The sequence below is a fragment of the Kitasatospora sp. NPDC001225 genome (assembly GCF_053597855.1).
Window position 1 is genome coordinate 1 of sequence record NZ_JBSFJC010000002.1, and the last position, 57,671, is coordinate 57,671.

Below are 57,671 nucleotides of genomic sequence, written 5' to 3' on the forward strand. Positions count from 1 at the left end.
CTTTTCATATTCGGGGCGGGGTGCCCCCGCCGCCGCCGCCCGGGGGCCCCGCGGAACCCTGGCCCGCCGACGACGACACGGCCTACGTGCTCTACACCTCGGGCTCCACCGGGGTGCCCAAGGGCGTGCAGGTCTCGCACGCCAACATCCGGCACTACACCGAGTCCCTGCTCCAGCGGCTCGACATCACCGAACCGCTCTCCTACGCGCACGTGACCACGCTCGCCGCGGATCTCGGCAACACCTGCCTGTTCCTCCCGCTGTGGACCGGCGGCACGCTGCACCTGGTGAACGACGCCACCCGGCGCGACCCGGCGGCGCTCCTGCGCTACCTCCAGGACCACCGGGTGGACGTCCTGAAGACCACCCCCTCGCACTGGAGCGTGGTCTTCCGGGCCTTCGGGCAGGACGGAACGACCCGGCCCGAGCTGCGCTTCCTGCTGCTCGGCGGGGAGTTGCTCGCGCTGCCGCTGGCCCGCCGGATCCTCGACTCCGGTGTCACCCGGAACCTCGTCAACCACTACGGGCCCACCGAGGCGACGGTGGGCGTCGCCGCGCACCGGCTGACCGCCGCGAGCGACCTCGACGCCCTCGACGGCGCCTCCGTACCCATCGGCACCGCGCTGGGCCGCACCCGGCTCCTCGTCCGCGCCGACGACGGGACCTTCCACGACCGGGACACGGTGGGCGAGTTGTACATCGCCGGCCCGTCGGTGGCGCTCGGCTACCGGGACGACCCGCAGGCCACCGCGGCGGCCTTCACGGACGACCTCGCGCGGCTCGACCCGGCCCTCGGACGCGCCTACCGCACCGGCGACCGGGTGCGCGCCGACTCCCGGGGCGTACTGGAGTTCCTCGGCCGGGGCGACCGGCAGGTCAAGGTCAGCGGGTACCGGATCGAACTCGGCCACGTCGAGGCGGGCCTGCGCCGGCACCCGGCGGTCGCCGACGCGGTGGCCGTCCTGCTCACCAGGGACCGGGCAATGCTGGTCGCCGCCGTGGTGCCGGCCGCCGACGACCGTCCGGCGGTCCAACCGGCCGCGCTGCGACGGGAGTTGCGGGAGCTGCTGCCCGCGCACATGGTCCCCGACCGGATCGAGGCCTTCGACGCCTTCCCGCGCAACGCCAACGGGAAGACCGACCAGGCCGCCCTCCGGGAGCTGCTCGAAGCACGGCTCGCCGAGCGCACGCCCCGCCCGTCCGACCCCGCCGCCGACGACGGCGACCCGGTGCTCGCCGACGTCCTCGCCTCCTGGCAACGGCACCTGGGCCACGGCGACTTCGCGGTCGACCAGGACTTCGACCAGGCCGGCGGCAGCTCGATCGACGCCATCCAGGTCATCGCGGACCTCCAGGCCAAGGGCTACCGGGTGTCGGCCGCGGCCTTCCTCGCCGAGCCGACGGCGGCCGCCCTGGCCACCCGGCTGCGGGAGGACCGCGGGGGCGACGACCACGGCCGCGCGTCCGCCGCCCGGGTCGTCGCGGACGACCGTGCGCTCTCCCCCGCCCAGACCTGGTTCTTCCGGCAGGAGTTCGCCCAGCCCGACCAGTGGAACCAGGCCCTGCTGCTGGAGACCGACAGCACGCCGCGGCCGGCCGAGCTGGCCGCCGCGGTCGCCGACGTGGTGGGCCTGCACCCCATGCTGCGCACCGCGTTCCGCCCGGGAGCCGACGGCCGGCGGCGCGAACTCGTCGATCCCGCCGACGCGTTCAGCTGGTCCCGGCTGCCCGAGGAGGACGGCCCGGCCGCCCGGACCGTCCGGGACGTCGCGGCCGCCCTCCAGCGGGAGATCCGCATCGCGGACGGCAACCTCTTCAAGGTGCACCTCTTCCTCGGCGACGGCCGGGCCGAACTGCTGCTGATCTGCCACCACCTGGCGATCGACGCGGTCTCCTGGCGCATCGTCGTCAGCGACCTCAGCCGCTGCTACAGCGAGCGGCTGCGCGGCGGCGAGCCCACCACCGCCCCCGGCCCGACCGGCTTCGGCCAGTGGGCCACCCACCTACGCGACCGGACCGCGCAACTGCGCGGGGACCTCGCGCACTTCGACTCCCTGGCCCGGCTGCCCGCCGTCGCGCCACGGCCCGGCGCCCCCGGCGACAACCGCGAGGGCGACGCCCAGGCCCTCTGGTTCCGGCTGTCGCGCGCGCAGAGCGCCGCCCTGACCGAGGCCGCGGCCCGCTCCGGCATCCCCGCCCACGCGGCGCTGCTGGGTGCCTTCGCCCAGGCGCTCACCGAGCAGCTCGGCACGGACGAACTCGTCGCGGACGTGGAGAGCCACGGCCGGATCTGCTTCGACGAGACGCTCGAGGTCTCCCGCGTCGTGGGCTGGTTCACCTCGACGTTCCCCGTCAGCGTGCGCACCGTCGCCGGGGACCTCGCCGCCACCGGCAAGTCCGCGGCGGCGGCCCTGGCCGAGGTGCCCGCCCTCGGGGTCGCCTACGGCCTGCACGAGCAGCCGCAGCGGGCCGACGTCTGCTTCAACTACCTCGGCCCGTTCGCCCTGCCCTTCGGCGACGACCTGCACCTGCGGCCCTCGCGCCACCCGGTAGGGCCGGTCCGCGGCCCGGAGAACGACCGCGGCTACGGCCTCAAGCTCACGGCGCGCGTCCACGACGGGCAGCTGGTGGCCGACCTGTCCTACACGCCCGCGCGCCACGACCCCGAGCGGATGCTCGACCTGGCCCGCGCCACCCGCGACCACCTGCTGCGCGGCGCGGGGCTCCCGCCCGCCGACGGCCGGTTCGTGCTGGAGTCGGGATCGAGCACCGGGCTCCTCGCCCAGGTGCCGGGCGCCCTGGAGTGCGAGCCGCCCGCCGGGTCCGTCCGCGAGTACGGCACCGTCCTGCTCACCGGCGCGACCGGTTTCATCGGCGCGCACCTGCTCGACCTCCTGCTGGCCCGCACCCGGTCGAAGGTGGTCTGCCTGGTGCGCGCGAAGGAGGGCCGGACACCCGCCGAGCGCCTGGCGGACGCCTACGCCTGGTACGTCCCGGACGGTCGCCTCGACCGGTACGCCGACCGGCTCACCGTCCTGGCCGGCGACCTCGCCGAGCCGGACTTCGGCCTCGCCGAGCCGGACTACCGACGGCTGTGCCACGAGGCGGAGGCGCTCTACCACCTGGCCGCCGACACCAGGCTGTTCGGCGACCGCGAGTCCTTCGACCGGCAGAACACCGAGCCGGTGCGGGCGATGATCCGACTGGCGACCACCGGCCGGCCCAAGGACCTGCACTACGTCTCGACGCTCGCGGTCTGCGGCGGCGGCGCGCCGGGCGAGCCGGCCGTCTTCTCGGAGGACAGCCTGGACATCGGCCAGGAGTTCCTCAACGAGTACGAGCGCAGCAAGTACGACGCCGAGCGCCTCGTGCAGGGCTTCGCCACCCAGGGCGGCAACGCGTTCGTCTACCGCTCCGGCAACGTCAGCGGCCACTCGGTGTCCGGCCGCTTCCAGCGCAACGGCGGCGACAACCGGCTGGTCCAGCTGCTGCGGGCGTCGGTGCGGATCGGCCGGGTGCCCCGGGTCGGCGCCCTGACCCTCGCGCTGAGCCCGGTGGACGTGGTGGCGCGGGGCATCCTGGAGATCTCGCGCAGCGCGCGGGTGCGGGGCGGCACCTTCCACCTCGACACCCACCACGAGGTGTCCTACGAGCGGCTCTTCACGGTCCTGCGCGACCAGGGGTACGCCCTGGCCGAGGACGGGGCGGAAGGCTTCGCGGAGCTGTTCGGCCGCTACCTCGGCGACGGCGGGGAGCAGCTCTCGCTCGCGCACTTCTGGGCCGGCCGACCGGACCGCAACGTGCGGTACGACCACACCCGCACCCGGCGGCTGCTGGCCCGGCTGGGGGTGGAGTTCCCCGAGGTGACGGGCTCCTGGCTGCACGCCTTCTTCACCGGCCTCGGGCAGCAGGGCGAACTCCCCTCCGCGGGCACCAGGTAACCGACATGGACGACAGACAGGGAACAGGCATGGACGAGAAGCGGGTCGCCGTGGTCACCGGGGCCTCCTCCGGAATCGGGCGCGCGATCGCCGCGCGCTTCGCCCGGCAGGGCGTGCGGGTGCTGGCCACCGGCCGCGACGGCAGGAGGCTCGCCGACCTGGCGGCCGAGTCGGACCAGGCCCCGGGGGCGGTCCGGCCCTTCCCGGGCGACGTGACGACGCCCGGGCACGCGCGGGAGCTGCTGGCCGCGGCCGCGGCGGAGTGGGAGGCGGCGAGCATCTTCGTCGCCTGCGCCGGGCACGGCCTGCCGGGCACCGTGCTCGGCTCGGACCCCACCCGCTGGGAGCGGCTGATCGAGGTCAACGTCCTCGCCGTCCTCCACCAGCTCCGGGACGCCGCGGCCGAGTTCGTGCGGCAGGCGGAGCTGGACGGGGGGCGGCGGGTCCGCGACATCGTGGTCATCGGCTCGACCGTCGGACGGCAGGTCTCGGCCGCGAACCCGGTGTACGGGTCGACCAAGTTCGCCGTCCACTCGCTGGTCGAGGCGCTGCGCCAGGAGGTCTGCGCCCACAACGTCCGGGTGACCCTGATCGAGCCCGGTTTCGTCCGCTCGGGCTTCCAGGACGCCGCCGGCTACGACAGCGCCTGGTTCGAGGCGGTCGCCGCCGAGAGCGGGCCGCTGCTGACCCCGGAGGACGTCGCGTCGGTCGTCGAGTTCGCGGTCGGCCGCCCGACCCACGTGCACCTCGACGACATCCGGCTCCGCCCCACCCGTCAGAAGGTCTGAGTGCCCCGCGCCACCCGGAGGAGCACGCCGCGGAGGCTTCCGCGCTGAGGCCGTCCGCCCGGCGGGCTCCGTCCGACCGACATGACGAGGAGGAACGTTGTCACAGCTCAGGCCGGTCGCCGTACTGGTCGACGCCTACACCTCCGGCGGCTACCTGCCACCGGAGTTCACCGCCCTGGGTGCGGACCTGGTGCACGTCCAGAGCACCCCCGGGCTGATGCCCTCCATGCCCGCCCCGGACCTGACCGTCTACCGGGCGAACATCGTCCACGAGGACCTCGACCGGACGGTGGCGGAGCTGGCGCGGTACGCACCGGTGTGCGTGCTCGCCGGACAGGAGCCGGGCGTGCTGCTCGCGGACCGGCTGTCGGAGCGGCTGGGCCTGGCGACCAACGGGACGGAGCTCTCCGAGGCCCGCCGGAACAAGTACCGGATGATCGAGGTGCTCCGTGCCGCCGGCCTGCACTGCGCCGACCAGTTCAAGAGCGGCGACCCGCAGGCCCTGGTGGACTGGGCGCAGCGCGCCGGGCGCTATCCGGTGGTCGTCAAGCCGCTCGACTCCGCCGCCGGCGACGGGGTCGTCGTCTGCGCCGACGCCGAGCAGGTGCGGTCCGCGGCGAAGGCCGTCCTGGACACCGAGACGATCTACGGCTCGCCCAACCGCGAGGCGCTCGTCCAGTCCTACCTGGAGGGGACGGAGTACGTCGTCGACATGGTCTCCCACGAGGGCCGGCGCTACGTGTGCGGCGTGTGGGAGTACCAGAAGCGCCTGCTGCCCTCGGGCCGCAACATCTACGACCGCGAGCGCCTGCTGTCGCCGGCCGAGCCGCCGGCGGCCGAGCTGACCGACTACGTGGACCGGGCGCTCGCCGCGCTGGGGGTCCGCCACGGGCCGAGCCACGCCGAGGTGATCGTCACCGCCGACGGGCCGGCGCTGGTGGAGGTCGGCTCGCGGATCGCCGGGAACATGCACCCCGGGTTCCACGACCGCTGCACCGGCGCCAACCAGGCGACGCTCAGCGCGCTCGCGTACCTGCGGCCCGAACGGTTCGCCGCCGAGTACGCGGGCCGCGGCTACCACAAGTTCGAGGAGGCCGTCTGCTGCACGACCTCCACCACGCTGTCGGGCGTGGTCGAGAGCGTCGACGAGCGGGCGGTGCGGCGGATCGCCGGGCTGGAGAGCGTGTTCGGCCTGAACCTGAAGCTCGGGCCCGGGGACCGGATCCGGCCGACCGTCGACCTCTACTCCAGCACGCTCAGGATCTTCCAGTGCGCCGGGACCGCGGACGCGATCCACCGCGACCACCGGCGCATCGAGGAGCTCAAGGACCAGGTCTACCGGTTGTCCGACACAGAGTCAGGTGAGAGATGAGCACCGTCGTCGTCGCTGTCGTCCCGGGCGCGGCCGTCGGCCCCGCCGCCATCGCCGCGGCGGTCCGGGCCCGCGGCCTCCGCCCGGTCTTCGTGGCCGTCGCCGGCGCCCTGGGGGCGCCGGAGCGGGCGGCGTACGAGGGGTTCGGGCCGGTCGTCGAGTGCGAGCCCGACGCGCCGGAGCCGGCGCTGGCCCTGCTGCGTCCCCACCGGCCCTGCGGCATCACCACGTTCAGCGAGCCGCTGGTCCCGCTGACCGCGCGGCTCGGCGACGGCCTGGGGCTGCTGTTCCACGAGGCCGAGACGGTCACCGTGCTCACCGACAAGCGGGCGCAGCGCGGACGGCTGGCGCGGGCCGGTGTGGACGCCGTCCGGTCGATCCCGGTGACGAGCCGGGAGGAGGCCCTGGCGGCGGTACGGGAACTGGCCGGTCCGGTGGTCGTCAAGCCGGTCCACAGCCACAGCAGCCGCGACACCCACCTGGTGGCGGACGCCGAGGGCTACCCCGCGGAGCTGACGCCCACCGCCGAGCGCCCGTTCGTGGTCGAGGAGTACCTGCGCGGCCGGGACGAGGGCGACTTCGGCGACTACGTGTCCGTGGAGTCGCTCGTCGCCGACGACGCGGTCCACACGCTCGGCGTCACCGGCAAGTTCCCGCTGCTCGACCCGTTCCGCGAGCAGGGCCAGTTCTTCCCCTCCCAGCTGTCCCCCGCCGAGAGCGGCGAGGTCGCCCGGCTGGCCACCGAGGCGGCCCGCGCCCTCGGCATCCGGCGGGGCCTGGTCCACACCGAGGTCAAGCTCACCGCGCGGGGCCCGCGGATCATCGAGGTCAACGGGCGGCTCGGCGCCTTCATCGCCGACCTGCACCGGCGGACCACCGGCCTGGACCTGCTGGAGCTGGGCATCGCGGTGGCCTGCGGACAGCCGGTCGAACCGTCGGCACCCGCCCCCGGGGACGTCGCCTTCCAGTACTGGAACCTGCCGCCGCTGGCCGGCGGCGCGCTCCGCCGGGTGGACGGGGTGCGGGAGGCCGAGCGGGAGCCGGGCCTCGTCGACTACGTCACCCGGGTGCCGGTGGGCAGCGAACTCGAACCGAGCGTGATGACGATGCGGCTGGACTTCCTGCGCGGCGGCGCGGCGGACCACGCGGCGATGCTCCGGGCCCTGGACCGCTGCCTGGCCCCGCTGCGGTTCACCTTCGGGCAGCCGGACGGCACGGCCCGTACCTGGCAGGCCTCCCGGGGCGGGCTGTGCTCGCCCGCGTAGCGGCGGCGGCCCGGGTCAGGCCGCCCGAGCGGACCGGTGCGCTGCTCTCGGCCACCCTCGTGCTGTCCGTCGGCAAGGGGGCCTTCCTCGCCACCGTGATGGTCTACCTGCTGCAGATCGTCGGGCTGACGCCGCTGCTCGCGACGGCCGGCCTGACGCTCTGGGGGGCGGCCTCGGCGGCGGTGGCGGTCCCGACCGGCCTGCTCGTCGACCGGGGCCGGGGCCGCGCCGTCGGCAGCGTCGCCGCCGTCTGCGCGGCGCTGCTGGTCCCGCTCTCGGCCCGGGTCCACACGCCGTGGGCCCTGCTGCTCGTGCTCTGCGTGGCCGGGGGCTTCGACAGCGCGGGCAACGTGGTCCGCCGCGCGATGCTGGCCGGCGCCGGAGGCGACAGCGTCAAGGCGCTCGCCTGGGCGCGCACCGTCACCAACATCGGGTTCGCCCTCGGCGCGCTGTGCTCCGTACGGCTGCTGGCCTCCCGTTCGCCGTCCGCCTACGAGACCGCCTACCTGCTGATCGGCGGCGGCTACCTCGTCATGGCGGCGTGCTTCGCCACCACCTCGCTCGGCGCCGGCCGGCGCGGCTCCCCCTCTGTCCGCGCACCGGGGGTGGTCGGCGCGCGGAGTCTGCGCACCGGCGGCGCACTGGCCGCGGCGACGGGGATCCTGACGGTCCACACGACGCTGCTCAGCACCGTGCTGCCGCTCTGGGTCACCCGGCACGCCTCGGTGCCGGTGTCCGTGCTGGGCTGGCTGGTGATGCTCAACTCGCTGATCGCCGTGGGCGGTCAGCTGGCCGTGAGCAGGCGCGCGGCGACGCGCGAGGGAGCGCTGCGCTGCTTCCGGAACTCCGCGGTGTGGACCGCGGGCTGCTGCCTGCTGCTCGGCCTGGTCCGGTTCGCGCCGACCGGCTGGCAGGTGGTCCTGCTCGTCGCGGCCACGATCGCGCTGACCGGCGGCGAACTGCTGGAGGCCGCGGGCGAGTGGGGCCTGTCCGCCGTGCTCGCGGCGGCCGACGAGCACGGCTTCTACCAGAGCGCCTGCGTCCTCGGCGAGACCACCCAGGGCGCGGCCGGCCCGCTGCTCGTCGCCGGCCTGGTCACCGCCGCGCCGGTCGCGGGCTGGATCGTCCTGGTGGCGGTACTCGGAGCCGGCCGGTACATCGCCGGGTTCACCACGCCGCCACCCCACCAAGCCATCGCCATCGACTCATGACACGTCTCAGGACACACGGAATCGGGAGCGGACGATGAAAGGCTCACCCAGCGTCAACCACCCGCGTTTTCGGGCCGTCACCAACTGGATCTTCCTGCGCGGTGCGGGCGGCGAGGGCCGCCCGCGGATCATCCCCCCGCGCACGGTCTTTCCCGAGGTACGCGCCCTGGAGGCCGTCTACCCCGCCGTCCGGGCGGAGGTGGACGCGCTCCTGAGCCGCACGAGCATCCCGACCTACGGGACCTTCGACCCCGTGCGCGCGGCCCAGGTCTCGGAGGACTGGCGCCTCTACTACGCCTACATGTACGGCCAGCCCAACGAGCTGGCCAGGAAGGACTGCCCGGCGCTGCTCGACTTCGCGATGTCCACGCCCAACGTGGTCAACGCGTTCATCTCGATCCTGGACCCGGGCGTCGGCCTGCCGGCCCACCGGGACCCGTACGCCGGTGTGCTGCGCTACCACCTCGGCCTGCGGATCCCGAAGGACAACCCGCCGCGGATCAGGCTCGACCGCGACTACTACACCTGGCGGGAGGGCGAGGGAACGGTCCTGGACGTCTCGTTCGAGCACGAGGTGGAGAACCACAGCGACGAGCCCAGGGTCATCGTGATCGTCGACTTCCGCCGCCCGATGGGGCCGTTCGCCGATCTGCTCAACCGGTACTGCCTGCGCCTGAAGCAGAAGTGGGCCCCGCAGTTCGTCGAGGCCTCGAAGTACGACGTGATGCACAGCTGAGCGGCCGCGGTGCCGCGTGGGTGCGGGGCGTCGGCCTGGCCGGCGCCCCGCACCCGTGTGCCCCGGCGGGCGGGGTGCTCAGCCCGACGGGCGGTGCGGGGCCGCGAGGAAGGCCGCACCCGAGGGGAGCAGCGGGGGCAGTGGGGCGGCGGCCGGGTGCCAGGGCGCCTCGTACTCCCAGCAGACCCAGGTGTCGGGCGGCAGCAGGCGCAGGCAGTCGGCGATCGGCAGGACGCCGGCGCCCAGCGGGAGCGGGGTGCGGTCGTGCGGGCCGGCGATGTCCTTGACCTGGACGTGGCCGAGGTACGGGGCGAGCGCCGCGTGGGTCCCGGCCGGGGTCTCGCCGGCCAGGTGGGTGTGCATCAGGTCCCACAGGGCGCCGACGGCCGGGTGGGCGACCCGGGCCAGCAGCCCGGCCACCGCCCGGCCGCCCCGGTGGGAGTCGTGGGTCTCGACGAGCGCCCGCACGCCCAGCCGCCGGGCCTCCTCCGCGACCTCCGCGAGCCGCCGGACGGCCCGGTCGTCGGCCTCGGCGCGCGGGCCGTCGCCGCCGCGCGGGAAGACCCGCAGGCCGGCCGCGCCCAGGTCGGCGGCGAGCCGCAGGTGGGCGCGGAGCGCGTCGGTCACCGGGCGGTCCGGCCCGGGGGCGGCGACGCCGACGTAGGAGGCGAGCGCGAGCGGGGTGAGGCCGTGGGCGCGCAGGACGCGTGCCGCGCTGCGGCGCTCCCCCGGGGTCATCGCCGGGTGGACGGACTCGCCCTCGGCGCAGCGCAGTTCGAGCCCGTCCCAGCCGTGCTCGGCGGCGAGCCGGGCGGCCCCGGCCAGCGGGAGCCCGGGGAGGCCGAGCGTGGAGAGGGCGAGCGGCACGGCGGCTCCGTCGTTCGTCGGGCGCCCCGGGCAGGGCAGGGCGGGCAGGGCGACCCGCGCGGGCACGGAGGGCAGGGCGGGCCGGGCCAAGGATATATTCAAGCTGAGACAAAGTCCTGACCGTCCGGGCCCGGCCCGGTCCGAGGAGCGCGCGATGCCCCCGAGCCGTACCCCCGCCACCGCCACGACGCAGACCGTCGCCCAGGTGAACCAGACCGTCCTGCTGGAGGTGCTGCGCCGGCACGGCACGCTCTCCCGGCAGCGGCTGGCCGCCGAGAGCGGGCTGAGCACCGCGACCGTGCACCGGCTGGTGGAGGTGCTGCGGGCCGAGGGGCTGGTGGAGGTGGAGACGGAGCGGGCGCCGTCCAGCGGCGGCCGGCCGCCGCAGCTGATCCGGTACAACGCCCGCGCGCAGACCGTGCTGGCGATCGCGGTGCGCCCGCGCCGGATCGTCGGCGTGGTGGCCGCGCTGGACGGCACGGTGCTGCACGAGGCCGAGCACCACTGGGCGTTCCCCGGCCCGGACCGGCCGCGGGAGATCGCCGCCGACGAGCTGACCGGCCCGCTGCTCGCGCTGGTGGACGGCCTGCGGGACTGGGCCGGGCGGCACGCGGGCGCCCCCCGCGCGCTCGTCGTGGGCGTGCCCGGGGTGGTCCGGGACCGCACCGGGCTGGTCGAGTTCGCGCCCGCGCTGGACTGGCCCGGGCTGCGGCTGGGGGTGCTGCTCCAGGAGCGCTACGGCGTCCCGGTGGCGGTCGAGAGCAACGTCAACCTGGTCGCGCTGGCCGTGCGGGAGTCGCCCGCCGCGGCCGGGGTGGGCGACCTGGCGGCCGTCGTGGTGGGCATCGAGGTCGGCGCCGGGATCGTGCTGGACGGCCGGCTGGGCGCGGCCGGGGCGCTGGGCCACCTGATGGCCGGGCACGCGGCGCTGGACCGGCCGCTCGGGCGGACCGGCGACACCCAGGCGAGGATCGGCGACCACGCGGTGGACCGGCGGATCACCGAGGCCGGTCTGACGGTGTCCGGCACCCCGGCCGAGCGGGTGGCGGGGCTGTTCCGGCTGGGGCGCGAGGGCGACCCGGCTGCGGTGCGGCTGATCGGCGAGCTCACCGACGACCTGGCGCTGCTGGTGGCCAACCTGAGCACGGTGCTGGCGCCGGAGCTGATCGCCCTCGGCGGGCGGCTGTTCTGGGAGAGCGGGGGCGAGCTGCCGGCCGCGATCGAGAGCCGGCTGCAGGGGCGGGTGCCGGTCCTGCCGCGCCTGGTGGTCGTGCACAGCACCACCACCGAGCTGGTCGGCGCGGCCGCGGCGGCGGTCCGACTCGCGGACGGGGCGACGTTCATCACCCGCTGAGGTCCGGGGCCCGACCAGCCCTACCGCCCCCTCCCACTATTTCTCACTGTGATAGAAACTCCTTGTGCGTCAGCGACCCGAGGAGAACCGGATGCCCACCGCCGCCTTCGCGATGGACCCGGAGCGCTTCCCCGACGTCTACGGCCCGCGGGCCCGCGCCCGGGTCGCCGCCCGGGCCGAGGTGCTGGCCGACCCGGCCTCGCCCGACGGGGTGTGGAGTGCCGAGCGGCTGGCCGCCGCCGCACCGGAGGCGCTGCGGGCCGTCGAGGTGCTGTTCACCGGCTGGGACGGGCCCGTCCTGGACGCCGCCACCCTGGCCCGGCTCCCCCGCCTGCGGCTGGTGCTCTACGCCGCCGGCTCGGTGCGCCGGATCGCCGGCGAGGCGTTCTGGGCGGCGGGTGTCCCGATCGTCACCGCCGCCCACGCCAACGCCGTCCCGGTCGCGGAGTTCGCCGTGGCGCAGATCGTCTACGCCCTCAAGGGCGGCTGGCGCCACGTCCTCGACGCCCGGGCCGCCCGCGCCGCCGTCCCGGCCGCCCGCACCCCGGGCGGGTACGGCTCCACGGTCGGTGTCCTGTCGCTCGGCGCGGCCGGGCGCCTGGTCTGCGAGATGCTGCGCGGCTACGACGTCGAGGTCCTCGCGCACGACCCGTACGCCCCGGTGCCGCCCGGGGTGCGCGCCGTCGGCCTGGACGAACTCTTCGCCGCCGCCGACGTGGTGAGCGTGCACACCCCGCTGCTCCCGGCGACCCGCGGCCTCGTCGACCGGCGGCTGCTGACCTCGATGAAGCCCGGCGCCACCCTGGTCAACACCGCGCGCGGAGCCGTCCTGGACGAGCCCGCGCTGTTGGCCGTCCTCGCCGAACGCCCGGACCTCTTCGCCGTGCTGGACGTCACCGACCCCGAGCCGCCGCTGCCCGGCTCACCGCTGTTCACCCTGCCCAACGTGGTCGTCACCCCGCACCTGGCGGGCAGCCGGGGGCTGGAGCGCCGCCGCCTCGGCGACCTGGTCGTCGGCGAGTTCGAGCGCTGGCTGGACGGGGCCCCGCTGCGCCGGGCGCTCGACCCGCACACCTACGAACGGATGGCCTGACCCGTGCCGGATCCACAGAGCCCCGACGTCGTCCTGATCCTGACGGACCAGCAGACCGCCGACGCGATGGGCGCCGCCGGGAACCCGTACCTGCGCACCCCCGCGATGGACGCGCTGGCCGCCGCCGGCACCCGCTACCCCAACGCCTACTGCGCCCAGCCGCTCTGCACCCCCTCCCGGGCCAGCCTGATGACCGGCCGCCTGCCCAGCACCGTCGGCGTCACCGGCAACACCGGCGGCCCCGAGGACCCGCTGCTCGGGCGCCTGTTCACCGAGGCCGGATACGACTGCGGCTACGGCGGCAAGTGGCACCTGCCGGAGCTCGACCTGCCCGCCGACCGGGGCTTCCGCCGGATCCACCCGGCGGGCGGGGACGACGCCGGACTCGCCCGCGCCGCCGCCGGGTTCGTCCGCGCGCCGCGCGAGCGGCCGTTCCTGCTGGTCGCCTCCTTCCTGGAGCCGCACGGCATCTGCGAGTGGGCCCGCGGCCAGGACCCGCGCACCGGCCCGCTCCCGCCCGCACCGCCCGTCCCCGAACTCCCGCCGCTGCCCGCCAACTTCCCGGTCGGGCCGTACGATCCGGCGCTGCCCCGGCTGGCCCGGCTGGCCCAGCCGCACACCCACCCGACGGAGCACTGGCGGGAGGACGACTGGCGCCGCTACCGGCACGCCTACTACGCCCTGGTGGAGCGGGTGGACCGGCACATCGGCCTGCTGCTGGCCGCACTGGCGGAGCGCGGCGGCGACCGGGAGACCGTGGTGGTGTTCAGCTCCGACCACGGCGACGGCGCGGGCGCCCACCGCTGGAACCAGAAGTGGGCCCTGTACGAGGAGTGCGTGCGGGTGCCCCTGGTGGTCACCGGCCCCGGGGTGGCCGCCGGCGCGGTCGACGAGCGGCTGGTCGCGGCCGGGCTGGACCTCATCCCGACGCTCTGCGACCTGGCCGGGATCGAGGGGCCGGACGGGCTGCCCGGCCGCAGCGTCCGCGCGCCGCGGCCGCACGACAGCGTGGTGGTCGAGACCCGCTGGGAGATCCCCGGTTTCAACAACGCCCTGGGCCGGATGGTCCGCGCCGGCCACCACAAGTACGTCTGCTACGCCTGGGGCGACCACCGCGAGCAGCTCTTCGACCTCGCCGCCGACCCCGGCGAGCTGGTCAACCTCGCGGTCGACGCCCGGCACGCGGCGCTGCTCGACCGCTTCCGGGGCCTGCTGGCCGGGCACTGCGCCGAGGTCGCCGACCCGTTCGCGCGCTTCGTGCCGCACGCCGCGCGCTGACGCGAAAGGGCCGGCCCGCCTGGGCCGGCCCCTCCCCTCGCGGTCGTTACGGCCGGACGGCGATCAGCTCGCGCCCGCGCAGCGTGTAGAGCACGCCGTGCTCGTCCGCGGCCAGCCGGGCGCCGCTGTACCACTCGGCGTCCAGCCCGACCAGCACGGTGGCGGCCAGGGTGTCGCGGTCCAGCCGGAACAGGCTGCGCTCGCTGACCCCGTACAGGGCCCCGCCGAGCGCCAGCAGCCGCGGGTTGGCGCCGGACACCGCCCCCAGGTCGGCCCGCCGCCCGATCACCGGCACGAACCCGGGCCGCCGCGAGCCGCACAGGTCGACGGTGAACGCCCGGCCGTTCACGGTCAGGCCGTACAGGGTGTTCCCGAGCACGGCGAGGCTGCTGACGCCCGCGCCGAGGTCGGTCGCGGTGCGCCACAGCTCGCGGCCGGCCACCGGGTCCCAGGCGGCCAGGTCGCCGCGCGGGCCGGTGGGCCGGGCGTTGTCGCCGCCGAGGAAGGCCTGGCCGTGCCCGGCGGCGACGGCGCGCACCAGCTGCTCGGGGCCGAGCGGGTCGGTGTGCACGGTGGGCCGGCCGCTGCCCGGGCGGTAGGTGACGAAGGAGCCGCCGCCGGTGGTGTCGGCCTGGACGCCGAGCAGCAGCAGGCCGCTGCCCGGGTCGCGGCGGATCACCTGCGGCCGGTTCTGCTCCTGCGGCAGCGCGGCCTCCTTGACGGGTGCCGGGTCGGTTCCCGGCCGGTAGCGCCAGATGCCCTGCGAGGAGTAGACGCCCAGGTAGAGGGTGCCGTCGTCGAGGACCACGGTGTCCTTGGCCTCGCCCGGCACCGGGAGCTTGCGGACGGTCCCGGCGGCCAGGTCGTGCAGGGCGAGCGAGCCGTTGCCGCCGACGTAGACCCGCCCGGCGCGGGCCGCGACCGACATGCCGAGCTGGGCGGCGGCGGGGGCGCCCGCCTCGACCAGGTCCCGGGTGGCGACGGCCCCGGTGCCGAGGTCGAGGGTCCAGACGGTGCCGCCCTCGGTGACGCCCGCGAGGGTGTCGCCGAGCCGGCCGAGGCCCCAGGAGTTGCCGTCCGGCACCGGCACCGCGAGCTGGTCGAGCACACCGGTGGCGAGGTCGTGGCGCCACAGCACGCCGTGCTCGGTGGAGGTGAACCAGAGGGTGTCCCCCCGGCGCTGGAAGTTGGTGACGCTCTTGGTGCCGGGGACGGCGAAGGAGCGCAGCACCCGGTGGTCGGCCGGGTCGAGCAGCGCCACGTGGGCGGGCGCGCCCTCGGTGGACACCGCCAGCAGGTCGTCGCCGAGGACGGTGATCCGGCGGACGATCGTGTCGCCGCGCAGGTCGGGCGGGGTGATGTCGCTGACGGCGCCGGTGGCCCGATCGACGGCGTACAGGCTCGCCCTGGTCGCAACGCCGCCGCCCGCGAGGTTGCTGCCGACGCCGAGGTAGGCGTGGGTCGCGGTGGCCGCGACGGCCCGGCCCTGGGTGGCGTTCGGCGCCGGGGAGGCGACCTCGGTGACGGCGCCGGTGGCCGGGCTCCAGGCGTACAGGCCGGGGCCGGCGGCCCGGCCCTTCTGCCGTCCGGTCGCGTAGACCGTCCCGTCGGGCGCGACGGCCACGTCCCGCACGTCGGCGCCGGGGACGCTGCCGAGCGCGGTGAGGGTGCCGTCGTAGCGGTAGAGGTTGGCCGCGCCCGGGGCGTCGGTGACGCCGAGGTGGAGCACGCCGCCGTGGGCGGCCGAGCCCTGGACGAAGTTGCCGGTGGGCAGGTCGACGGTGGCGGTGACCCGGCCGGTCGGCAGGTGGTAGCCGATCACCCGGGCGGGGGCGAGGTTGCGCGAGCCGATCCACAGGGTGTCGTCGACCAGTGTGGCGCTCATCAGGGGGAAGTCGCTGTTCCCGGGGCCGAGTCCGGTCACCTCGGGCTCGCGGGCCGCGGACGCGGCGGGGGCCGCCGCGGCGGCGGGCGGGCCGAGCACCGAGAGCGCGGCCACCGCGCCGGTGCCGAGCAGGAGTTGGCGGCGGGAGGGGTTCACGGCAGGCATGGGGCTCCAGGGTCCGGTCATGGGCGGGGCGGTTCGGGAGCGCCGGCGGCCGCCAGCAGCTCCCGGGTGTACGGGTGCGCGGGGGCGGCGAACAGCTCAACGGCGGGCGCCCGTTCGACCACCCGGCCGTGCCGCAGCACCAGCACCTCGTCGCAGAGGTGCCGGACCAGCGCGAGGTCGTGCGAGATGAACACCAGCCCCACGCCGTGCTGTTCGCGCAGGTCGGCGAAGAGGTTGAGGATCTGCGCCTGGACCGAGACGTCCAGCGCGGAGGTCGGCTCGTCGGCGACCAGCACCTGCGGGCCGACGGCCAGCGCCCGCGCGATCGCGACCCGCTGGCGCTGGCCGCCGGAGAGCCGGTGCGGCCGGGCGTCGAGCACCGCCTCCGGCAGGCCGACCAGCTCGCACAGCCCGCGCGGGTCGCGGTCGCGCAGCCCGTGGGTCGTCAGCGGCTCGGCCAGCGCCTCGCGCACCGTCATCCGGGGGCTGAGCGAGGCGTACGGGTCCTGGAAGACCAGCTGTACCCGGCGCCGCAGTTCGCGTTCCTCGGCGCGGTCGGCCCCGGCCCAGGAGCGGCCATCCACCCGGACCGTCCCGGCCTGCGGGCGGACCAGCCCGAGCAGCGCGCGGGCCAGGGTGGACTTCCCGGAGCCGGACTCGCCGATCACCCCGACCGCCCGGCCGGGCGCGGCGCCCAGGCTGACGCCGTCCAGCGCCGGGGGCCGGCGGCGGCCGTAGCGGACCGTGAGGCCCTCGGCGACCAGGACGGGCCCGGCGGCCCGCTCCGCCCGTCGCGCCTCGACGATCTGACGTTCCGTCACCACTGCTTGTGCTACCGGGAGATGGCAGGAAAAGCCGGAGTCGCCGGTGTCGGTCCAACCCGGCGCCGAGGTCGTGCAGCGGTCGGCGGCGGCCGCGCAGCGCGGTGCGAAGGCGCAGCCGGTCAGCACCTCCCCCGCTGCCGGCGGGCGTCCGCCGATGACGGTGAGCGGCGCGCCGGGCGGGCCGTCCAGCCGGGGCACGCCGGCCAGCAGCCCGGCGGTGTACCGGTGCCGGGGCGCGGCCAACAGGCCTGCGGTGGGCGCCCGTTCGACGATCCGTCCGGCGTACATCACCTGGACGGTGTCGCAGCTGCGGGCCACCACGCCGAGGTCGTGGGTGATCAGCAGGACGGCCGTGCCGGTCTCGTCGCGCAGCCGGACCAGCAGGTCCAGGATCTCCACCCGGGTGCTCGGGTCGAGCGCGGTGGTCGGCTCGTCGGCGATCAGCAGCTCGGGCCGGTTGGCCATCGCCATGGCGATCAGCACGCGCTGGCGCATGCCGCCGGAGAACTCGTGCGGCCGGTCGCGGTAGCGGCGCGCGGGCTCGGCGATGCCGACCAGGTCGAGGAGTTCGAGCGCCCGGGCCCGGGCTTCGCGGCGGCTCGCGCCGTGCACCAGGGCGGCCTCGGCGAGCTGGCGGCCGACCGGCATCCGGGGGTTGAGGTGGGCCAGCGGGTCCTGGAAGACCATGCCGATCCGCCGGCCGCGCACCGCGCGCACGGCGGGCTCGGGCAGGGCGAGCAGGTCGGCGCCGTCGAAGCGGACGGCGCCGCCGGTGGTGCGGCAGCCCGGCGGCAGCATCCGGTTGACGGCCAGCGCGGTGAGCGTCTTGCCGGAGCCGGACTCGCCGACCAGGCCGAGGATCTCGCCCGGCCGCACGGTGAGGTCCACCCCGCGCACCGCCTCGCCGCCGCCCGCCGTGACGCGCAGGCCGCGCACCTCCAGCAGCGGCGGGCCCGGCACCGGTGCGGCGGTCGGGGCCTCGACGGTGGTGATGGCATCGGTCGTGGTCACCGCAGTCTCTCCCGGTTGAACGAGTCGGCGAGCAGGGTCAGGCCGAACACCAGCAGGCCGAGCAGGACGACCGGCGCCAGGGCGTAACCCGGGTGGAGGAAGAGGTACTTGGAGCCAGTGTTGATCATCGTGCCGAGCGAGGGGGCGGGCGGCTGGATGCCGAGGCCCAGCACACTCAGGCCGCCCTCGGTCTTGACGGCGTGCGCCATCGCGACGGCCAGCAGCGCGGTGGTGGCGTCGACGACGTTCGGCAGCACGTGGCGGCGCAGGATCCGGCCGCGCGGCACGCCGAGCACCCGGGCCGCCACCACGTGGTCGCGGGCCAGCTGGGCGAGCAGGGCCGCCCGCGCCTGGCGTCCGAAGGAGGGCAGCGCGCTGAGCACGATGGTGGCCACCACGGTGCCCAGCCCCGGACGCACCAGCAGGGCGAGCGCGAGGCCGAGCAGGACGCCGTGCAGGCCGAGCAGCAGGTCGAACAGCCGTTGGACGGCCTCGCCCAGCAGCCGGTTCAGCCCGCCGAGCAGGCCCAGCGCGGTGCCGAGCACGGCGGCCGCGGGGACGGCCAGCAGGCAGACCAGCAGTTCGGTGCGGATCCCGGCCAGCGCCCGGGCGAGCAGGTCGCGGCCGACCTCGTCGGTGCCCAGCAGGTGGGCCGCCGACGGCCCGGCCAGGGCGTCCGGGCCCTGCCGGTAGGGGTCGGCGGCGAACAGCGGGCCGAGCAGCCCCAGCAGCACCACCAGGAGGACGAGGAGCGCGCCGGTGCGCCCGCGCCGGGTGCGCAGCGCGGCCGGGAGCGCGGGCAGGGCGAGCCGGCGGCGGCGTACGGCAAGGGTGCTGGTCACCGGTCCTCCCCGGTGCCGGCGCGGGCGATCCGCGGGTCGAGCCGGCCGACCAGCAGCTCCGAGCCGAGCTGGACGAGTACGGCGACGGCGACGGCGAGCATGATCAGGGTCTGGGCGACCGGGTAGTCCCGCTGGTTGATGGCGTCCAGCAGCAGCTGGCCGAGGCCGTGCCGGGCGAAGAGCTGTTCGGCGACCACCGCGCCGCCGAGCAACTCGCCCAGGTGCAGGCCGAATTCGACGCAGAAAGGGGCCAGGCTGTTGGGCAGCACGTGGCGCGCCAGGACCCGCCGGGGCGAGGCCCCCTTGGCGACGGCCGTCAGCACGAACTCCTCCTGGCGGGTGCGGCGCAGCTCGGTGGCGAGCAGCCGGGCCAGCACCGCCGCCCCCGGCAGCGCGAGCGCGACGGCGGGCAGGGCGAGGTACTGGACGGCGAGGTCCGGCGCGGTGAACAGGTCCCGCTCGCCGCCGGCGGGCAGCAGGCGCAGCAGGACGGCGAAGACGAAGACGAAGAGCACGGCGGTGACGTACACCGGCAGCGCCAGCAGGGCGGTGGCCAGCGGGTCGAGCACCCGGGCGAGCCGGCCGCGGCGCTCGGCGGCCAGCGCGACGCCCAGCAGCAGGCCGAGGACCAGCATCAGCAGCCCGGCGACGAGGGCGAGTTGGACGGTGCTGCCGACGCTCTGGCCGATCAGCCGGGTGACCGGCTCCCGGTAGTGGAAGGAGCTGCCCGGGTCCCCGGTGAGCAGTCCGTGCAGCCAGCCCAGGTACTGGACGGGCATCGGCCGGTCCACGCCGAGGCTGCCGGCGAGCCGGTCGCGCTGCTCCTGGTCGGCCTCGGCGCCGAGCGCGGCGGAGACCGGGTCGCCGGGGGCGAGGCGGAGCAGCAGGAAGACGGCGACGGAGGCGAGCCAGAGCGTGGCCAGCGCGCCGGCCGCCTTTCTGGTCCAGTAGGGCACGGGGGTACTCCAAGGGGGTCGGAGGAGCCGCCCCAGGGCGGTGGGGGTCGCCCTGGGACGGCCGTCAGGCGGTGCGTCCGACGGTGCGGCGCGGCGACGGCGCCCGGCGGTACGTCCGGCGGTGTCTCAGGCGGTGTGTCAGGCGGTGCGCCGGGTGTCGTCGAGCCGCAGGTAGCCGAGCGCGCTGGTGGCCACGCCGCGCACCGAGGAGGCCAGGGCGTAGGTCTCCCAGGCGTGCGCGAGGGTGATGTGGAAGGACTCGGTGAGCAGGTACTCGGACAGGTCGTGGTTGACCTCGGCCCGGGCCTGCTCGTCGGCGGCGGCGAAGGCACGGGACTGGAGGTCGGCGTAGGCGGGGTCGGTGACGTGCGAGGTGTTCCGGCCGACCTGGAGCGGGCCGGAGACGGTGATCCCGCTCAGCGGGGAGACGCTGACCATGCCGTGGTTGGCGATGAACAGCCCGTCCAGCGTGCCCTGTTGGATCTTCGGCTGGAGCGCGGCGTTGTCCAGCAGCTGGACGTCGACGCCGAACCCGGCCTGTTCCAGGTCGTACTTGACCAGTTCCACGAGGGAGGCGAAGACCGGCGAGTTGGCGGCGGTGAGCGGCACCCGGGTGCCCTCGGCGCCGGCCTCCCGGAGCAGCCCGCGGGCCTTCTCCGGGTCGTGCGGGTAGCGGGTGACCTGGTCGGGGGTGACGCCGGGGGTGTTGGAGGGCCAGGGCAGGCTGCTCGCCTCGGCGTGGCCGCCGTACACCTGGGCGACGATGCGGTCGCGGTCCACCGCGTACTGGAGGGCCTGACGCACCCGGCGGTCGCCGAAGGGCCCGCTGGTGACGTTCACGCCGAGGAAGGCCTGCTGGTAGGAGGACCTGGCGGACTGCACGGTGAAGGCCGGGTTCCCGCCGAGCACCTTGAGGTCGCGGCCGGGCACCGCGCCGATCAGGTGGGACTGCCCCGACTGGAGGGCGGACAGCGCGGCCTGGCTGCTGGTCACCGACCGGACGGTGATCCGCTCGAAGTGCGGCCGACCGCTCTGCCAGTAGTGGTCGTAGCGGGCCAGGTCGAGCTGGTTGCCGCCCTTGAACGCCTGCCAGGTGAACGGCCCGGTGCCGTTGACCCTGTCGGCGGCCTTGCCGTCGACGTACGTGCGGGCGTCCACCACGGGGTTGAAGGCCAGCGCGTCGAACAGGTTGCTGGTGGGCTTGGCGAGGGTGAGGGTGACCTCGTTCGGGGCGCTCGCCCGGATGTCGGCGAGCCGTTCCAGCAGCGGCTTGACCTGGGAGGACTTGGCCGCGCCGGTGAGCGAGAAGACGACGTCGTCCGGGCCGAGCGGGCGGCCGTCGTGGAAGGTGACGTCCTCGCGCAGCTTGAGCACGAGCCTGGTGCGGTCGGCGCTCCACTCCCAGGAGGTGGCGAGCCAGGGCACGGGCTGGAGGGTCTGCGGGTCGAGGTCGACCAGCCGGTCCAGCACCAGGTTGACGAACACCGGGGTGTCCGGGCCGCGGTGGAGCAGCTGGGTGGGGTCGGGGGCGGCGCCGTAGACGATCTGGAGGTCCGGCGCGGAGGCGGTGGCGGGGGCGGCGGCCCCGCCTGCGGCGTCCTCGGTGGCGGAGCGGCAGCCCGCCGCCAGCAGGACCGCTCCGGCGCTCAGGCCGAGGAAGCCTCTTCGGGGCAGGCCGTGGTGGCGGGCCGCGTCGCTCATGGTGGTGCTACCTCTTCGGTTCTCGGGGTCTCGGTCGGCGGGTGCGGTGTCAGTACCTGGTCACGACGACGCTGTCGCTCCAGGCCACCACGTCGGGGCCGCCGGTCGGGTAGGGGATGTTCTTGGCCGGGTTCCAGTTGGCCCGGTAGATGCCGGTCTTGAAGTACGGCGACTGGTTCTGGTGGTAGTTGTTGAGGCCGCTGTACGCGCCGACCTGCGCGCCGTCCCGGTAGACGGTGACGGCGCCGGGGGTGGTGTCGGTGGACCAGGTGATGTCGAAGGCCCACTGGTTCCAGTGGCCGAACTGCACGTCGCCGAGCGGGATCACCGCCTCCTGGACGGTGCTCGGGTCGGTCAGCCAATGCACCTTGAGCCGCCAGCTGCCGTCCTTGACGGTCAGCGCGATCGGCGGCTTGGTGTCGCTGCCGTCGGCGAGCGGGTAGCCGTGCCACTGGGCGAGGATCGTCTCGGTGGACGTCCGCACCCAGTCGGCGGGCAGGTAGTCGGCGAGGGCGAAGCGGTAGCTGCCCCAGCCGAGGGAGTTGACGGCGACCTCGGAGCGGTAGGAGGCGCCGTCGTTCGGGACGCTGAAGCGGGCGGCCTGGCCGGTGCCGCCGGCGGGTGCGGGGGCCACGGTGATGCTGCCGTTGCCGTCGACGCGCTGGCGGGTCCAGGCGGCGAGGGTGCCGGATTCGAAGTCGTCGGCGAAGACCTCGGTGGCGGCGGTCACGGCCGCAGAGGCGGGTGCGGGAGCGGTGGCGTGGGCGGGAGCGGCGGCGGTCACGGCCAGGGCGGCGGTGAGCACGGCGCCGGCGAGGCGGCCGGGGAGTCGGGACACGGGTTCTTCTCCATCTCGGGTTCGGGTACGGGCGACCGGTGGTCGGGGCCGGCTGACGGGATCAACCGGCCCTAGCGACAGGAGCCGGCCGGTCCCACCCAGGTCGGGCTGGACCAGGCCCACTGGTCGTTCACCTGTCGTACCCTCACGTGGTAGAAGTCCCCGTCGCCGCCGGGGCGTTCGTCGGTCAGCTCGAACTCGGCGGTGGTCTCCCGGTCGGGCACGGCCCGGTCGAAGCGGTAGGCGCCGGAGACGAACCCGCCGGTGAAGCCGGTCCGCGCGCCCGCCAGCAGCTCGCCGACGGCGTGGGCGGTCTCGACGCCGTTCACGACGGCGACCAGCCTGGTCCGCTCGTCGCCCTCGATCCGCAGCGAGAAGCCCTGGGTGCTGTCGGTGGCGGTGTTGGGGTTGCCGTCGGTGACGGTCCGCAGCCGGACCTCCCCCGGCCCGGTGCGCTCCCAGTGGGACGGCCGGTAGGTGTCCGGCTCGGCCTCGGCCGGCGCGACCGTCTCCGGGCCGCGCAGCCGGGGCTGGACGTCCAGCAGCCGCCCGCCCTCGATCCGCAACTCCACGTCCCAGTGCACCGGTTCGCCGCGCCGGCCCCAGCCGACGGCGAAGCCCAGGGTGCCGGTGAAGGTGTCCTCGGCGGCGGCGCGGGCGAGCAGTTCGGGGCGGCTGACCCGGTGGACGGGGACGCCGTTGCGCAGCAGTTCGACGTGGTCGAGCGCGTCCCGGCCCTGGACGGTGACCTGGATCCGGCGCCGGTCGGCGGAGGAGGCCTCGGCGCCCATCGGGGCGCCGTTGACGGAGGTGGCGAGCAGGATGCGGTCGCCGGTGATCGCGTAGGCGCGGCGCTGCTGGACGGCGGTCCAGATCCCGTCGCGGGTCAGCTCCGGGGCCCAGACCGCGACCCGGCCGTGCCCGTGGCTGCCGGGGAAGGCGCTGTGGTGGTCGGTGGAGCCGATCAGCCCGAAGCGGTGGCCCAGCCGCAGGCCGTGGACGGCCGTCCCGGCGGCGGCGCGCGGGCCCATGGTGTGCAGGTAGCCGCGCGGCGCCTCGTCGGACTCGGCGCAGCCGTGCATCGACACCATCTCCACCACCGGGGCGAACTCCTCGGTGTAGGAGGCCCAGTCGATGCCGCGGCGGGCCGGCCCGTAGCCGATGTGGTGCGGCAGGGCCCAGGTCCGTACGCCCTGGGCGGCGAGCTCCCGCAGCCGGGCGCGCAGTCGCTCCAGGTCCGCCGCCCGGATGATCTCGCCGCGCGGGCCGTCGAAGTACACGCAGTGGTCGCCGTACGCGAGGCTGTGCCACTCGAAGGACTGGAAGGTGACGAAGCGGCCGTCCTCGTGGGCGGCGGCGGTGACGTCCTGGACGTGGTCCCAGAGCCGGGCCAGCCGGGCGAAGCCCTCGGTGTGGTAGTCGACCAGGCTGGCCAGCTCGGGGGTGCGCTCGGGCAGGTCGGGCCACCAGCCGTGGCCGGTGACGCTGGCGAAGTCGAGCTGGAGCCGGGCGTTGGCGTAGGCGTCCTCGATGCTCCCGTGGCCGTAGCTGATGCCGCAGTGGTTGTGGAGGTCGCCGACGTACAGGCCCAGACCGGCGTAGCCGGGCGCGTCGGTGGTGGGGGCGGTCATCGGGGCGGGGCTTCCTCGGGTCGGGGTCGGCGGTGTTTGATCGACTCTGAGAAGAAGCTAGCCGTGATCTCCGGGGGCCGGTCAAGGCCCAGCCGGTCGGTGTCGTGCGATCGCCATCGGGCGAAACATCGGCTTCACAGACATCCGGCAGGTGGGAGCGGGAAGACGCAGGCCAGCCGACCGGGCCCGGCCTACCGCGAGACGCTCGGACTTTTGATCGATCTGATAGAAACTCTTCTCATCCCCTCCCGACCCCTTCGAAGGACGGTCCCGTGCCACACCCCGCCGCCCCGCCCGCCGCGCCCGACCTGAGCGCCTCCCACCTGGTCCGCGCCCCCGAGCGCCCCGAACCCGGCTACTGGGCCGGCTGCCCGGGCGTCCGGTACGAGCCGGACCGCGACCGCTTCCTGCTCACCTACCGCGAGCGCCGCCCGCGCGGCGCGGCGGGCGGCCCCGACCGCGGCTGGCGCTGCGCCGTCGCCGAGAGCACCGACGGCATCGCCTTCCACGACCTGTGGTCCGTCCGGAGCGACGACCTGGGCTCCCCCTCGATGGAGCGCCTCGCCCTGCTGCGCCGCGACGGCGGCTACCTGCTCCACCTCAGCCACGTCGACCCGGCCGACAACCGCTGGCGCATCGACGCCCTGAGCGCCGACACCCCCGACTCCTTCGACCTCGGCGCCCGCACCCCCGTCCTGACCGCCGCGACCACCGGCACCGAGGGCGTCAAGGACCCGTACCTGCTCGAAACCGACGCCGGCGTCCACCTGTTCGCCACCGTCTCCCGGGCCCGGCCGTTCACCCCCGAGGAGCGGGCCCGCGCCCACGCGAGTGCCGACATCCACACCACCGGCCTCACCGTCCAGCCCACCGCCCTCGCGCTCTCCCCGGACGGGCTGCGCTTCACCGCCCCGCCCGGCCGCGCCGCCGAGGCCCTGGACGTCGGCCCGGCCGGCGCCTGGGACGGCTACGAGTCCCGGATCACCACCGTCCTCCCCGACGGCCGGGGCGGCTGGCTCGCGCTCTACGACGGCTCGGCGGACGCCGCCGGCAACTACGAGGAGCGCTGCGGCCTGGCCGCCTCCGCCGACCTGCGCGCCTGGCACCGCCTCACCCCGGACGGCCCCTGGCTGGACGTCCGGTACGCCGACCTCGTCTCCGCCCGCGGCCGCTGGTACCTCTACTACGAGCAGACCCGCGCGGACGGCGCCCACGAACTGCGGGTGGCCGTCCTGGACGAGTTCGCCGGGGTCCGCCCCGACGGCGGCCCGGTGAAGGCCCGATGACGCCGGACCGCGACTGAGACGCCCGGCTCACGCGCCCGCGGCGGCCGCCTCGGCGAGGGAGTCCAGCACCGGCCGGACCAGCGGGTGCCCGTCGGCACCGGCCCGGACGGCGGCGAAGACCCGCCGGGTGGCGAGCTCGCTGTCCACCGGGCGCACCGCGACCTCGCCGAGGTCGACGCCGCGCAGCGCCGAGCGCGGCACCAGCGCCACCCCGAGCCCCGCCGAGGCCAGCGCCACCACGGCCCGGAAGTCGTCCGAGGAGTGCAGCAGCCGGGGCTGGAACCCGGCGTGCTCGCAGGCCAGCAGCACCACGTCGTGGCAGGGGTTGCCCGGGTACGGCCCGATCCACGGCTCGTCGGCCAGCGAGGCGACGGCCAGCGGGCCGGAGTCGGCGGCCAGCCGGTGGCCGAGCGGCAGCACGGCCTCGAAGGGCTCGGCGTACAGCGGCACCCTGGTCAGCCGGGCGTCGTCGGCGCGCGGGGCGCCCCGGTACTCGACGGCCACCGCGAGGTCGGCCCGGCCGTCCAGCACCATCGGCAGGCTGGCGTCGCCCTCGGCGTCCAGCACCTTGAGCCGCACCCCGGGCGCGCGCCCGGCGAGCAGGCCGACGGCCGGGGCGAGCACGGAGGCGATGGCGGTCGCGAAGGAGGCGACCGTCACCTCCCCGGAGACGCCCGCGCTGTACGCGGCGAGGTCGGCCTCGGCGCGCTCCAGCTGGGCGAGCACCACGTCGGCGTGGCCGAGCAGGATCTCCCCGGCGGCGGTCAGCCGCACGCCCCGGCCCTCCCGGGCGAGCAGGTGGTGGCCGGTCTCCTGCTCCAGGGCGGCCAGCTGCTGGGAGACCGCGGAGGGGGTCAGGTAGAGGGCGGCCGCCGCGGCGGTCACGGTGCGGTGGTCCGCCACGGCCCGCAGGGTCCGCAGCCGTCGTGCGTCGATCACGGACCAATTCTGCCAGCGCGGCACGGCGCACCCGACCGGAGCACGGTTCCGCCGGGTCCGCCGACGGCCGCGCGGGCCCGGGCAGGACGGCTCCCGTTCGTCGGCCACCCGCCCCGTACGGCAGGACGGTTGTACCGGCGTGGGAGATTTCGGCCGGAGATACGACCGGTGAGGTATTTCCGGACGAGATCGCTCCTGTCCGTTGACCGGACACCCGCACGGCGCTTGGCTCTTCCCCAACCGGGCCACGGGGGTGTCGACGGCCCGGCACCGTCATCTGGGGAGGATGATCCATGACCACCGCACGCACCCGCCGCCGACTGGCCCGTACCGCCGCCGTCCTGGTGGCCGTGGCCGTGGCCGGCGCCGCGATGCCCGCCGCCGAGGCCCGCCCGCCCAAGGGCGACACCGCCCGGGTCAGCGAGGGTGCCAAGGGCGAGCCGCTGAACGGCACCTCCCTCGCGCTCGGGCTGAGCGGCGACGGCCGCTACGCCCTGTTCTCCTCGGCGGCGACCAACCTGCTGCCGGGCGGCGCCGGGGTCCTCGGCGACGTCTACGTGCGGGACCTGCGCAACGGCCACACCGAGCGGGTCAGCGTCGCCGACGACGGCTCCGCCCTGGACAACGGCAGCAACGACGCGGCGATCAGCGGCAACGGCCGGTACGTGGTGTTCAGCAGCTACGCCTCCAACGCGGTGCCCGGGCAGCCGAAGCACCCCTCGGACGTCTTCGTCCGGGACCGCTGGACCGGCCGCACCGAGCTGGTCTCCGCGGGCGACGGCGTCTCCGGCGCGGGCGACGACCAGAGCATCCGCAACGCCTTCAACGCCGCCATCAGCGCCGACGGCCGCTACGTGGTCTACTCCTCCGACCGCACCGACCTCGCCCCCGGCGTGCACCGCGGCAAGTTCAACGTCTTCCTCGCCGACCGCTGGACCCACACCACCCGGGTGGTCAGCACCGGCGCGGACGGCACCCCGGCCGACAACAACTCCTTCCGCCCGACGATCAGCTCGGACGGCACCGTCATCGGCTTCACCTCGCGGGCCGGCAACCTGCTCCCGGCCGAGCAGACCCCGCCCGCGCTCGCCGCCGCTTCCGCCGCGGCCGCCTCGGACCCCGCCGACGGCACGGACCTCGCCGAGGCCGCGCGGGCCCCGCGGACCGCCTCCGCCCGCGCCGAACTGGCCGCCATCCGCGCCTACCCGTACTACGTCTGGGACGCCCGCACCGGGAAGATCACCGGCGCCAGCTACAACGAGGCCGGCGAGTTCGTCAACAGCGGCAACGACGGGCGGATCAGCCCCTCCGGCCGCTACGCGGCCTACACCGTCTTCGAGGAGGGCGGCCGCCCCGGCTCGCACGGCCGCCACCAGGACGTCTACGTCCGCGAGCTGGCCACCGGCACGACCACCAAGGTCAACAAGCCACTGTCCGGCACCACCCCGCGCGACTCCTCCTACGACCCGGTGATGCCGATGAACGACCGCTGGGTGTACTTCGTCTCCGACGTCGCCGACCTGGTGCCCGGCGACACCAACGAGCAGGCCGACGTCTTCCGCACCGACCTGCGCAGCGGGCACACCGAGCGGGTCTCCCTCGCCCACGACGGCTCCCAGAGCACCACCTCCGCCGCCTTCCCGCAGGTCGACGCCGACGACACGACGCTGCTGTTCAGCGCCCAGGACGGCAACCTGGCGCCCGTCGTCGACAGCGACCTCACGGACGTCTTCCGGCGCCGCCTGTGAGGCCCTGACTCCCACTGTGACGCCCCGACTCCCTTGCCGGATACGCCTGTTGGCGTATTTCCCGGCGGGACCACCCCCGGCCGTTGACCACCGGCCCTCCCGACGATTGGCTCTGCGAAAGCCCGCCGCCGGGAGGGAGCCCGGCCGGGCGATCCCAGGGGAGGAAGACCTCATGCCCACCGCACGCACCCGCAGGTGGCCGGCCCGGACCGCCGCCGTCCTGGCCGCCACCGCCCTGGCCGCCGGCGCCGCGCTGCCCGCCGCCGAGGCCAAGCCGCCCAAGGGCGACACCGCCCGGATCAGCGAGACCGCCAAGGGCGAGCAGCTCAATGGTCCCTCCAGGGCGCTCGGACTGAGCGAGGACGGCCGCTCCGCCCTGTTCACCTCCGCCGCCACCAACCTGCTGCCCGGAACAGGCACCCCGAACTCCGACGAGGTCTACGTCCGCAACCTGCGCAACGGCCACGTCGAGAAGGTCAGCGTCGCCGACGACGGCTCCCCGCTGAACGCCCCCACCACCGACGCCTCGATCAGCGCCGACAGCCGGTACGTGGCCTTCAGCACCACCGCCACCAACGTGGTGCCCGGCCAGCCGGCCCACCCCAGCGACGTCTTCGTCCGCGACCGCTGGACCGGCCACACCGAACTGGTCACCGCCGCCGCCCTGCCGGGCACCGAGGACCAGAGCGGCTTCGGATCCACCAGCCCCAGCATCAGCCGGGACGGCCGCTACGTCGCCTACGTCTCCAACCGCTCCGACCTCGCCCCGGGCCCCGTGCGGCGCGGCAGGAACAACATCTACGTCACCGACCGCTGGACCCGCACCAGCCGCCTGGTCACCGTCGGCGCGGACGGCGAGCCCGCCAGCAACTACTCCCTCGATCCGATGATCAGCGCGGACGGCTCCGCCATCGCCTTCACCTCCCGGGCCGGCAACCTGCTCCCGGAGGCTCCGGCCGCCCCCGCCCCGGGATCCGACGAGGCCGACGCCGGGTCGCCGGGAGTGACCGGCGGGCCCATGCACCACCCCTCCTACGTCTGGAAGGCCGCCACCGGCACGATCGTCGCCGGCAGCGTGGACGGCACCGGGCAGCTGAGCGGCAGCAGCGACGGCCGGATCAGCCCCGACGGCCGCTACGCCGTCTACAGCGTCGCCGTCTACGGCACCGGTCTGCCCGGCCACGGCGGCGTCCGGCTGGACGTGTACGTCCACGACCTGGCCACCGGCAAGGTCACCGAGGTCAGCGCCGGCCTGCCGGGCACCACGGCGAACGGGTCCTCCTCCGGCGCCGTCATGACGGCCGACGACCGCTGGGTCTACTTCGACTCCTCCGCCGGCAACCTGCTCCCCGACGACGTCAGGAACCAGAGCAGCGTCTACCGCCGCGACCTGTGGACCGGCCGGATCGAACGGGTCAGCCTCACCCGGGACGGCGCGCCGAGCACCTCCCCCTCCTACAGTCCGTCCGTGGACGCCACCGGAGACGCGGTGCTCTTCACCGCCGACGACGGCGACCTGGTCCCGGGGGACACCAACGCCGTCACGGACGCCTTCCTCCGCCGCCTGTGACGGCCTGACCGCCACTCATCTCCCTTATGGCATACGACTGGTGGCGTATTTCCGCCCGAGATCGCCGCCGGTCGTTGACCGATGATCCGTACGACGCTTGGCTCTCCTCAAACCGGGCCGCGGGGGTCGTGGGCCCGGGACCGCCACCAGGGGAGGACGATCCATGACGCACACACCCGCCCGACGCCGGCTCGCCCGCGCCGCCGCCGTGCTGGCCGCCACCGCCGTGGCCGCCGGCGCGGCGCTGCCCGCCGCCGAGGCCAAGCCGCCCAAGGGCGACACCGCCCGGATCAGCGAGACCGCCAAGGGCGAGCAGCTCAACGGGGACTCCGTCGCGCTCGGGCTGAGCGAGGACGGCCGCTCCGCGCTCTTCACCTCGACCGCGACCAACCTGCTGCCGGAACCCGGCACCCCGAACTCCGACGAGGTCTACGTCCGCGACCTGCGCAACGGCCACGTCGAGAAGGTCAGCGTCGCCGACGACGGCTCCCCGCTGAACGCCCCCACCAGCGAGGCCTCGATCAGCGCCGACGGCCGGTACGTGGCCTTCAGCACCAGCGCCACCAACGTGGTGCCGGGCCAGGTGGTGCGCAGCAGCGACGTCTTCGTCCGCGACCGCTGGACCGGGCACACCGAGCCGGTCGGCCCGGGCGGCTCCCCCGACGGCGCGTTCTCCGCCGAGCCCTCGCTGAGCCGGGACGGCCGCTACATCGCCTACACCTCCAACCGCACCGACCTCGCCCCGGGCTCGAATCCGCGCTACTTCAGCGTCCTCGTCACCGACCGCTGGACCGGCACCACCCGGGTGGTCACCACCGGCGCGGACGGTGAGGCCCCCAACAACTCCTCCTACGGTGTGACGATCAGCGCGGACGGCTCCACCGTCGGCTTCAGCTCCCGGGCCGGCAACCTGCTCCCGCAGGACCCGGCCGCCACCGAACCGGGCGCCGGCACCGACGGCACCGACGCCGGTGCGCCCGGACTGGCCAAGCCCCGCTTCTACCCCTACTTCGTCTGGAAGGCCGACACCGGCAAGGTCTCCGGCGCCAGCGTGGACGACCAGGGCTACCTGCGCGGCACCAGCATCGGCCCCCGGCTCAGCCCGGACGGCCGCTACGCCCTCTTCGGCCTGCCGGTCCACATCGGCCGGCCCGGTTCCTACCGCTACCGGATGGACCTGTACGCCCGGGAGCTGGCCACCGGCAAGCTGACCTGGCTCAACGCCTTCCTGCCCGGCACCACGACCACCGAGGGCGCCCACTACCCCGCCATGACCTTCGACGGCCGCTGGGTCTACTTCGACTCCAGCGCCGACAACCTCGTCCCCGGCGACACCAACGGCGTCAGCGACATCTTCCGCCGCGACCTGAGGACCGGGGCGATCGAACGGGTCAGCCTCACCCGGGACGGCGGGCAGAGCACCACCGGCTCCACGGCCCCGTTCGTCGACTTCGCCGGCGACACGGTGCTCTTCACCGCCGGTGACGGCAACCTGGTGCCGGGCGACACCAACGGCGCCGCGGACGTCTTCCTGCGCCGCCCCTGATGGCCTGATTCCCTTGCGGCATACGTCTGTTGACGTATTTTCAGCCGAGATCACCCGAGGGCGTTGACCCCCCTGCCCTCCCGACGGTTGGCTCTGCGAAAGCCCGCCGTCGGGAGGGAGCCCGGCCGGGCGATCAGAGGGGGGAAGACCTCATGTCCCGTACCACCCGGACGACCCGCAACCGGTGGCTGGCCGGTGGCGGCGGCATCCTGGCCGCGGCCGCCGTGCTCGCCGTCACCGCCGCCCCGGCCCAGGCCGCCCCACTGCCGCGCGGCACCACCCAGGTCAGCGTCGGGCCGAACGGCGCGGCGCCCGACAACCTGTCGACCACCCAGGGCATCAGCGCCAACGGCCGCTACGCCCTGTTCACCTCCCGGGCCACGAACCTGCTGCCCAACCCCCCGGTGGGCTGGAGCAACGCCTATGTGAAGGACCTGCGCACCGGCCGCCTCGAACAGGTCAACCTGTCCGACGCGGGCGGGGCGCTGAGCGGCTCGACCGACCAGGCCGGGATCAGCGCCGACGGCCGCTACGTCGTCTTCGACAGCGAGGACGAGAACGTGGCGCCCGGCGCGCAGGTCAAGAACCGCACCGAGGTGTACATCAGGGACCGCAGGACCGGCCGCACCGAGCTGGTCAGCGACAGCCCCACCAACACCGACGCCGACCAGTACCACGGCTCGTACAACGCGCAGGTCAGCGGCAACGGCCGGTACGTGGTCTTCGTGTCCTCCCGGAAGGACCTGGACCCGACCGTCGTGGAGCCGGAGCCGGAGCCCGACTCCGGCACCGCCCCCTCGCTCGCCAGGCCCTACACCTGGAAGATCAACGTCTACCTCACCGACCGCTGGACCCACACCACCCGGCTGGTCACCCGCGACGTGCACGGCAAGCCGGGCGAGAGCACCTCCTTCCGGCCGACGATCAGCGCGGACGGCCGCACCATCGGCTTCGGCTCCATCTCCAACCTGCTGCCGGACGAGCAGGCACCCGGACTCGCCGCCGCGACCACCGCCGCCGCGGCCGCTCCCGCCGACGTGGACCTCACCCCGAGCGCCGCCGAGGCCGCGCGCCAGAACGTCCCGCAGAACGCGGCGCAGCCGACCCTGGCCCGTCCGAACGCCGCTCCCTACTACACCTACGACGTACGGTCCGGGAAGATCACGGCGGTGAGCGCGGGCCTCGACGGCCAGATCGGCAGCGCCAGCTTCGAGGCGACGATCAGCCCCGACGGACGGCACGCGGTCTACACCCTGGCCGAGCCCGGCGGCTCGACCGGCGGCCACCGCTCCCACACCGTGCTCTACGTCCGGGACCTCAAGAAGGGCACCGTGACGAAGGTCAGCGGCGGCCTGCCGGGCACCAGTTCGGTCGGCTCCTCCGACCACGGCTCGATCACCGCCGACAACCGCTGGATCTACTTCGAGTCCGCCGCCGACAACCTGGTGGCCGGCCCGCAGCACCCGGGCTGGGACGTCTACCGCCAGGACCTGCGCACCGGCCGCACCGAGCGGGTCTCCACCGCGCCGGACGGCTCGTTCGGCAACGGCTCGTCGCGGGACCCGGTCGTGGCCGCCTCGGGCCGGACCGTGCTGTTCGACTCGACCAGCGGCAACCTGGTCGCCGGCGCCGACGGCCCGGCGGCGGAGGAGAACACCCAGGTGTTCGCCAAGCCCGCGGGCCGCCACCAGGGCCTCGACGCCGCCCAGGACGACGACGGCCAGGGCGACGACCAGGGCGACGGTCAGGGCGAGGGCTGGGACGACTGACCGGCCGCCGCCCGGGAACCGCGACGGGGGCGGGACGTCGGCAGGGCCGGCGTCCCGCCCCCGCAGCGGGAGGGTGGGGCAGGTGGTCTCTGGTCCGTACGGCACGGGGCGGATCGATTCGCCTGCGCCGCACGGCGGTTGGTGAGCCCGTGGGCCGGTCCGATTCCGAGCGGTCCGGCCCACGGGCGGCCTGGGTGGAGGTCAGTCCTCCAGGGCGGCGCGCGCGTCCACGAAGGCCGCGACGGCGCGCTCGACGTCCTCGGTGGAGTGCGCCGCGGACAGCTGCACCCGGATCCGGGCCTGGCCGTGCGGCACCACCGGGAAGGAGAAGCCGATCACGTACACGCCGCGCTCCAGCAGCAGCTCGGCGAGCCGGCCCGCCTTGGCCGCGTCGCCGATCATCACCGGGGCGATCGGGTGGTCGCCGGGCAGGATCTCGAACCCGGCCTCGGTCATCTTCGCCCGGAACAGCGCGGTGTTGGCCGCCAGCCGCTCGCGCAGCTCGGTGGACTTCTCGACCAGGTCGAGCACCTTGAGCGAGGCGGCCGCGATCACCGGGGCCAGCGAGTTGGAGAACAGGTACGGGCGGGAGCGCTGGCGCAGCAGGGCGACGATCTCCCGGCGGGCGGCGACGTAGCCGCCGGAGGCGCCGCCGAGCGCCTTGCCGAGGGTGCCGGTGATGATGTCCACGCGGTCCATCACGCCGTGCAGCTCGGGGGTGCCGCGGCCGTTCGGGCCGACGAAGCCGACGGCGTGCGAGTCGTCCACCATGACCATGGCGTCGTAGCGGTCGGCCAGGTCGCAGATCTCGCGCAGCGGGGCGACGTAGCCGTCCATCGAGAACACGCCGTCGGTGACGATCAGGCGGCGGCGCGCGTCCTGGGTGTCCTGGAGCTGCTTCTCCAGGTCGGCCAGGTCGCGGTTGGCGTAGCGGTGGCGGCGGGCCTTGCTGAGCCGGATGCCGTCGATGATGCTGGCGTGGTTCAGCGCGTCGGAGATGACGGCGTCCCGGTCGTCCAGCAGGGTCTCGAAGACACCGCCGTTGGCGTCGAAGCAGGAGGAGTAGAGGATCGTGTCCTCCTGGCCGAGGAACGCCGAGAGGCGGTCCTCCAGCTCCTTGTGGACGTCCTGGGTGCCGCAGATGAAGCGGACCGAGGCCATCCCGTAGCCCCAGCGGTCCAGGGCGTCCTTGGCGGCGGAGAGCACCTCGGGGTGGTCGGCCAGGCCGAGGTAGTTGTTGGCGCAGAAGTTCAGCACCTCGCCGGGCAGGCCGCCGGCGGTCACGGTGACGGCGGCGCTCTGCGGGGTGCCGATCACCCGCTCGGGCTTGAACAGCCCGGCCTCGCGGATCTCGTCCAGGGTGGCGGCGACGTCGGCACGCACGTTGTCGAACACTGCGGTCTCCTCAATCAGTTCGGCGGGGCGGTTCGGCGGGTTCGGCGGGTTCGGCGGGGGAGCTTCGGCGGGGCCGAGCCGGGCTCAGGCGGTCCAGTCGAGGATGATCTTGCCGCAGTTGCCGCTCGCGGCGTCGTCGAAGGCGGCCTCGAAGTCGGTGGCGGCGTAGCGGCCGGTGATCACCGGGGCGAGGTCCAGGCCGCCCTCCAGCAGCACGGACATCGCGTACCAGGTCTCGAACATCTCCCGGCCGTAGATGCCCTTGATGGTGATCATCGAGGTGACGATCGAGGCCCAGTCCACCGGGAACTGCTCGGCGGGCAGGCCGAGCATGGCGATCTTCCCGCCGTGGGTCATGTTGGCGATCATCGACTGCATCGCCTCGGGGCGGCCGGACATCTCCAGGCCGACGTCGAAGCCCTCGCGCAGGCCGAGCTTCTGCTGGCCCTCCTCGATGGTGTGCTGCGAGACGTCCAGCGCCAGCGTCACGCCGACCTTGCGGGCCAGGTCGAGGCGGTACGGGGAGACGTCGGTGATCATCACGTTGCGGGCGCCGGCGTGCTTGGCGACGGCGGCGGCCATGATGCCGATCGGGCCGGCGCCGGTGACCAGCACGTCCTCGCCGACCAGCGGGAAGGACAGCGCGGTGTGCACGGCGTTGCCGAACGGGTCGAAGATCGCGGCCACGTCCAGGTCGACCGGCACCCGGTGCACCCACACGTTGGAGGCGGGCAGCGCCACGTACTCGGCGAACGCGCCGTCCCGGTTCACGCCCAGGCCGACGGTGTTGCGGCACAGGTGGCGGCGGCCGGCCTGGCAGTTGCGGCACTTGCCGCAGACCAGGTGGCCCTCGCCGCTGACCAGGTCGCCGACCGCGATGTCCGTGACGCCGGCACCCAGCTCGGCGACCTCGCCGACGAACTCGTGGCCGAGCACCAGCGGGGTCCTGATGGTCTGCTGCGCCCAGCCGTCCCACTTGCGGATGTGCAGGTCGGTGCCGCAGATGCCGGTCCGCAGCACCTTGATCAGCACCTCGCCGGGGCCGATCTCGGGCATGGGGACGTCCATCAGCCAGAGCCCGGGCTCGGCCTGCTGCTTGACGAGTGCCTTCACGGCGGCTCCTGACGTGCGGGTGGGACGGCCTGCGGGTACGGGGGCAGGCCGAGGAGGCCCGGTTCGGCCGCTCCTGGCGGACGCGCTCCGGGCAGGCAGAAATCTGCCTGGTCGGAGGGGGTGCGGTCCATCGAGGAATTCTTAAGGGCGGCCACAGCTGGGCTGAACGATCGTGCCCGAGCGGTGGTCGGCGGCGGGTGCGCGGGCTGGCGCGGCGTGCCGGTGCTCACCCGTCCGGCCGAGCGCGGGCCCGGCGGCTCCCGGCTGGCCGACCCGCCCCAGGCCGGTACTCGACCCTTGGAGTGGACGACCACCGGCCGCCAGCCGGGCGGGGCACTCGGCTGACGGTGCTCCCGTTCGGTCCAGTCGGCCGCCGACCCGCGCGCGGCGGTACGAGGCGGGTGCTTACGGTGACGACGTTCCCCCACGGCCCCGTGGAGCAGCGCTCCGGCCCGGCCGAGCCGCGCTCCGGGGCCCTTCGCCACGGGGCCGTCCGCCCCAGAGAGGCGCCTGCGCCGATGACCGACACCCGACGGCCGCGACCGTCCGTTCCCCGCTCCGTTCGCGTCCCCCGCTCCGTCCGGGCGGCCTCCGCCGTACGGGTGGCCTCCGCCGCCCTCGCGCTGACCGGCCTGCTCGCCGTCTCCGCCTGCTCCGGGGAGTCGAAGCCCGCACGGCAGGCCGGTCCGGCGGTGACCGCCGAACCGGCCGCGCTCAGCCCGTCCGCCACGCCGGGCGGCAGCCCCTCCGGCGGGGTGGTGCCGCTCACCACGGCCGTCACGACCCAGCTGGACGACGCGATCAAGCAGGTGATGGGCCAGGTCGCCATCCCCGGGGTGATCGTCGACTACGCCACCCCCGACGGCAGTTACCAGCGCGCCTTCGGCGTCGCCGACAAGGACGCGGGGACCCCGATGACCCCCGACCTGTACATGCGGATCGGCAGCGTCACCAAGACCTTCACCACCACCGCCGTCCTGCGGCTGGTGGACCAGGGCAAGCTGGGCCTGGACGACCCGGTCTCCAAGTACGTCCCGAACGTGCCCGGCGGCGACGGCATCACCCTGCGCCAGCTCGGCGACATGCGCAGCGGCCTGTTCAACTACACCCTGGACTCCGACTTCCAGCAGGCCTTCTTCAACGACCCGAGCCGCCCCTTCACCCCGGACCAGCTGCTCGCGTACGCGTTCAAGCACCCGGCGAACTTCCAGCCGGACGCCCAGTTCGAGTACTCCAACACCAACCTGATCGTGCTCGGCCTGGTCGTCGAGAAGGTCGGCGGGCAGCCGCTCCAGGACTTCCTGAACCAGCAGGTGTTCACCCCCGCCGGGCTCACCAAGACCAGCCTGCCGACCGACGCCGCCTTCCCCGACCCGCACGCCCACGGCTACACCAACCAGACGCTCACCGGCGCGGTCGAGGACGCCACCACCTGGAACCCGTCCTGGGGCTGGGCGGCCGGCGCCGCCATCTCCACCATCGCCGACTTCCGGACCTGGTCGAAGGTGCTGGCCACCGGCGAACCGCTGCTCAAGCCCGCCACCCAGGCGGAGCGGCTGAAGACCAAGGCCACCGGACCGACCCCCGACCTCGGCTACGGCTTCGGGGTGTTCACCACCCACGGGTGGATCGGCCACAACGGCTCGCTGCCCGGGTACGAGAGCGTGGTGCTCTACCTGCCGCAGGCGCAGGCCAGCCTGTCCATCATGCTCAACACCGACATCCTGCACGACGGTTCGGAGCCCTCGACGTTCGTGGCGCGGGCGATCACCCAGATCGTCTCGCCGAACAACGTCTACACGCTGCCCACCCCGCCCGCCTCGGGCTCGGCCTCCGCGTCGGCGTCTGCGTCTCCCACCGCCTCCCCGACCGCTTCGCCCTCGGTTTCCCCCACGGCCTCCCCGACCACCTCCCCGACCGCCTCCCCCACGGCCTCGCCGTCCCCGACGGCCTCGCCCACCGCGGGCGCCACCGCCACGCTGCACATCTCCTGACCCACCCGCGCCGACCGTACGAGAGGCCCGACCGGCTCACCGGGTCGGGCCTCCGTCTTGTCCTCGGATCCCCGGTCCTCAGATCCCCAGCACCCTGCCGAGGTCGTACGAGACCGGCTCCTCCAGCTGCGCGTAGGTGCAGCTCTCCGGCGTGCGGTCCGGGCGCCAGCGGCGGAACTGCGCGGTGTGCCGGAACCGGGTGCCCTCCATGTGGTCGTACGCGACCTCGACCACCCGCTCGGGGCGCAGCGCGATCCAGGAGAGGTCCTTGCCGCCGGTCCAGCGGCTGACCGCGCCGGGCAGCCGGCCCTCGGCGTGCGCGGCCTCGTCCGCCCAGCCGCCCCACGGGTGCCGGGACAGGTCGTCCATCCGCAACGGGGCCAGTTCCTCGGCGAGTTCGCGGCGGCGGGCCATCGGGAAGGCCGCGCAGACGCCGACGTGCTGCAGCCTGCCGCCGTCGTCGAAGATGCCGAGCAGCAGCGAGCCGACCACCGGGCCGCTCTTGTGCTCGCGGTAGCCGGCCACCACGCAGTCGGCGGTGCGCTCGTGCTTGATCTTGTACATGCTCCGCTCCCCCGGCCGGTACGGCTGGTCCAGCGGCTTGGCGACCACCCCGTCCAGCCCGGCGCCCTCGAACTCGGCGAACCAGGTCCGGGCGAGGTCGAGGTCGGTGGCGGCGGGGGCGGTGAACACCGGGTCGGCGGCGTCGGCGAGCGCGGCCTCCAGGGCCGGGCGGCGCACCGACAGCGGCTCGTCCACCAGGCTCTCGTCCCCGAGGGCGAGCAGGTCGAAGGCGACGAAGGAGGCCGGGGTCCGCTCGGCGAGCAGCTTCACCCGGCTCGCGGCCGGGTGGATGCGCTCCAGCAGCTCCTCGAAGCGCAGCCGGCCGTCCCGGGCGATCACCACCTCGCCGTCCAGCACGCAGCGCGGCGGCAGCTCCCGCCGGAACGCCTCGACCAGCTCGGGGAAGTACCTGGTCAGCGGCTTGCCGGTACGGCTGCCGAGCTCCACCTCGTCGCCGTCGCGGAACACGATCGAACGGAAGCCGTCCCACTTGGCCTCGTACTGCATCCCGGGCGGGATCTTGGCCACCGACTTGGCGAGCATCGGCGCCACCGGTGGCATCACGGGCAGGTCCATGCGAACGATCCTCGCCCGCTTCGCCCCGGGGCGCGCGCCGGGCGCCCGGCCCTTAGCGTGAAGGGCATGGGCTCAGCCGTGGAACTGGAAGTCGCCGGGCGCACCGTCCGGCTGTCGAACCCGGACAAGGTGTACTACCCCGAGCGCGGCTTCACCAAGCTGGACGTCGCGCAGTACTACCTGGCCGTCGCCGACGGGGTGCTGCGCGGACTGCGCGACCGGCCGACCACCCTGCAGCGCTTCCCCGACGGGGTGGACGGCGAGTTCTTCTACCAGAAGCGCGCGCCCAAGGGCCTGCCGGAGTGGCTGCCCACCGCCCGGATCGAGTTCCCCAGCGGCCGCTCCGCCGACGAGATCTGCCCCACCGAGCCGGCCGCCGTCCTGTGGGCCGCCAACCTGGGCTGCCTCACCTTCCACCCCTGGCCGGTGCGGCGCTCCGACACCGGCCACGTCGACGAACTGCGCATCGACCTCGACCCGCAGCCCGGCACCGACTTCCACGACGCCGTCCGCGCCGCCCACGAACTGCGCGCCCTGCTGGAGGAGTACGGGCTGCGCGGCTGGCCCAAGTCCTCCGGCGGGCGCGGCCTGCACGTGTACGTGCCGCTGGTGCCCGAGTGGACCTTCACCGACGGGCGGCACGCGGTGATCGCCCTCGGCCGGGTCCTGGAGCAGCGGATGCCCGGGAAGGTCACCACCGCCTGGTGGAAGGAGGAGCGCGGCGAGCGGATCTTCGTCGACTACAACCAGATGGCCCGCGACCGCACCATCGCCTCCGCCTACTCCCTGCGCGCCCGCCCCCGCGCCACCGCCTCCGCCCCGCTGCGCTGGGAGGAGCTGGACGACGCCGCCCCCGAGGACTTCGACCTGCGCACCGTCCCCGCCCGCTTCGCCGAACTCGGCGACCTCAACGCCGGGATGGACGGCCAGGCCTTCCGCCTGGAGCCCCTGCTGGAGCTGTACGACAAGCAGCTCCACGACGAGGGCCTCGGCGAACTCCCCTACCCGCCCGACCACCCCAAGGCCGCCGGCGAACCCACCCGGGTGCAACCGAGCCGGGCCAAGAAGAAGTAGGACGCTCCGTCCGCTCCGGAGCCTCAGCCCCGCGCACCCACCGGCGCCAGCTCGGCGACGATGCGGACGGCCTCGGCGATCTGCCCGTCCGTCAGGTCGCCCCGGGCGGTGAGGCGCAGGCGGGAGATGCCGTCCGGGACGGACGGCGGGCGGAAGCAGCCGACGGCGAGGCCCGCGCGGCGGCAGTCGGCGGCCCAGGCGACGGCGGCCTCCGGGCCCGGGGCGCGGACGGAGACCACCGCGGCCTGCGGGTCGCAGGCGTGCAGTCCGGCGGCGGTGAGCTGCCGGGCCAGGGTGCGGGCGACCTCGCGGGCGCGCTCGGCGCGGGCCGGCTCGGCGCGCAGCAGGCGCAGCGCGGCGAGGGCGGCCCCGGCGGCGGCCGGGGCGAGGCCGGTGTCGAAGATGAAGGTGCGGGCGGTCTCGGTGAGGTGCCGGATCACCCGGCGCGGGCCGAGGACGACGCCGCCCTGCGAGCCGAGCGACTTGGACAGGGTGGCGGTGGCCACCGTGTCCGGCTGCCCGGCCAGCCCGGCCGCGGCGAGCGCCCCGGTGCCGCCGGGGCCGAGCACGCCCAGCCCGTGCGCGTCGTCCACCAGCAGCGCGGCGCCGTGCGCGCGGACGGCCTGCGACAGCGCGGGCAGCGGGGCCGCGTCGCCGTCCACCGAGAACACCGAGTCGGTCACCACCAGCGCCCGCCGCTGCGCCCGCCCGGCGAGCACCTCGGCCACGGCCGCCGGGTCGCTGTGCGGGGCCCGGTGGACGTCGGCGCGGGAGAGCCGGCAGCCGTCGATGAGGGAGGCGTGGTTGTAGGCGTCGGAAACGATCAGGGTGTCCGGGTCGGTGAGCGCGGTCAGCGCCGCGAGGTTGGCCGTGTACCCGGAGGAGAACACCAGCGCGGCCTCCACCCCGCAGAACTCGGCCAACTCCTCCTCCAGTTCGCTGTGCAGCGCCGTCGTCCCGGTCACCAGCCGCGACCCCGTCGAGCCCCCGCCCCACCGCAGCGCCGCGTCCGCCGCCGCCCGGGCGACCACCGGATGCCTGGTCAGCCCCAGGTAGTCGTTCCCCGCGAGGTCCAGCACCGCGTCGTCCGCCCCCCGACTGCGCAACGTCCGCGTCAGCCCGGCCTCCGCCCGCATCGCGGCCGTCTCGTCGAGCCAGTCGAAGACGTGCGCGGGGGCGGGAGCGGCGAGGACGGAGGGGCGCGGCTCGGCCGCGAGCGGATGGTTCATGCCCGGCACTCTGGCATGCCGCCGCGCGTCGGGCAATGTGCGGATCGGCACATATCGACGCGCCACTCCTGTCGCGATTAACCAGTTGTTAACCACATATAAATATCCAATTCATCGAATTCCTCGCCGCATAAATAGTAAGATCCATGCCGATCTTTACCTGGGGGGTATGGAAAAATGACCGACCTCGAATTCGAGCGCCGTATGAATCCGTGGCTCTTCGACGACAAGGGCAATCTGACCGAAGCCGCGAAGAAGCAGTTCCCGGACCTCGCCGGGGCCAACGCCGCCCCGGTCTCACTGGCCCCGGCGGGCGGCGGCAAGACCATCGCCGTGAACGCCGGCGCGCTCCAGCAGGCCGCACAGAACGCCTTCGCCCTGCGGGACTCCGTCAAGACGGAGTGCGACCAGCCCGGCGAACACGTCAACGCCGCCGCCGCGTCGCTCAAGGGCTGGAACCTCGGCGGCACGCTCACCGGCACCTGGGGCACCTGGACCAACCAGTCCGCGAGCCTCCAGAGCACCGTCGGCGAGGTCGGGACCAACCTGCAGACCACGGCCCGGAGTTACAGCAGGACCGACTCCGACATCCAGGCCAACTTCAACCAGACGCAGGGCGCCACCAGCTAGCCACAGCACACACGGGGGAAGCAGCACCACCATGGTGACGTACAGTCAGCTCAATCAGGTCGACCTCGGCAGCCTCGCCTCCGCGGCGGGCGACTTCGAGAGCCTCGTCCGCAAGTGGGACCTCACCCAGCGGATGCAGAACGAGGTCATCGGCACCATCCAGCAGTCCGGCTGGCACGGCGACGCCGCCGGACTCGCCAACGCCAAACTCACCTGGGCCCGCGACCAGATCCACGCCGCCTTCGAAGAGGCCTCGGCCCTGGCGAAGACACTGCGCGACGCCCACACCGAGATCACGGCCGCGAAGAACGACCTCACCACCGCGGTCCGGAACGCCACGGACGCCGGCCTCACCGTCGACGGCGAGGGCGCGGTCCACTGGCCGCCGCCCACCAACCAGGCGGACAAGAAGGACGCCGAGTACGCCAAGAGCTGGAAGGCCAAGGCCGAGACCGCCGCCAAGGCCATCGGCGACGCGATCGACCGCGCCACCGAGGCCGACCTCGACGCCTCCAGGGCCCTGGGCGACGACACCGGCAGCGACGGCACCGCGTTCAACGCCAACCCCGTCGGCGGCATCCCGGAGGAGGAGGCCAAGGCGGCCACCTACATCCTCAGCCTGGGCGACCAGGCCTCCGACGCCCAGCTCAAGCACCTCCAGGACATCCTGGACCACCACAAGAACGACCCGCGGTTCGCCACCTCCTTCTACGGCAACCAGGACCCGGCGACCTTCATGGCCAAGTACGGCGCGATGGCGCAGAGCGGCGACTACGCCAACAGCTCGGCCCGCACCGCGGCGATCAAGGGCATCCAGCAGGACCTGGGCCTCACCCTGGCCACCGCGACCGACACCAAGCAGCCGCTGCACGTCTCGGACGAATGGGAGAAGAGGTTCCGCGCCGCCGGGGCCGCCCAGATCCCGCTCCGGCCCGGTGCCGACCCCGTGAAGAGCCCGTACGGCTACCAGATCATGGCCAACCTGCTGCGGAACGGGTCGTACGACGCGCACTTCCTGAACCCGGTCGCCCAGCACGTCACCCAGCTGACCCAGGAGAACCCGACCCGCTGGGAGGTCCCGGCCTACCGCAGCGGCGGCTACCCGTTCGACGAGTTCAAGTTCATCGGCCAGCCGGACAAGGACGGCAACCTCAAGGGCTTCAACCCGCTGTCCGGCATCCTGGACGCGTTCGGCCACAGCCCCGAGGCCGCCACCAAGTTCTTCAACGACCCGGTCACCACCTACAACCCGGACGGCAGCGTCAAGAGCACCGGCGGCCAGAACACCTACTTCAAGCTGTTCACCGACTCCGGGAACAACTCCGTCCTCGTCGACATGAACTACCCGCTGCGCCCGCTCGAAGGCGGCCCGGCCGACCCGTCCAACGTCGGGCCGCTCGGACACGCCCTGGAGGCCGCCGCCACCGGCCGCGCCTGGGACGACACCCAGGGCAAGTACCCGCCGCACACGCCGGAGATGAGCGCGGTGATGCAGCAGGTCGTGCAGCGCTTCGGCAACGGCGACGGACCGAGCCTGCTGCACGGCGGGGTGTTCGCCGACCTCAACGGCAGCGTCGGCAACATGACCGCCAACTACATCGCGGACATCGAGAACTCCCTGGAGGGACCGGGCGCGAAGGAGCCGACTCCGGGCGTGGCACCCGCCCCGGGTGTCGCCACCGAGTTCGCGCAGAAGGACGTCCAGCGGCTCCTGCTGGCCGTCGGTCGGGACACGGACGCGTACGCCTCCATCGCCACCGCCCAGCAGGCCTACCAGACCGCCCAGATCCAGCAGGTCATGGCCCACCCGGAGCTCCACAAGGACCTGGGCATGTCGATCGAGAACGTGACCAAGCCGGGTGGGATCGTCACCGGCCTGATCACCAGCGCCATGTCGGACGAGATCTTCCACAACCACGCGGTCTCCGACCAGGAGGTCAACGACGCGATCGACGCGAAGAAGGACATCGCCAAGACCGTCTGGGACTACACCGGCGGCGTCGCGGCCGAGAAGATACCCAAGGTCGGCGGACTCATCAACGACCAGGTCGACGAGATCATGACCAACGTGGCGAACAGCTACCACGTCGACACGACCAACCAGGCGGCGGACGACGCCGGAACCAAGGTGGCCACCTCGGTCACCGGTTCCCAGCAGGCGGTCGTCGACGCCGTCCAGAGCGCCGGCCGCGACGCCGGGCTCGACCCGAACTACCTGAGCGAGCTGGCCCGCCAGGGCTCGGCCAGCCTCGACGCCGGCTGCAACACCGGCCATCGCCTCTTCCAACAGCAACAGGCGGCAGCAGCCGCCGCCAAGGAGTGATGACCCGTGGTCGACGTCGCACACGTCATCCCGCGTTCGCCCGACGATCCTCCGCCGCCGCCACCGTGGTGGCGGCGGCCCCGGGTGATGCGGCCCCTGGCCGGGGGCCTCGCCGTTGCCGCCGTCGTGGGGGGCGGGCTGTGGGCCTGGCAGCCGTGGCGGTCGTTGGAGATCGCGCAGAGTGCCTGCTGGTCCGCGCTGTCGAGGGACGACCTGAAGCCGCTGGCCGGGCGGTACGGGAAGGTGTACGAGACCGTGCCGCGGGCCCGGATCCAGACGCCGACCGCGCCGGACGAGCCCGGGATCCGCAGTACCGACTGCCGCGTCGTCTGGAATCCGGACGACGGCTCCGGGGGCTTCCTCCTCGAAGCCCGGGTCGCCCCCGCCTGGGACGGTGTCGACGCCGACCGCGCACGGGACACCGGGCAGCACCACGCCGTCGTCGACCTGGACTTCGGCCCCGGCGCGGTGGGGCTGGCCGGCGGCGACCCGGATCACCCCGTCCGGCTCTACGTGCGGTGCGACTTCCAGGTCCCCACGGCGGACAAGCCCGACCGCAAGGCCCCGCCGTACGTCCGCGTCGAGGTCGGTGGCGAACCGGTCGACGGAGTCTCCCCGGCCAAGGCACGCCAGGCGTACGCCGATGCCGCGTTGAAGATCGCCCGGGTCGCCGCCGCCGAGTACCAGTGCACCAACCAGGTGCAGCTGCCCAGCGCCGCCCCGGCCGTGCCGGCGCTGCCGAAGGAGAAGGCCGATGGCTGAGCGTCCGCGCCGCCGCGGAGTCCTGCCGATCGCGCTCGGCGCGGCGGTGCTCGTGGCCGGGGTCGGCGGCGGGCTCTGGTACGTCAAGCCCTGGCAGGGGGTGGACGTGCCGCAGAGTGCCTGCTGGAACGCGTTCACGCACGACGACCTCGCCACGCTGTCCGGCAAGGGCCACAAGACCCTCGCCTGGCAGGACGAGAAGGCGCTCACGGACCGGGAGTACCCCCACGACCCCGCCTGCAATGTCAGGTGGAAGGGCGACAGCTCGCTGAGCCACGCGGTCGCGAACATCGCCACCCGGATTCGCGACGAGAAGTTCCAGCGGGCGAAGACCAAGGCCGAGGCGACGGGCTGGGAACCGAACCTTCCCGTGTCACTGGACTTCGGCCCGGGAGCCCAGGGCTGGTTGTTCCACGAGGGCACCGTGCAGCTGCTGCTGCGCTGCGACTACCTGGAGCAGAACGGACAGCCGTCCAGTTGGCCGTACCGCGAGATCACGATCACCGGCGACCGCTGGTCCTCGGACACTCCTGTCACCGAGGTCCACCGGATCCGGATCGCCGCCGCCCTGCGCACCGCGAAGGCGATCGTCCGCGCCCAGGGCTGCACGAACGCGCCGCAGCTGGCCGAGCAGCCGCCCACCGCTCCCTTCTGACCCGTCAGTCGCTGCCCCTCGGGTGGCCTCGCCGGTCATCCGCTCCGGCGGCTGTTCGGGAGTGCTCCCGAACAGCCGCCGGAAGAGGCGGTCAGAGCGGCAGGCTCTGCCAGGGGTCGAAGGTGGTGGGGGTGGTGGCCGTGCGGAGGTACACCCGGCCGTCGGTGCCGATGGCGAAGAGGTGGAGGACGCCGGTGCCGTCGGTGAGGGCGGCCGGGTGGTCGAGGACGGTGCCGCCGAGGTCCTGCCAGGGGCCGTAGCCGCTGTCGGGGGCGGTCTGGGCGGTGGTGCTGACGCCGCCGGCGGCGTTGCGTTCGAACAGGACGACGCGGCCGGCGAGGGTGGCCGTGGCCGGTTCGCCGACGCCGCCGTGGCCGCCGAGGGGGGCCGGGGTCCGGCTCCACGGTCCGCCGGGCCGGGTCTGGTAGCTGACCAGCACCGCGCCGGTGCCGACCTCGCGGTAGGCGAGTTCGATGCGGCCGTCCTGGTCGAGGGCGGCCTTGGGCGGGCTGGCCGGGCGGGCGTCCGGGATCGGGTCGGGGCCGGTGATGGCGCCGTTCGGGGTGCTCTGGTGCCAGCCGAGGACGGCGGTGCGGGTGGCGGCGAACACCTCGATCGCCCCGGCGCCGTTGCGGATCGCGGTGACCGGGTCCTGGAGGTCGGTGCCGCCGAAGTCCGTCCAGGTGCCCGTCCACACGCCGTTCGGGGTGGTCTGCCGGATGCCGCTGAGGCCGCCGCCGCCGTTCTTGACGAAGAGTTCCAGCCGCCCGTCCAGGGAGTTGGCGACGGCGGGTACGCCGACCTGGTCCTCGTTGCCGAGTCCGGTGTTGGGGTTGCCGTGGTCGGCCCAGCTGTCCCACCAGCGGCCGTTGGGCACGGCCTGCGGCAGGGAGAGGAGGTGGTGGTCGGTGAGGCGGCGGGCGAAGACCTCCAGTCGGCCGTCGGCGTTGGTGCCGACGGCGATGCCGGGGGCGATCCGCCCGCCGGGGTCGGCCATCCGGAGCGGGCCGCCCCAGCTGCCGTCGGCCTGGCGCCAGTAGGTGTGGAGGGCGCCGGCCCGGACGACGAAGACCTGCGGGCGGCCGTCCTGGTTGAGCCCGGCCCAGGAGGTGCCGCGCGACCAGCGGTAGTACATCCGGGAGAACCAGAGGGCGGAGTAGTTCCCGTCGGAGTGGTCGTGGCCGGCGTACTCGGAGAAGTGGACGCCCTTGGCGCCGGCCGTCGCCGGGTCGAGGTTCACCGGGGCGTCGCCGATGTTGTAGTCCCGGTAGTTCACCTGGATCAGGTTGCCGCCGTAGAGGCCGGCGGCCTGGCCGGCGAACTTCGCGGCGGCGACGTGGTCGGAGTGGTCGCCGGAGTAGCGGCGGTCCGGGAGTTCGTCCTGGGCCCGGAGCACGGTCGGCCGGTAGGTCGCCATCAGCTGGCGCAGTACTTCGACGACGTCCGCGGCCGTGTAGGTGGACGGCCCGGACAGCGGGCTGTCCTTCGGGACGACGGTGGTGTCGGTGCCGCCGTTCAGCACGCCGCCGAGCCGGGCGTCGTGCAGGTTGAGGAAGATCAGGTGCACCGGCCGGCCCTTGAGGACGTACCGTTCGACCTGCTTGCCGGCGACCGTCCAGGCCTCGGCCGTCCAGTGGCCGACCTCGTCGGTGGCCGGGTCGGTGTCGCCGACCCCGGTCATCCGGGAGTAGGCGTTGACGGCGCCCATCTGCCGGTTCCAGGTGCGCAGCGGTTCGCCGGCGGTGTCCCAGCAGACGGTGGAGCACGGGTCGCCGGTCGCGTTCCCCGCGGTGACGAAGACGGTGACGGACGGCGTGCCGTCGGCGAGGGCGTTGGAGAGGTCCGGGTTCATGAAGAGGATGTCGTCGTCCTCGTGCGCGACGATCTGCATGAACAGCGGTCCGGAGCCGGTGGCCGCGGCTCCGGGTACGGCTGCGGCTCCGGGTTCGGCCGCGGCCGCGCGGGTCGCCGTCGCCTTGGTCAGGACGGGTGCGGCGAGGGCGGTGAGCGCGACGGAGGCGAGGAGTTGTCGTCGTCCGATTGCCATGGGATCCCCCAATTCGAGATCGGGACGTGAGCATGCCAGAAGGAGGTTAACCCATCCCCGGGTCCACAATGCCGTGCGCCGCATTCCGTGAACGTGTCGTACTGGAAAGACAGTTGACGCACGCTCAAACGTCTTCGCCCACTTCCTTCCCGGTATCCTCGTTTCCGGACGAACCCGTTCCTCCGTCGAGCCGCACACCCCGGCCGACCACGGCGTTTCCCCCGTTCCCGCCGGTTTCCCTCCGCTTTCCCGCCGGTCCGCCGCACGGTTTCCCACCGGCTTCCCACCGGCTTCCCACCGGTTTCCCCCTGGTCCACCGCGCGCTTTACCGCCGGTCCGCCGCGACGCCCCGGAGCGGGACGGACGCCCCGCCGCCGTCCCGCACCGCCTGATCGACGTCCGCGGAATCCCCTCCGGCCCTCCCCTCGCGGCACCGGGCTTTGCCCGGGGTGGCGGCGAGCAGGCAAGATAGCCGGGTGACCCTCCTTGATCTGATGCCGAAGCCCGCCACCCCCGACGCGCTGTACGAGACGTTCGCAGCCTGGTCGGAGGAGCGCGGGATCACGCTGTACCCGGCACAGGAGGAGGCGCTGATCGAGCTGGTGTCGGGGAACAACGTGATCCTCGCGACGCCGACCGGGTCGGGCAAGAGCCTGGTGGCGGCGGGGGCGCACTTCGCCGCGCTGGCGGAGGGGAAGCGGACCTTCTACACCGCGCCGATCAAGGCGCTGGTCTCGGAGAAGTTCTTCGACCTGGTGAAGATGTTCGGCACCGAACAGGTCGGCATGATGACCGGCGACGCGAGCGTGAACCCGACCGCGCCGATCATCTGCTGCACCGCCGAGGTGCTCGCCCAGATCGCGCTGCGCGACGGCACCCGGGCGGACATCGGCCAGGTGGTCATGGACGAGTTCCACTTCTACGCGGAGCCGGACCGCGGCTGGGCCTGGCAGATCCCGCTGCTGGAGCTGCCGCAGGCGCAGTTCCTGCTGATGTCCGCGACGCTCGGCGACGTCCGCCGCTTCGAGGAGGACCTGACCCGCCGCACCGGCCGGCCGACCACGGTGGTGCGCAACGCGACCCGCCCGGTGCCGCTGTTCTACGAGTACCGCCGCACCTCGATGCACGAGACCCTGGAGGAGCTGCTGCAGACCGGCCAGGCGCCGGTCTACGTCGTGCACTTCACCCAGAAGGAGGCGGTGGACCGGGCCCAGTCGCTGATGAGCATCAACATGTGCTCGAAGGCGGAGAAGGAGGCCATCGCCGACCTGATCGGCGGCTTCCGCTTCACCACCAAGTTCGGCCGCAACCTGTCCCGTTACGTGCGCCACGGCATCGGCGTGCACCACGCGGGCATGCTGCCGAAGTACCGCCGGCTGGTCGAACGCCTCGCCCAGGCGGGCCTGTTGAAGGTCATCTGCGGCACCGACACGCTCGGTGTCGGCGTCAATGTGCCGATCCGCACGGTGCTGTTCACCGCCCTGTCCAAGTACGACGGGCAGCGCGTGCGCATCCTGCGCGCCCGCGAGTTCCACCAGATCGCCGGCCGGGCCGGCCGGGCCGGCTTCGACACCGTCGGCCAGGTGGTGGCCCAGGCGCCGGAGCACGTGATCGAGAACGACAAGGCGATCGCCAAGGCCGGGGACGACCCGAAGAAGAAGCGCAAGGTCGTCCGGAAGAAGGCCCCGGAGGGCTTCGTCGGCTGGACCGAGGAGACCTTCGACAAGCTGATCGGCGCCGACCCGGAGCCGCTGGTCTCCCGGTTCAAGGTGAGCCACGCGATGCTGCTGTCGGTGATCGGCCGCCCGGGCAACGCCTTCGAGGCGATGCGCAAGCTGCTGACCGACAACCACGAGGACCGCGCCGCGCAGCGCCGACACATCCGCACCGCGATCGCCATCTACCGCTCGCTGCTGGAGGGCGGCGTGGTGGAGCGGCTGCCGGAGCCGGACGCCGAGGGCCGGATCGTCCGCCTCACCCTGGACCTCCAGGAGAACTTCGCGCTCAACCAGCCGCTGTCCACCTTCGCGCTGGCCTCCTTCGAACTGCTCGACCCGACCTCGCCCTCGTACGCGATGGACGTCGTCTCCATCGTCGAGGCGACCCTGGACGACCCGCGCCAGATCCTCGCCGCGCAGCAGAACAAGGCCCGCGGCGAGGCCGTCGGCGAGATGAAGCGCGACGGCATCGAGTACGAGGAGCGGATGGAGCGGCTCCAGGAGATCACCTACCCGAAGCCGCTGGAGGAGCTGCTCACCCACGCCTACGAGGTGTACCGCCGGGCGCACCCGTGGATCGGCGACCACCAGCTCCAGCCGAAGTCGGTGGTCCGCGACCTGTACGAGCGGGCGATGACCTTCTCGGACTACGTCGGCTTCTACGAGCTGGCCCGCACCGAGGGCATCGTGCTGCGCTACCTGGCCGGCGCGTACAAGGCGCTGGAGCAGACCGTCCCCGAGGACGTGAAGACCGACGACCTCAAGGACGTCATCGCCTGGCTCGGCGAGCTGGTCCGCCAGGTCGACTCCAGCCTGCTGGACGAGTGGGAGCAGCTCGCCAACCCGACCGAGCCGCAGGCCGCCGAGGTGCGGCTGGACGACAAGCCGGCGCCGGTCACCGCCAACGCCCGCGCCTTCCGCGTCCTGGTGCGCAACGAGATGTTCCGCCGGGTCGAGCTGTGCGCGCTGGAGCACTACGAGGAGCTCGCCGACCTGGACGGCGAGTACGGCTGGGACGCGGACCGCTGGGCGGACGCCATGGACGGGTACTGGGAGGAGTACGACGACCTCGGCACCGGCCCGGACGCGCGCGGCCCGAAGATGCTGCTCATCGAGGAGGAGGACTCCTCCTGGCGGGTCCGGCAGATCTTCGACGACCCGGAGGGCGACCACGACTGGGGCATCAGCGCCGAGGTCGACCTGTACGGCTCGGACGAGGAGGGCCGCGCGGTGCTGCGGGTGACCTCGGTGGACCGGCTCGGCGGCTGAGCCGGGGCCTGAACCGGCTGTACGTCGACGCCCCCGGAAGCTTCGGCTTCCGGGGGCGTCGTCACGTCAGAACGGGCCGCTGTCGCAGCCGGGGAGCGCCGTCACATCCAGGCGAACGGCGAGCCCGCCGCGTAGGAGAGCGCCCGGGTGGCCTCGTCCAGGGTCTGCTCGGTGCTGGGCGCCGCGCCGGTGGCCGGCTGGCCGGGCGTGGTCGGCGCCCCGGTGCCGCTCGGGGCGGAGCCCGCCGGGCGGCCGTCGCCGGGCCGCGAGCTGGTGACGGTCACGTAGTGCCCGACCGCCTCGACCCGCGGGTCGCCGCCCTGCTTGGCGCCCGGGGCCTGGACGGGGCCGGTGGTGGTGTCGGCGAGCATGAAGGCGACCGCCCCGGGCTTGGTCCGCAGGGCGTCGGCGGCCCTGGCGGCGGAGGGCTGGTCGGGGAAGCGCAGCAGGGTGACGCTGCTGAGCACCGGGTGGTCCTGGCCGCTGAAGCTGACGGTCAGGTAGCCCTGGCAGCCGGTGTCCTTCAGCGGGTCCTGGCCGCGGTCCTGGAGCACCTCGACGCAGTTCTCGCCCTGCCGGACGCCGTTGCGCCGCGCCTTGAAGGCGCCGACCTCGACCGGCCGCTGGGCGGGGAAGAGGTTGTCGACGTTGAGGGCCTCGGGGTCGGTGCGCGGTGGCGGGGCGCCCACCACGCGCGGTGTCGCGGACGAGTCCTTGGTGGACGGGCCGAGCCCGGGTATGTAGTCGCCGGGCATCGGGCGGGTGATGAGCCATCCGCCGGCCGCGACCACTCCGACGACGACGATCCAGCCGGCCGCTCGACGGCCCGTCAGCCGGCGGCCCCGCCTGAGGTCCGTCCCCCCGTCGGTGTCGGCGCCCCCGCCGGTCCGCTGCCCTGCCCGGTCGTCCCGGCCTTCTCCCGGAGTCGGGGTGTGCTCCCCCTGCGTGGTCATGGCGCAGATTCTAAGCACCCCCGGCGTGGCGTGGATCACGGGGTCGGGGGTTGTGGATCATCGTCCGCCGGAGGCCGCCACCGGCCCGCCACCGGCCCGCCGCCGGTCGGCCGCCGACCGTCCGGCACCCCGCTCGCCATCCCGATCGCTACCGGCCGGTAACCGGAGGTCCGGCCCCGCGTCAAGCTCGTGACCAGCGGCGGAACCGTGACCTTCGACACTGTGGCAATCGGCACATCCTCACACCGATCTTCTGGCGGGTTTGCTCTGGCGCCGCTCGATCGCCACCAGGCAGGATCGCCCCATGGATCTGCTCGATACCCTCACCGCCAAGGGCCTGCGCGGCGAAGTCCCGACCCGCGAGGAGGCCCTGGCCGTCCTCGCCACCACCGACGACGAGCTGCTCGACGTGGTCGCCGCCGCCGGCAAGGTGCGCCGCCGCTGGTTCGGCCGCCGGGTCAAGCTCAACTACCTGGTGAACCTGAAGAGCGGGCTCTGCCCGGAGGACTGCTCGTACTGCTCGCAGCGGCTCGGGTCCAAGGCCGAGATCCTCAAGTACACCTGGCTCAAGCCGGACCAGGCCGCCGACGCCGCCCGCGCCGGGGTGGCCGGCGGCGCCAAGCGGGTCTGCCTGGTCGCCAGCGGCCGCGGCCCGACGGACCGCGACATCGACCGGGTCACCGACACCATGGCCGCCATCAAGGACGCCGACCCCGAGGTCGAGATCTGCGTCTGCCTCGGCCTGCTCTCCGACAACCAGGCGGAGCGGCTCAAGGCGGCCGGCGCCGACGCCTACAACCACAACCTCAACACCTCCGAGGGCACCTACGGGACCATCACCAAGACCCACACCTACGCGGACCGGGTCGACACGGTGCAGAAGGCGCACGGCGCCGGGCTGTCCGCCTGCTCCGGCCTGATCGCCGGCATGGGCGAGAGCGACGAGGACCTGGTCGACGTCGTCTTCGCGCTGCGCGAGCTGGGCTCGGACTCCGTCCCCGTCAACTTCCTGATCCCGTTCGAGGGCACCCCGCTCGCCAAGGAGTGGAACCTCACCCCGCAGCGCTGCCTGCGCATCCTGGCGATGGTCCGCTTCGTCAACCCGGACACCGAGGTACGGATCGCCGGCGGCCGCGAGGTGCACCTGCGCTCGATGCAGCCGCTCGGCCTGCACATCGCCAACTCCATCTTCCTCGGCGACTACCTGACCAGCGAGGGCCAGGCCGGGCAGACCGACCTCGACATGATCAAGGACGCCGGCTTCGAGGTCGAGGGCGCCGGCGAGGCCACCCTGCCGCGCCACCGCGCGGACGTCGCCGAGGCCGCCCAGGCCGGCCACGCCTCCGGCGGCTGCGGCAGCGCGGCCTCCGCGTGCGGCAGCGGCGGCGGCTGCGGGCCGTGCGGCGGGCACGCCCACGCCCCGTCCGCACCGGCCGGGGAGGCGTCCGAGGCATCGGACGACGAGCTCCGCGGCGACCTGGTGAAGGTCCGCCGCCGCGGCGCCGGCACCGAACTCGCGCCCAACGCCTGACAGTTCCGACTCCTCCGGAGAACGCACCATGCTCCAGCCGCCCGTATCCGCGACCGACCTGCTCGCCCTCGACCGCGCCCACGTCTGGCACCCGTACGGGCCGATGCCCGGGACCGTCACCCCGTACGTGGTCGAGTCCGCCTCCGGAGTGCGGCTGCGCCTGGCCGAACCGGTCGCGGGCGGGCGGCGCGAGCTGGTCGACGGGATGTCGTCCTGGTGGGCGGCGATCCACGGCTACCGGCACCCGGTGCTGGACGAGGCCGTGCGCGACCAGCTGGGGCGGATGAGCCACGTGATGTTCGGCGGGCTCACCCACGAGCCCGCCGTCCGGCTGGCGGCCACGCTGGTGGAGATCACCCCGGAGCCGCTGCGGCACGTCTTCCTCGCCGACTCGGGCTCGGTGGCCGTCGAGGTCGCGATGAAGATGTGCCTCCAGTACTGGCAGTCCACCGGGCGGCCGGCCAAGCGCCGGCTGCTCACCTGGCGCGGCGGCTACCACGGGGACACCTTCCACCCGATGTCGGTGTGCGACCCGGACGGCGGGATGCACCACCTGTGGGGCGGGGTGCTGCCCGGCCAGCTGTTCGCCCCCGAGCCGCCGGCCGGGTTCGACGCCCCGCTCGACCCGGCGTACGCGGCGCGGTTCGAGGAGCTGATGGCCCGGCACGCCGACGAGCTGGCCGCCGTCATCGTCGAACCGGTGGTCCAGGGCGCCGGCGGGATGCGCTTCCACTCGCCGGCCTACCTGCGGATGCTGCGCGACCTGTGCGACCGGTACGGGGTGCTGCTGGTCTTCGACGAGATCGCCACCGGCTTCGGGCGCAGCGGCGCGCTGTTCGCCGCCGACCACGCGGGCGTCTCGCCGGACGTGATGTGCCTGGGCAAGGCGCTGACCGGCGGCTACCTGACGCTGGCCGCCACGCTGTGCACGAGCGAGGTCGCCGACGGGATCAGCCGCGGCGAGGTGCCGGTGCTCGCCCACGGGCCGACGTTCATGGGCAACCCGCTGGCCTGCGCCGTCGCCAACGCCTCGCTGGAGCTGCTGCTCGGGCAGGACTGGTCGGTGGAGGTCAAGCGCATCGAGTCCGGACTGGCCGAGGGCCTCGCGGCCGCGGCCGGACTGCCGGGCGTACGGGACGTACGGGTCCAGGGCGCCATCGGCGTCGTGCAGTTGGACCACCCCGTGAACGTCCCGGCGGCGACCGAGGCGGCGGCGCGCGAAGGCGTGTGGCTGCGGCCCTTCCGGGACCTGATCTACACCATGCCCCCCTATGTGACGGAGGACGAGGACGTGGCACGCATCGCCGCCGCCGTGACCGCCGCGGCGGTGTCCGGATGAACGCGCGCATCCTGTTCGTGACGGGGACCAACACCGACGTCGGCAAGACCGTCGCCACCGCGGCCGTCGCCTCGGCGGCGCTGCGGGCCGGGCGGAAGGTCGCGGTGCTCAAGCCGGGGCAGACCGGCGTCTCCCCCGATGAGCCCGGGGACGCGGCCGAAGTCCGGCGCCTGGCAGGCGAACTGACGATTCGTGAGCTGGTGCGCTACCCCGAGCCGCTGGCACCCGACACCGCGGCCCGGCGGGCCGGGATGCCGTACCTCTCCCCCGCCGAGGTGGTGACCGAGGTCGCCGAACTGGCCGCCACCCACGACCTGGTGCTGGTGGAGGGCGCGGGCGGACTGCTGGTCCGCTACGACGACGAGGGCCGCACCCTCGCCGACCAGGCCCGGGCGGTGCTCGACGCCGGGCTTCCGGCCGAGGTGCTGCTGATCGCCTCCGCCGGACTCGGCACGCTCAACATCGTCTCCCTGACGGCGGAGGCCCTGGCGGCCCGCGAACTCCCCCTCGCGGGCGTGCTCGTCGGCTCCTGGCCCGCCGAGCCCGGCCTTGCCGAACGCTGCAACCTCGCCGACCTCCCCCGCTCCGCCGGCGCCCCCCTCCTCGGCGCCCTCCCGGAACGCGCGGGCCGCGCCGAGGACTTCGCCGCCCTCGCCGTCACCGCACTCGCCCCCGCACTCGGCGGCACCTGGAACGCGGAGCAGTTCGCGCACGCCCACCGGCCCGACTAGGCCGGGCCTCGTCGAGGGCGCGAAGCCGATCCCGGAACCTCCCGCGGTACGGCTGTCGGCCCAGTGCCGCTCCAGTGCGCCACCTGCCCGATCACAAACCCGTCAGTTCCGTCAACGAGGCGATCACCCGGATACCCGCGTCCACGGCACCGGGCCCTCGGGAAACCGAGCGGTCCAGCCAGATGGCCCGCAACCCTGCGTCCTGCGCTCCGACCGCGTCCTTCTCGTAGTCGTCACCCACGTAGGCCACCTCGGCGGGCGCCAATCCCAAGGCCTCGCAGCCCGCCAGGAAGATGCTCGCCGCCGGCTTGGCGGCACCGTGCTCCCGGGAGCAGACCAACGGCTCCGTGAAGTAGCCGAGCAGCCCGATCGCTTCCAGCTTCGCGCGCTGGTGCGCGGTCACCGAGTTCGATACGACACCGAGTCGGAATCGACCCGCCAACGCGCCCAGCGTCGGTTGAGCATCGTCGAACGCCCGCCGGACCGCATCCCTCCGTACCGCGTAGCTCGCGAACCACGCCGTAGCCGCCTCGTCCGTCACCTCGAGTGCGCCGACCACCCCGGCCTGGGCGAGGAATCGCCGTATTCGTTCGGCCTTCTGGGCGGCGAACGTCAACTCGCCGCTCAGGAAGCGCGGGTACTCCTCCTCCCTGACTTCCCGCCACACACGCAGCGCCTCCGCCGGCGACTCGAACCGGTCGGAGAGCTCTTCGGCCACCAGGTGTTCGTGAAGACCGAACTCCTCGGCCTTCTCGTAGTCGTACAGGGTTCCATCGACATCGAACAACACTCCACGGATCGTCATGTCGATCATTCTGGCGGAACGCGCTGGCCGCGCCGAGGACTTCGCCGCCCTCGCCGTCACCGCACTCGCCCCCGGGTTGGGCGGCGGCTGGGATGCGGAGCACTTCGAGGGCGCGTACCGGCCCGATTGGGGCCCGCTTCGCTCGAAGGGGTGATCCCGGCTTCCGCCACTGTCGGAAGCCGGGATGGCTCAATACCGTTCTTCCATGACAGACGGGCTCACCGCAGACGAGGCCCTGCGGGCCTTGGCCGCCCTGGAGGCGGCGTTCAAGGACGACGACGAGGCACTGACCGCCCTGGCGGCGAGCGGGCCCGGTGAACGGCCGCTCCCGGCGCTGGTCGCCGCGTACGGCGAGCACGCCATGGACACCCTGATGGCGCTCGCGTTCGGGCTGCGCGCCACCATGAGCGACGAGGAGATCGCGGAGATCTCCGACGCCGTCAGTTCCAACATCGGTGCCCGGATGAGCGCCCTGCTCACCCAGACCCTCAAGGCCTGGGGCACCCTGGCGCCGGCGGAGGACCTCCCCGTCATCAAGATCATCGCCCACACGGTGATCGACGCGATGCGGGCCGTCACCGAGGACCCCAGCAAGACCGAAGTCCTGCCCCTGCTCGCCACGTTCCGCAGCTACGCCCTCAACGGCACGTGAGGGACGGGGAATTCGGCGCGGGCTTCGAGACGACTCGAAGCCCGCGCTGCTATGCACGTACTCTCATCCAGCCCGCCACGAGCATGAACGCGCCCGTCGAGGCGGCGAGGAAGACGAGGACGAACACCAGGGCGCTCGCCACCGGCGGTACGCGCTCGGGAATCAGCAGGAGGACCGATGCCGCGAACACGAGGCTTCCGGCGGTGATGACGCCGGCTCCGGCTACGGCCGCATACCTCTGCGGAGGACGACGACCAGCCGCTCGATGACGTCCGGCCGGGCGGCCCCGAGGTCGATCAGAATGACGCCGGTGGCCTTGGCCGAGCGCCAGTCGATGCCGAGGGACGGGAGTTTCACGTCGGCGGCGTTCAGGACGGCCTGGAGGTCGTCGAGGACGTCGGCCGCGGCGCGACGGTCCTCCGCCGTGATCTTGTCGATCATGCTGCTCATGGGGCATCTCACTGTTCGGTGTCGGTGAGCCAGCGCGCTTCGGTGTCCCACTCGATGCCGCCACCGAGCGGCCGGAGGTAGGCGCGGCCGTGCTGCCACCCCATGAAGGCGGCCCAGCGGCCCGAGCGGACGTCGAAGACCCGCTCGCCGACGGTCGAGGGCCGGTAGGGGGTGGTCGGCGGCGCCACCCGTCGCACGGGCGGCGCCGCCGGGGTCATGGCGGAGGCGTTCATCCGCGCTTCGGGGATGGCGTCGCCGCACTGCGCGCATCGGCACGGCGGGAAGTTCCGCCGCAGGACGAGGCTTTCGCCGCATTGACTGTTCGTCATATCCACCGATTAGTTCCTCTCTGTTGCTATCCCCTCACCAAGAGTGGCCAATCACGGCTAGCATCGGAAGAGCTTCACTTTGACAGCGAGCACTGTGGAATCGGGTAATCACCATGCCCCATCGGGAAGTAGACCCCACCTCGTCGCCGGACGCGGCCATCGGCGTTCAGCTCCGGCGCTTCCGCAAGGCCAGGGGGCTCACGCAGGTCCAGCTCGGGCGGCGGACCAACTACAGCGATTCACTCATCTCCATGATCGAGAACGGCGACCGCCCCGCGCCGCTGCCCCTCGTTCGGCGGTGCGACAAGGAACTCGACACCTGCCAGGCGCTTGAACTCCTGTACTGGACGGCCAAGAGCAGCGCCTTGATCGGCGGGTTCCTCGCCTACATCGAGCACGAGCGCAAGGCCACCGCCCTCAAGATCTACGAGATGAACGTCATCCCCGGGTTGCTCCAGACGCGGGCCTACGCCTCCGCGCTCATCTACGCCGCGGCCCGGCGGGGCGACATCCCCGAGGAGAAGGCCATCGAGCGCCTGAATGTCCGGATGGCGCGGCAGGCCCTGCTGTACCGGGACCCGGCCCCCTCCGTCCACATCATCATGGAGGAGAGCTGCCTGCGGCCCGTCGGCGGCCCCTTCGTCATGGCCGAGCAGCTCCGTCGACTGGAGAGCGTCGCCGGCCTTCCCCACGTCATGCTGCAGATCGCGCCGTCCAGCCTGGGCGAGAACCTCCCCTCGAGCAAGCCGTTCACGCTCCTGACCTCCCCGGACGGGGACTGGATGGCCTACCTCGAAACCATCCAACGGGGCTACGTCGAGCGGGACGACGAGGACAAGATCCGTTCCCTGTCAAGGGTTTACGATTGGCTCCAGGCCCAAGCCCTCTCATGTGCGGACTCGCTGGCGCTCATCCG

45 protein-coding genes (1 of these 45 running past the window's edge) are annotated in these 57,671 nt (G+C 73.9%); 27 read left to right on the forward strand and 18 right to left on the reverse strand.

The features are described from left to right. The first annotated feature begins 20 nt into the window (after positions 1 to 20). The 6 genes from ACWDCZ_RS00795 to ACWDCZ_RS00820 all read left to right on the forward strand — a co-directional run bounded on the left by ACWDCZ_RS00795 (position 21) and on the right by ACWDCZ_RS00820 (position 9,313). On the forward strand, positions 21 to 3,941 hold the full coding sequence (locus ACWDCZ_RS00795) for an SDR family oxidoreductase (protein WP_449814844.1): 3,921 nt from the start codon (positions 21 to 23) through the stop codon (positions 3,939 to 3,941). A 5-nt stretch (positions 3,942 to 3,946) separates the two neighbouring features. After that, positions 3,947 to 4,729, forward strand: a complete 783-nt coding sequence (locus ACWDCZ_RS00800) for an SDR family oxidoreductase (RefSeq protein WP_234348280.1) — start codon at positions 3,947 to 3,949, stop codon at positions 4,727 to 4,729. Between the two features lie 97 nt (positions 4,730 to 4,826). Continuing rightward, entirely contained in the window at positions 4,827 to 6,101 is a 1,275-nt protein-coding gene (locus ACWDCZ_RS00805) for an ATP-grasp domain-containing protein (RefSeq protein ID WP_049650440.1), read from the forward strand. Further along, the gene (locus ACWDCZ_RS00810; protein WP_449814845.1) at positions 6,098 to 7,366 is read left to right on the forward strand and encodes an ATP-grasp domain-containing protein; all 1,269 of its coding nucleotides are present in this window, start codon (positions 6,098 to 6,100) and stop codon (positions 7,364 to 7,366) included. Before ACWDCZ_RS00805 ends, ACWDCZ_RS00810 begins: the two co-directional genes overlap by 4 nt. Beyond that, on the forward strand, positions 7,351 to 8,577 hold the full coding sequence (locus tag ACWDCZ_RS00815; RefSeq protein WP_117486674.1) for an MFS transporter: 1,227 nt from the start codon (positions 7,351 to 7,353) through the stop codon (positions 8,575 to 8,577). The genes ACWDCZ_RS00810 and ACWDCZ_RS00815 overlap by 16 nt, the downstream gene beginning before the upstream one ends. Before the next feature lie 34 nt (positions 8,578 to 8,611). After that, a complete protein-coding gene (locus ACWDCZ_RS00820; protein ID WP_449814846.1) occupies positions 8,612 to 9,313 on the forward strand; it encodes an aspartyl/asparaginyl beta-hydroxylase domain-containing protein in 702 nt (233 codons plus the stop codon). Between the two features lie 78 nt (positions 9,314 to 9,391). Here the strand turns inward: ACWDCZ_RS00820 and ACWDCZ_RS00825 are convergent, their stop codons facing one another. After that, a complete protein-coding gene (locus ACWDCZ_RS00825; RefSeq protein WP_449814910.1) occupies positions 9,392 to 10,180 on the reverse strand; it encodes a sugar phosphate isomerase/epimerase family protein in 789 nt (262 codons plus the stop codon). 154 nt (positions 10,181 to 10,334) lie between these two features. On the opposite strand from ACWDCZ_RS00825, the gene ACWDCZ_RS00830 reads away from it, so the two are divergent. The 3 genes from ACWDCZ_RS00830 (at position 10,335) to ACWDCZ_RS00840 (ending at position 13,905) form a co-directional block, all read left to right on the forward strand. Then, entirely contained in the window at positions 10,335 to 11,534 is a 1,200-nt protein-coding gene (locus tag ACWDCZ_RS00830; RefSeq protein ID WP_449814847.1) for an ROK family protein, read from the forward strand. A gap of 91 nt (positions 11,535 to 11,625) precedes the next feature. Then, positions 11,626 to 12,627 carry a hydroxyacid dehydrogenase gene (locus tag ACWDCZ_RS00835; protein ID WP_449814848.1) on the forward strand — a complete coding sequence of 334 codons (1,002 nt, stop codon included), beginning with the start codon at positions 11,626 to 11,628 and terminating at the stop codon, positions 12,625 to 12,627. 3 nt (positions 12,628 to 12,630) lie between these two features. Beyond that, complete coding sequence (locus ACWDCZ_RS00840; protein ID WP_449814849.1) at positions 12,631 to 13,905, forward strand: sulfatase family protein; 1,275 nt, start codon at positions 12,631 to 12,633, stop codon at positions 13,903 to 13,905. Between the two features lie 46 nt (positions 13,906 to 13,951). Here the strand turns inward: ACWDCZ_RS00840 and ACWDCZ_RS00845 are convergent, their stop codons facing one another. The 7 genes from ACWDCZ_RS00845 to ACWDCZ_RS00875 form a co-directional block, all read right to left on the reverse strand. Then, a complete protein-coding gene (locus ACWDCZ_RS00845) occupies positions 13,952 to 15,955 on the reverse strand; it encodes a hypothetical protein (RefSeq protein WP_449814850.1) in 2,004 nt (667 codons plus the stop codon). A gap of 17 nt (positions 15,956 to 15,972) precedes the next feature. Continuing rightward, positions 15,973 to 17,790 carry a dipeptide ABC transporter ATP-binding protein gene (locus ACWDCZ_RS00850; protein WP_449814851.1) on the reverse strand — a complete coding sequence of 606 codons (1,818 nt, stop codon included), beginning with the start codon at positions 17,788 to 17,790 and terminating at the stop codon, positions 15,973 to 15,975. Continuing rightward, positions 17,787 to 18,632 (reverse strand): ABC transporter permease, encoded by an 846-nt coding sequence (locus tag ACWDCZ_RS00855; protein ID WP_387823932.1) that lies wholly within the window; start codon positions 18,630 to 18,632, stop codon positions 17,787 to 17,789. Before ACWDCZ_RS00855 ends, ACWDCZ_RS00850 begins: the two co-directional genes overlap by 4 nt. Further along, entirely contained in the window at positions 18,629 to 19,588 is a 960-nt protein-coding gene (locus tag ACWDCZ_RS00860) for an ABC transporter permease (RefSeq protein WP_074003745.1), read from the reverse strand. Before ACWDCZ_RS00860 ends, ACWDCZ_RS00855 begins: the two co-directional genes overlap by 4 nt. 138 nt (positions 19,589 to 19,726) lie before the next feature. Beyond that, positions 19,727 to 21,289, reverse strand: coding sequence for an ABC transporter substrate-binding protein (locus ACWDCZ_RS00865; RefSeq protein WP_449814852.1), 1,563 nt, complete (start codon positions 21,287 to 21,289; stop codon positions 19,727 to 19,729). 49 nt (positions 21,290 to 21,338) lie between these two features. Next, positions 21,339 to 22,127 (reverse strand): polysaccharide lyase, encoded by a 789-nt coding sequence (locus ACWDCZ_RS00870; protein WP_387823923.1) that lies wholly within the window; start codon positions 22,125 to 22,127, stop codon positions 21,339 to 21,341. Between the two features lie 71 nt (positions 22,128 to 22,198). Further along, on the reverse strand, positions 22,199 to 23,758 hold the full coding sequence (locus ACWDCZ_RS00875) for a hypothetical protein (RefSeq protein WP_449814853.1): 1,560 nt from the start codon (positions 23,756 to 23,758) through the stop codon (positions 22,199 to 22,201). A 272-nt stretch (positions 23,759 to 24,030) separates the two neighbouring features. On the opposite strand from ACWDCZ_RS00875, the gene ACWDCZ_RS00880 reads away from it, so the two are divergent. Further along, on the forward strand, positions 24,031 to 25,044 hold the full coding sequence (locus ACWDCZ_RS00880; protein WP_449814854.1) for a hypothetical protein: 1,014 nt from the start codon (positions 24,031 to 24,033) through the stop codon (positions 25,042 to 25,044). A 27-nt stretch (positions 25,045 to 25,071) separates the two neighbouring features. On the opposite strand, the gene ACWDCZ_RS00885 is transcribed toward ACWDCZ_RS00880, so the two are convergent. Further along, positions 25,072 to 25,983, reverse strand: coding sequence for a LysR family transcriptional regulator (locus tag ACWDCZ_RS00885; RefSeq protein WP_117486686.1), 912 nt, complete (start codon positions 25,981 to 25,983; stop codon positions 25,072 to 25,074). Positions 25,984 to 26,276: 293 nt separating this feature from the next. Between ACWDCZ_RS00885 and ACWDCZ_RS00890 the strand changes: the two genes are divergently transcribed. The 4 genes from ACWDCZ_RS00890 to ACWDCZ_RS00905 all read left to right on the forward strand — a co-directional run bounded on the left by ACWDCZ_RS00890 (position 26,277) and on the right by ACWDCZ_RS00905 (position 32,616). After that, the gene (locus ACWDCZ_RS00890; RefSeq protein WP_449814855.1) at positions 26,277 to 27,731 is read left to right on the forward strand and encodes a hypothetical protein; all 1,455 of its coding nucleotides are present in this window, start codon (positions 26,277 to 26,279) and stop codon (positions 27,729 to 27,731) included. Positions 27,732 to 27,903: 172 nt separating this feature from the next. Beyond that, on the forward strand, positions 27,904 to 29,301 hold the full coding sequence (locus ACWDCZ_RS00895; protein ID WP_449814856.1) for a hypothetical protein: 1,398 nt from the start codon (positions 27,904 to 27,906) through the stop codon (positions 29,299 to 29,301). A 163-nt stretch (positions 29,302 to 29,464) separates the two neighbouring features. Beyond that, positions 29,465 to 30,847, forward strand: a complete 1,383-nt coding sequence (locus ACWDCZ_RS00900) for a TolB family protein (protein ID WP_449814857.1) — start codon at positions 29,465 to 29,467, stop codon at positions 30,845 to 30,847. Between the two features lie 152 nt (positions 30,848 to 30,999). Then, positions 31,000 to 32,616, forward strand: a complete 1,617-nt coding sequence (locus tag ACWDCZ_RS00905) for a TolB family protein (protein WP_074003753.1) — start codon at positions 31,000 to 31,002, stop codon at positions 32,614 to 32,616. A gap of 201 nt (positions 32,617 to 32,817) precedes the next feature. On the opposite strand, the gene ACWDCZ_RS00910 is transcribed toward ACWDCZ_RS00905, so the two are convergent. Continuing rightward, a complete protein-coding gene (locus ACWDCZ_RS00910) occupies positions 32,818 to 34,011 on the reverse strand; it encodes a glycine C-acetyltransferase (protein WP_449814858.1) in 1,194 nt (397 codons plus the stop codon). Positions 34,012 to 34,095: 84 nt separating this feature from the next. After that, positions 34,096 to 35,124: an L-threonine 3-dehydrogenase gene (tdh, locus tag ACWDCZ_RS00915; RefSeq protein ID WP_049651233.1), complete on the reverse strand. Its 1,029-nt coding sequence runs from the start codon at positions 35,122 to 35,124 to the stop codon at positions 34,096 to 34,098. 518 nt (positions 35,125 to 35,642) lie between these two features. On the opposite strand from tdh, the gene ACWDCZ_RS00920 reads away from it, so the two are divergent. After that, the gene (locus tag ACWDCZ_RS00920) at positions 35,643 to 37,118 is read left to right on the forward strand and encodes a serine hydrolase domain-containing protein (protein ID WP_449814859.1); all 1,476 of its coding nucleotides are present in this window, start codon (positions 35,643 to 35,645) and stop codon (positions 37,116 to 37,118) included. A gap of 78 nt (positions 37,119 to 37,196) precedes the next feature. On the opposite strand, the gene ACWDCZ_RS00925 is transcribed toward ACWDCZ_RS00920, so the two are convergent. After that, on the reverse strand, positions 37,197 to 38,258 hold the full coding sequence (locus tag ACWDCZ_RS00925) for an ATP-dependent DNA ligase (protein ID WP_049651235.1): 1,062 nt from the start codon (positions 38,256 to 38,258) through the stop codon (positions 37,197 to 37,199). Positions 38,259 to 38,324: 66 nt separating this feature from the next. Here ACWDCZ_RS00925 and ligD point away from each other — a divergent pair, with 66 nt between their 5' ends. Then, positions 38,325 to 39,332: a non-homologous end-joining DNA ligase gene (ligD, locus tag ACWDCZ_RS00930; protein ID WP_181970480.1), complete on the forward strand. Its 1,008-nt coding sequence runs from the start codon at positions 38,325 to 38,327 to the stop codon at positions 39,330 to 39,332. 23 nt (positions 39,333 to 39,355) lie between these two features. Here ligD and ACWDCZ_RS00935 read toward each other — a convergent pair whose 3' ends face one another. Beyond that, positions 39,356 to 40,561: an 8-amino-7-oxononanoate synthase gene (locus tag ACWDCZ_RS00935; protein WP_449814860.1), complete on the reverse strand. Its 1,206-nt coding sequence runs from the start codon at positions 40,559 to 40,561 to the stop codon at positions 39,356 to 39,358. Positions 40,562 to 40,738: 177 nt separating this feature from the next. Here ACWDCZ_RS00935 and ACWDCZ_RS00940 point away from each other — a divergent pair, with 177 nt between their 5' ends. From ACWDCZ_RS00940 to ACWDCZ_RS00955, 4 genes are read left to right on the forward strand one after another with little or no spacing between them, the layout of a single operon-like run. Beyond that, positions 40,739 to 41,191 (forward strand): hypothetical protein, encoded by a 453-nt coding sequence (locus tag ACWDCZ_RS00940; RefSeq protein ID WP_449814861.1) that lies wholly within the window; start codon positions 40,739 to 40,741, stop codon positions 41,189 to 41,191. Positions 41,192 to 41,222: 31 nt separating this feature from the next. Next, entirely contained in the window at positions 41,223 to 43,514 is a 2,292-nt protein-coding gene (locus ACWDCZ_RS00945; protein WP_449814862.1) for a hypothetical protein, read from the forward strand. A gap of 6 nt (positions 43,515 to 43,520) precedes the next feature. Beyond that, positions 43,521 to 44,276 (forward strand): hypothetical protein, encoded by a 756-nt coding sequence (locus tag ACWDCZ_RS00950; protein WP_449814863.1) that lies wholly within the window; start codon positions 43,521 to 43,523, stop codon positions 44,274 to 44,276. Next, the gene (locus ACWDCZ_RS00955) at positions 44,269 to 44,931 is read left to right on the forward strand and encodes a hypothetical protein (RefSeq protein WP_449814864.1); all 663 of its coding nucleotides are present in this window, start codon (positions 44,269 to 44,271) and stop codon (positions 44,929 to 44,931) included. Before ACWDCZ_RS00950 ends, ACWDCZ_RS00955 begins: the two co-directional genes overlap by 8 nt. 91 nt (positions 44,932 to 45,022) lie before the next feature. Here the strand turns inward: ACWDCZ_RS00955 and ACWDCZ_RS00960 are convergent, their stop codons facing one another. After that, a complete protein-coding gene (locus ACWDCZ_RS00960) occupies positions 45,023 to 46,978 on the reverse strand; it encodes a PIG-L family deacetylase (RefSeq protein WP_449814865.1) in 1,956 nt (651 codons plus the stop codon). Positions 46,979 to 47,472: 494 nt separating this feature from the next. Between ACWDCZ_RS00960 and ACWDCZ_RS00965 the strand changes: the two genes are divergently transcribed. Beyond that, the gene (locus ACWDCZ_RS00965; protein WP_369808340.1) at positions 47,473 to 49,965 is read left to right on the forward strand and encodes a DEAD/DEAH box helicase; all 2,493 of its coding nucleotides are present in this window, start codon (positions 47,473 to 47,475) and stop codon (positions 49,963 to 49,965) included. Between the two features lie 101 nt (positions 49,966 to 50,066). Here ACWDCZ_RS00965 and ACWDCZ_RS00970 read toward each other — a convergent pair whose 3' ends face one another. After that, the gene (locus ACWDCZ_RS00970) at positions 50,067 to 50,918 is read right to left on the reverse strand and encodes a hypothetical protein (protein WP_143204601.1); all 852 of its coding nucleotides are present in this window, start codon (positions 50,916 to 50,918) and stop codon (positions 50,067 to 50,069) included. A 304-nt stretch (positions 50,919 to 51,222) separates the two neighbouring features. On the opposite strand from ACWDCZ_RS00970, the gene bioB reads away from it, so the two are divergent. The 3 genes from bioB to bioD are packed head-to-tail and all read left to right on the forward strand — an operon-like array spanning position 51,223 to position 54,519. Next, on the forward strand, positions 51,223 to 52,449 hold the full coding sequence (gene bioB / locus ACWDCZ_RS00975) for a biotin synthase BioB (protein WP_375873610.1): 1,227 nt from the start codon (positions 51,223 to 51,225) through the stop codon (positions 52,447 to 52,449). A 28-nt stretch (positions 52,450 to 52,477) separates the two neighbouring features. Next, positions 52,478 to 53,788 (forward strand): adenosylmethionine--8-amino-7-oxononanoate transaminase, encoded by a 1,311-nt coding sequence (locus ACWDCZ_RS00980; RefSeq protein WP_416874033.1) that lies wholly within the window; start codon positions 52,478 to 52,480, stop codon positions 53,786 to 53,788. Then, positions 53,785 to 54,519, forward strand: a complete 735-nt coding sequence (bioD, locus tag ACWDCZ_RS00985; protein ID WP_449814866.1) for a dethiobiotin synthase — start codon at positions 53,785 to 53,787, stop codon at positions 54,517 to 54,519. The genes ACWDCZ_RS00980 and bioD overlap by 4 nt, the downstream gene beginning before the upstream one ends. Positions 54,520 to 54,610: 91 nt before the next feature. Here bioD and ACWDCZ_RS00990 read toward each other — a convergent pair whose 3' ends face one another. After that, on the reverse strand, positions 54,611 to 55,324 hold the full coding sequence (locus ACWDCZ_RS00990) for an HAD family hydrolase (RefSeq protein WP_449814867.1): 714 nt from the start codon (positions 55,322 to 55,324) through the stop codon (positions 54,611 to 54,613). Between ACWDCZ_RS00990 and ACWDCZ_RS00995 the strand changes: the two genes are divergently transcribed. Then, entirely contained in the window at positions 55,323 to 55,478 is a 156-nt protein-coding gene (locus ACWDCZ_RS00995) for a hypothetical protein (protein ID WP_449814868.1), read from the forward strand. The genes ACWDCZ_RS00990 and ACWDCZ_RS00995 overlap by 2 nt on opposite strands. A gap of 51 nt (positions 55,479 to 55,529) precedes the next feature. Continuing rightward, complete coding sequence (locus ACWDCZ_RS01000; RefSeq protein ID WP_049653015.1) at positions 55,530 to 55,976, forward strand: hypothetical protein; 447 nt, start codon at positions 55,530 to 55,532, stop codon at positions 55,974 to 55,976. Between the two features lie 222 nt (positions 55,977 to 56,198). Here the strand turns inward: ACWDCZ_RS01000 and ACWDCZ_RS01005 are convergent, their stop codons facing one another. Both ACWDCZ_RS01005 and ACWDCZ_RS01010 read right to left on the reverse strand, forming a co-directional pair. Continuing rightward, positions 56,199 to 56,426 carry a hypothetical protein gene (locus ACWDCZ_RS01005; protein ID WP_049653014.1) on the reverse strand — a complete coding sequence of 76 codons (228 nt, stop codon included), beginning with the start codon at positions 56,424 to 56,426 and terminating at the stop codon, positions 56,199 to 56,201. 8 nt (positions 56,427 to 56,434) lie between these two features. Next, positions 56,435 to 56,659: a hypothetical protein gene (locus ACWDCZ_RS01010; protein WP_049653013.1), complete on the reverse strand. Its 225-nt coding sequence runs from the start codon at positions 56,657 to 56,659 to the stop codon at positions 56,435 to 56,437. 209 nt (positions 56,660 to 56,868) lie between these two features. Between ACWDCZ_RS01010 and ACWDCZ_RS01015 the strand changes: the two genes are divergently transcribed. Then, positions 56,869 to 57,671: the 5' portion of a helix-turn-helix domain-containing protein gene (locus tag ACWDCZ_RS01015; RefSeq protein ID WP_449814869.1), read on the forward strand. It continues 238 nt past the right edge of the window; only the first 803 of its 1,041 coding nucleotides appear in the window; the start codon lies at positions 56,869 to 56,871; the stop codon falls past the right edge of the window.

Excerpts from the sequence above, each read along its gene's own strand:
- ACWDCZ_RS00970 (WP_143204601.1), bottom strand. The coding sequence starts at position 50,918 with ATGACCACGCAGGGGGAGCACACCCCGACTCCGGGAGAAGGCCGGGAC.
- ACWDCZ_RS00965 (WP_369808340.1), top strand. The coding sequence starts at position 47,473 with ATGCCGAAGCCCGCCACCCCCGACGCGCTGTACGAGACGTTCGCAGCC.
- ACWDCZ_RS00990 (WP_449814867.1), bottom strand. The coding sequence starts at position 55,324 with ATGACGATCCGTGGAGTGTTGTTCGATGTCGATGGAACCCTGTACGAC.
- ACWDCZ_RS00980 (WP_416874033.1), top strand. The coding sequence starts at position 52,478 with ATGCTCCAGCCGCCCGTATCCGCGACCGACCTGCTCGCCCTCGACCGC.
- ACWDCZ_RS00905 (WP_074003753.1), top strand. The coding sequence starts at position 31,000 with ATGTCCCGTACCACCCGGACGACCCGCAACCGGTGGCTGGCCGGTGGC.
- ACWDCZ_RS00875 (WP_449814853.1), bottom strand. The coding sequence starts at position 23,758 with ATGACCGCCCCCACCACCGACGCGCCCGGCTACGCCGGTCTGGGCCTG.
- bioB (WP_375873610.1), top strand. The coding sequence starts at position 51,223 with ATGGATCTGCTCGATACCCTCACCGCCAAGGGCCTGCGCGGCGAAGTC.
- ACWDCZ_RS01005 (WP_049653014.1), bottom strand. The coding sequence starts at position 56,426 with ATGAGCAGCATGATCGACAAGATCACGGCGGAGGACCGTCGCGCCGCG.
- ACWDCZ_RS00830 (WP_449814847.1), top strand. The coding sequence starts at position 10,335 with ATGCCCCCGAGCCGTACCCCCGCCACCGCCACGACGCAGACCGTCGCC.
- ACWDCZ_RS00810 (WP_449814845.1), top strand. The coding sequence starts at position 6,098 with ATGAGCACCGTCGTCGTCGCTGTCGTCCCGGGCGCGGCCGTCGGCCCC.
- ACWDCZ_RS01000 (WP_049653015.1), top strand. The coding sequence starts at position 55,530 with ATGACAGACGGGCTCACCGCAGACGAGGCCCTGCGGGCCTTGGCCGCC.
- ACWDCZ_RS00945 (WP_449814862.1), top strand. The coding sequence starts at position 41,223 with ATGGTGACGTACAGTCAGCTCAATCAGGTCGACCTCGGCAGCCTCGCC.
- ACWDCZ_RS00960 (WP_449814865.1), bottom strand. The coding sequence starts at position 46,978 with ATGGCAATCGGACGACGACAACTCCTCGCCTCCGTCGCGCTCACCGCC.
- ACWDCZ_RS00920 (WP_449814859.1), top strand. The coding sequence starts at position 35,643 with ATGACCGACACCCGACGGCCGCGACCGTCCGTTCCCCGCTCCGTTCGC.
- ACWDCZ_RS00835 (WP_449814848.1), top strand. The coding sequence starts at position 11,626 with ATGCCCACCGCCGCCTTCGCGATGGACCCGGAGCGCTTCCCCGACGTC.
- ACWDCZ_RS00845 (WP_449814850.1), bottom strand. The coding sequence starts at position 15,955 with ATGCCTGCCGTGAACCCCTCCCGCCGCCAACTCCTGCTCGGCACCGGC.
- ACWDCZ_RS00900 (WP_449814857.1), top strand. The coding sequence starts at position 29,465 with ATGACGCACACACCCGCCCGACGCCGGCTCGCCCGCGCCGCCGCCGTG.
- ACWDCZ_RS00865 (WP_449814852.1), bottom strand. The coding sequence starts at position 21,289 with ATGAGCGACGCGGCCCGCCACCACGGCCTGCCCCGAAGAGGCTTCCTC.
- ACWDCZ_RS00890 (WP_449814855.1), top strand. The coding sequence starts at position 26,277 with ATGACCACCGCACGCACCCGCCGCCGACTGGCCCGTACCGCCGCCGTC.
- bioD (WP_449814866.1), top strand. The coding sequence starts at position 53,785 with ATGAACGCGCGCATCCTGTTCGTGACGGGGACCAACACCGACGTCGGC.
- ACWDCZ_RS01010 (WP_049653013.1), bottom strand. The coding sequence starts at position 56,659 with ATGAACGCCTCCGCCATGACCCCGGCGGCGCCGCCCGTGCGACGGGTG.
- ACWDCZ_RS00925 (WP_049651235.1), bottom strand. The coding sequence starts at position 38,258 with ATGGACCTGCCCGTGATGCCACCGGTGGCGCCGATGCTCGCCAAGTCG.
- ligD (WP_181970480.1), top strand. The coding sequence starts at position 38,325 with ATGGGCTCAGCCGTGGAACTGGAAGTCGCCGGGCGCACCGTCCGGCTG.
- ACWDCZ_RS00995 (WP_449814868.1), top strand. The coding sequence starts at position 55,323 with ATGTCGATCATTCTGGCGGAACGCGCTGGCCGCGCCGAGGACTTCGCC.
- ACWDCZ_RS00955 (WP_449814864.1), top strand. The coding sequence starts at position 44,269 with ATGGCTGAGCGTCCGCGCCGCCGCGGAGTCCTGCCGATCGCGCTCGGC.
- ACWDCZ_RS00940 (WP_449814861.1), top strand. The coding sequence starts at position 40,739 with ATGACCGACCTCGAATTCGAGCGCCGTATGAATCCGTGGCTCTTCGAC.
- ACWDCZ_RS00935 (WP_449814860.1), bottom strand. The coding sequence starts at position 40,561 with ATGAACCATCCGCTCGCGGCCGAGCCGCGCCCCTCCGTCCTCGCCGCT.
- ACWDCZ_RS00895 (WP_449814856.1), top strand. The coding sequence starts at position 27,904 with ATGCCCACCGCACGCACCCGCAGGTGGCCGGCCCGGACCGCCGCCGTC.
- ACWDCZ_RS00820 (WP_449814846.1), top strand. The coding sequence starts at position 8,612 with ATGAAAGGCTCACCCAGCGTCAACCACCCGCGTTTTCGGGCCGTCACC.
- ACWDCZ_RS00800 (WP_234348280.1), top strand. The coding sequence starts at position 3,947 with ATGGACGACAGACAGGGAACAGGCATGGACGAGAAGCGGGTCGCCGTG.